Origin of the sequence: Micromonospora sicca (genome assembly GCF_003172935.1) — a bacterium.
Classification (GTDB): Bacteria; Actinomycetota; Actinomycetes; order Mycobacteriales; family Micromonosporaceae; genus Micromonospora; species Micromonospora sicca.
This window is the reverse complement of sequence record NZ_QGKS01000218.1, coordinates 1-44,587: the sequence shown is the minus strand read 5'-3', so window position 1 is coordinate 44,587 and position 44,587 is coordinate 1. Positions and strand designations below refer to the sequence as shown.

52 protein-coding genes and 2 pseudogenes are annotated in these 44,587 nt (G+C 69.7%); 30 read left to right on the top strand and 24 right to left on the bottom strand.

Annotated elements, in window-relative coordinates; genetic code table 11:
• The 6 genes from DKT69_RS39775 to DKT69_RS14885 form a co-directional block, all read right to left on the bottom strand.
• Window positions 1–191: hypothetical protein (locus DKT69_RS39775; protein ID WP_236647369.1), on the bottom strand; the 191-nt coding region annotated here is incomplete at its 3' end.
• A 149-nt stretch (window positions 192–340) separates the two neighbouring features.
• Entirely contained in the window at window positions 341–949 is a 609-nt protein-coding gene (locus DKT69_RS14905) for an IS607 family transposase (protein WP_201749672.1), read from the bottom strand.
• An 88-nt stretch (window positions 950–1,037) separates the two neighbouring features.
• Window positions 1,038–1,655: an NAD(P)H:quinone oxidoreductase gene (wrbA, locus tag DKT69_RS14900; RefSeq protein WP_109802154.1), complete on the bottom strand. Its 618-nt coding sequence runs from the start codon at window positions 1,653–1,655 to the stop codon at window positions 1,038–1,040.
• Between the two features lie 268 nt (window positions 1,656–1,923).
• Window positions 1,924–2,292: a DUF3037 domain-containing protein gene (locus DKT69_RS14895; RefSeq protein WP_109802153.1), complete on the bottom strand. Its 369-nt coding sequence runs from the start codon at window positions 2,290–2,292 to the stop codon at window positions 1,924–1,926.
• Window positions 2,289–3,047 (bottom strand): HipA family kinase, encoded by a 759-nt coding sequence (locus tag DKT69_RS14890; protein WP_109802152.1) that lies wholly within the window; start codon window positions 3,045–3,047, stop codon window positions 2,289–2,291. Before DKT69_RS14890 ends, DKT69_RS14895 begins: the two co-directional genes overlap by 4 nt.
• Window positions 3,048–3,092: 45 nt before the next feature.
• Entirely contained in the window at window positions 3,093–3,485 is a 393-nt protein-coding gene (locus DKT69_RS14885; protein WP_109802151.1) for a DUF4190 domain-containing protein, read from the bottom strand.
• Window positions 3,486–3,660: 175 nt separating this feature from the next.
• On the opposite strand from DKT69_RS14885, the gene DKT69_RS41070 reads away from it, so the two are divergent.
• The 3 genes from DKT69_RS41070 to DKT69_RS14870 all read left to right on the top strand — a co-directional run bounded on the left by DKT69_RS41070 (window position 3,661) and on the right by DKT69_RS14870 (window position 5,636).
• Complete coding sequence (locus DKT69_RS41070) at window positions 3,661–4,110, top strand: PRC-barrel domain-containing protein (protein ID WP_109802150.1); 450 nt, start codon at window positions 3,661–3,663, stop codon at window positions 4,108–4,110.
• Window positions 4,022–4,405, top strand: a complete 384-nt coding sequence (locus DKT69_RS14875; RefSeq protein WP_109802149.1) for a YsnF/AvaK domain-containing protein — start codon at window positions 4,022–4,024, stop codon at window positions 4,403–4,405. The genes DKT69_RS41070 and DKT69_RS14875 overlap by 89 nt, the downstream gene beginning before the upstream one ends.
• 94 nt (window positions 4,406–4,499) lie before the next feature.
• Window positions 4,500–5,636, top strand: a complete 1,137-nt coding sequence (locus DKT69_RS14870) for a winged helix DNA-binding domain-containing protein (protein ID WP_109802148.1) — start codon at window positions 4,500–4,502, stop codon at window positions 5,634–5,636.
• Here the strand turns inward: DKT69_RS14870 and DKT69_RS14865 are convergent.
• Together DKT69_RS14865 and DKT69_RS14860 are read right to left on the bottom strand one after the other, a co-directional pair.
• Complete coding sequence (locus tag DKT69_RS14865; RefSeq protein WP_109802147.1) at window positions 5,624–6,211, bottom strand: nucleotidyltransferase family protein; 588 nt, start codon at window positions 6,209–6,211, stop codon at window positions 5,624–5,626. The genes DKT69_RS14870 and DKT69_RS14865 overlap by 13 nt on opposite strands.
• On the bottom strand, window positions 6,208–6,495 hold the full coding sequence (locus DKT69_RS14860) for an XdhC family protein (protein ID WP_109802146.1): 288 nt from the start codon (window positions 6,493–6,495) through the stop codon (window positions 6,208–6,210). The genes DKT69_RS14865 and DKT69_RS14860 overlap by 4 nt, the downstream gene beginning before the upstream one ends.
• Window positions 6,496–6,622: 127 nt before the next feature.
• On the opposite strand from DKT69_RS14860, the gene DKT69_RS14855 reads away from it, so the two are divergent.
• The 4 genes from DKT69_RS14855 (at window position 6,623) to DKT69_RS14840 (ending at window position 10,854) form a co-directional block, all read left to right on the top strand.
• Window positions 6,623–7,120 (top strand): 2Fe-2S iron-sulfur cluster-binding protein, encoded by a 498-nt coding sequence (locus tag DKT69_RS14855; RefSeq protein ID WP_201749673.1) that lies wholly within the window; start codon window positions 6,623–6,625, stop codon window positions 7,118–7,120.
• Window positions 7,117–8,109, top strand: coding sequence for an FAD binding domain-containing protein (locus tag DKT69_RS14850; RefSeq protein ID WP_109802160.1), 993 nt, complete (start codon window positions 7,117–7,119; stop codon window positions 8,107–8,109). The genes DKT69_RS14855 and DKT69_RS14850 overlap by 4 nt, the downstream gene beginning before the upstream one ends.
• Window positions 8,106–10,241, top strand: a complete 2,136-nt coding sequence (locus DKT69_RS14845) for a xanthine dehydrogenase family protein molybdopterin-binding subunit (RefSeq protein ID WP_109802144.1) — start codon at window positions 8,106–8,108, stop codon at window positions 10,239–10,241. Before DKT69_RS14850 ends, DKT69_RS14845 begins: the two co-directional genes overlap by 4 nt.
• Window positions 10,242–10,449: 208 nt before the next feature.
• Window positions 10,450–10,854 (top strand): VOC family protein, encoded by a 405-nt coding sequence (locus DKT69_RS14840; RefSeq protein ID WP_109802143.1) that lies wholly within the window; start codon window positions 10,450–10,452, stop codon window positions 10,852–10,854.
• Between the two features lie 200 nt (window positions 10,855–11,054).
• Here the strand turns inward: DKT69_RS14840 and DKT69_RS14835 are convergent, their stop codons facing one another.
• A complete protein-coding gene (locus DKT69_RS14835; RefSeq protein ID WP_074310625.1) occupies window positions 11,055–11,342 on the bottom strand; it encodes a hypothetical protein in 288 nt (95 codons plus the stop codon).
• Window positions 11,343–11,548: 206 nt separating this feature from the next.
• On the opposite strand from DKT69_RS14835, the gene DKT69_RS14830 reads away from it, so the two are divergent.
• Together DKT69_RS14830 and DKT69_RS14825 are read left to right on the top strand one after the other, a co-directional pair.
• Window positions 11,549–13,231 (top strand): ISAzo13 family transposase, encoded by a 1,683-nt coding sequence (locus DKT69_RS14830; RefSeq protein WP_375373552.1) that lies wholly within the window; start codon window positions 11,549–11,551, stop codon window positions 13,229–13,231.
• A gap of 151 nt (window positions 13,232–13,382) precedes the next feature.
• Window positions 13,383–14,708: pseudogene (locus DKT69_RS14825) on the top strand (IS4 family transposase).
• A gap of 204 nt (window positions 14,709–14,912) precedes the next feature.
• On the opposite strand, the gene DKT69_RS14820 reads toward DKT69_RS14825, so the two are convergent.
• Window positions 14,913–15,518 carry a YdeI/OmpD-associated family protein gene (locus DKT69_RS14820; RefSeq protein ID WP_109802142.1) on the bottom strand — a complete coding sequence of 202 codons (606 nt, stop codon included), beginning with the start codon at window positions 15,516–15,518 and terminating at the stop codon, window positions 14,913–14,915.
• A gap of 400 nt (window positions 15,519–15,918) precedes the next feature.
• Here DKT69_RS14820 and DKT69_RS14815 point away from each other — a divergent pair, with 400 nt between their 5' ends.
• Both DKT69_RS14815 and DKT69_RS14810 read left to right on the top strand, forming a co-directional pair.
• Complete coding sequence (locus DKT69_RS14815) at window positions 15,919–16,485, top strand: sugar O-acetyltransferase (RefSeq protein WP_201749671.1); 567 nt, start codon at window positions 15,919–15,921, stop codon at window positions 16,483–16,485.
• A 154-nt stretch (window positions 16,486–16,639) separates the two neighbouring features.
• The gene (locus DKT69_RS14810; RefSeq protein ID WP_109802141.1) at window positions 16,640–17,125 is read left to right on the top strand and encodes an NUDIX domain-containing protein; all 486 of its coding nucleotides are present in this window, start codon (window positions 16,640–16,642) and stop codon (window positions 17,123–17,125) included.
• 7 nt (window positions 17,126–17,132) lie between these two features.
• Here the strand turns inward: DKT69_RS14810 and DKT69_RS38980 are convergent, their stop codons facing one another.
• Window positions 17,133–17,708 carry a tyrosine-type recombinase/integrase gene (locus tag DKT69_RS38980; protein WP_201749670.1) on the bottom strand — a complete coding sequence of 192 codons (576 nt, stop codon included), beginning with the start codon at window positions 17,706–17,708 and terminating at the stop codon, window positions 17,133–17,135.
• A gap of 537 nt (window positions 17,709–18,245) precedes the next feature.
• Here DKT69_RS38980 and DKT69_RS14800 point away from each other — a divergent pair.
• Genes DKT69_RS14800 through DKT69_RS14790 form a run of 3 tightly spaced genes read left to right on the top strand, consistent with a single transcriptional unit; the run spans window position 18,246 to window position 19,674 of the window.
• A complete protein-coding gene (locus tag DKT69_RS14800) occupies window positions 18,246–18,620 on the top strand; it encodes an ArsR/SmtB family transcription factor (RefSeq protein ID WP_109802140.1) in 375 nt (124 codons plus the stop codon).
• On the top strand, window positions 18,617–19,123 hold the full coding sequence (locus DKT69_RS14795) for an SRPBCC family protein (protein WP_109802139.1): 507 nt from the start codon (window positions 18,617–18,619) through the stop codon (window positions 19,121–19,123). The genes DKT69_RS14800 and DKT69_RS14795 overlap by 4 nt, the downstream gene beginning before the upstream one ends.
• Window positions 19,111–19,674 (top strand): dihydrofolate reductase family protein, encoded by a 564-nt coding sequence (locus tag DKT69_RS14790; protein ID WP_109802138.1) that lies wholly within the window; start codon window positions 19,111–19,113, stop codon window positions 19,672–19,674. The genes DKT69_RS14795 and DKT69_RS14790 overlap by 13 nt, the downstream gene beginning before the upstream one ends.
• Window positions 19,675–19,974: 300 nt before the next feature.
• Here DKT69_RS14790 and DKT69_RS14785 read toward each other — a convergent pair whose 3' ends face one another.
• Complete coding sequence (locus DKT69_RS14785) at window positions 19,975–20,649, bottom strand: TetR/AcrR family transcriptional regulator (protein ID WP_109802137.1); 675 nt, start codon at window positions 20,647–20,649, stop codon at window positions 19,975–19,977.
• Window positions 20,650–20,783: 134 nt separating this feature from the next.
• Between DKT69_RS14785 and DKT69_RS14780 the strand changes: the two are divergent.
• From DKT69_RS14780 to DKT69_RS14755, 6 genes and pseudogenes are all read left to right on the top strand, one after another.
• Window positions 20,784–21,750: pseudogene (locus tag DKT69_RS14780) on the top strand (NAD(P)-dependent alcohol dehydrogenase).
• 66 nt (window positions 21,751–21,816) lie between these two features.
• On the top strand, window positions 21,817–22,566 hold the full coding sequence (locus DKT69_RS14775) for a DUF4386 domain-containing protein (RefSeq protein ID WP_109802136.1): 750 nt from the start codon (window positions 21,817–21,819) through the stop codon (window positions 22,564–22,566).
• 4 nt (window positions 22,567–22,570) lie between these two features.
• Complete coding sequence (locus DKT69_RS14770) at window positions 22,571–23,440, top strand: SDR family oxidoreductase (RefSeq protein ID WP_146231085.1); 870 nt, start codon at window positions 22,571–22,573, stop codon at window positions 23,438–23,440.
• Window positions 23,441–23,728: 288 nt separating this feature from the next.
• Window positions 23,729–24,799 (top strand): CapA family protein, encoded by a 1,071-nt coding sequence (locus DKT69_RS14765; RefSeq protein WP_161557841.1) that lies wholly within the window; start codon window positions 23,729–23,731, stop codon window positions 24,797–24,799.
• A 630-nt stretch (window positions 24,800–25,429) separates the two neighbouring features.
• Window positions 25,430–26,014 (top strand): replication-relaxation family protein, encoded by a 585-nt coding sequence (locus DKT69_RS14760; protein ID WP_109802134.1) that lies wholly within the window; start codon window positions 25,430–25,432, stop codon window positions 26,012–26,014.
• Window positions 26,011–27,003 (top strand): KUP/HAK/KT family potassium transporter, encoded by a 993-nt coding sequence (locus DKT69_RS14755; RefSeq protein ID WP_236647925.1) that lies wholly within the window; start codon window positions 26,011–26,013, stop codon window positions 27,001–27,003. The genes DKT69_RS14760 and DKT69_RS14755 overlap by 4 nt, the downstream gene beginning before the upstream one ends.
• Before the next feature lie 11 nt (window positions 27,004–27,014).
• Here DKT69_RS14755 and DKT69_RS14750 read toward each other — a convergent pair whose 3' ends face one another.
• The 4 genes from DKT69_RS14750 to DKT69_RS14735 form a co-directional block, all read right to left on the bottom strand.
• A complete protein-coding gene (locus DKT69_RS14750) occupies window positions 27,015–27,698 on the bottom strand; it encodes a DedA family protein (protein WP_109802132.1) in 684 nt (227 codons plus the stop codon).
• Between the two features lie 407 nt (window positions 27,699–28,105).
• Window positions 28,106–29,308: an MFS transporter gene (locus tag DKT69_RS14745; protein WP_236647927.1), complete on the bottom strand. Its 1,203-nt coding sequence runs from the start codon at window positions 29,306–29,308 to the stop codon at window positions 28,106–28,108.
• Window positions 29,309–29,384: 76 nt separating this feature from the next.
• Window positions 29,385–30,818 carry a sensor histidine kinase gene (locus DKT69_RS14740; protein ID WP_201749668.1) on the bottom strand — a complete coding sequence of 478 codons (1,434 nt, stop codon included), beginning with the start codon at window positions 30,816–30,818 and terminating at the stop codon, window positions 29,385–29,387.
• A gap of 64 nt (window positions 30,819–30,882) precedes the next feature.
• Complete coding sequence (locus DKT69_RS14735; RefSeq protein ID WP_109802129.1) at window positions 30,883–31,560, bottom strand: response regulator; 678 nt, start codon at window positions 31,558–31,560, stop codon at window positions 30,883–30,885.
• Between the two features lie 122 nt (window positions 31,561–31,682).
• Here DKT69_RS14735 and DKT69_RS14730 point away from each other — a divergent pair, with 122 nt between their 5' ends.
• The 5 genes from DKT69_RS14730 to DKT69_RS14710 are packed head-to-tail and all read left to right on the top strand — an operon-like array spanning window position 31,683 to window position 35,215.
• Window positions 31,683–32,291: a phosphatase PAP2 family protein gene (locus DKT69_RS14730; protein WP_109802128.1), complete on the top strand. Its 609-nt coding sequence runs from the start codon at window positions 31,683–31,685 to the stop codon at window positions 32,289–32,291.
• A complete protein-coding gene (locus tag DKT69_RS14725) occupies window positions 32,288–32,893 on the top strand; it encodes a DedA family protein (RefSeq protein ID WP_236647924.1) in 606 nt (201 codons plus the stop codon). The genes DKT69_RS14730 and DKT69_RS14725 overlap by 4 nt, the downstream gene beginning before the upstream one ends.
• Window positions 32,894–32,945: 52 nt before the next feature.
• The gene (locus DKT69_RS14720) at window positions 32,946–33,902 is read left to right on the top strand and encodes an ABC transporter ATP-binding protein (protein ID WP_109802127.1); all 957 of its coding nucleotides are present in this window, start codon (window positions 32,946–32,948) and stop codon (window positions 33,900–33,902) included.
• Entirely contained in the window at window positions 33,899–34,759 is an 861-nt protein-coding gene (locus DKT69_RS14715; protein WP_109802126.1) for a DUF2705 family protein, read from the top strand. Before DKT69_RS14720 ends, DKT69_RS14715 begins: the two co-directional genes overlap by 4 nt.
• Before the next feature lie 3 nt (window positions 34,760–34,762).
• The gene (locus DKT69_RS14710) at window positions 34,763–35,215 is read left to right on the top strand and encodes a hypothetical protein (protein ID WP_109802125.1); all 453 of its coding nucleotides are present in this window, start codon (window positions 34,763–34,765) and stop codon (window positions 35,213–35,215) included.
• A gap of 274 nt (window positions 35,216–35,489) precedes the next feature.
• Here the strand turns inward: DKT69_RS14710 and DKT69_RS14705 are convergent, their stop codons facing one another.
• From DKT69_RS14705 to DKT69_RS14695, 4 genes are all read right to left on the bottom strand, one after another.
• Entirely contained in the window at window positions 35,490–36,017 is a 528-nt protein-coding gene (locus DKT69_RS14705; protein WP_161557840.1) for a YsnF/AvaK domain-containing protein, read from the bottom strand.
• Window positions 35,999–36,190, bottom strand: a complete 192-nt coding sequence (locus DKT69_RS38320) for a PRC-barrel domain-containing protein (RefSeq protein ID WP_161557839.1) — start codon at window positions 36,188–36,190, stop codon at window positions 35,999–36,001. Before DKT69_RS38320 ends, DKT69_RS14705 begins: the two co-directional genes overlap by 19 nt.
• A gap of 213 nt (window positions 36,191–36,403) precedes the next feature.
• Window positions 36,404–36,925 carry a DUF3618 domain-containing protein gene (locus DKT69_RS14700; protein WP_109802123.1) on the bottom strand — a complete coding sequence of 174 codons (522 nt, stop codon included), beginning with the start codon at window positions 36,923–36,925 and terminating at the stop codon, window positions 36,404–36,406.
• Window positions 36,922–37,356 (bottom strand): phage holin family protein, encoded by a 435-nt coding sequence (locus tag DKT69_RS14695; protein ID WP_109802122.1) that lies wholly within the window; start codon window positions 37,354–37,356, stop codon window positions 36,922–36,924. The genes DKT69_RS14700 and DKT69_RS14695 overlap by 4 nt, the downstream gene beginning before the upstream one ends.
• A gap of 1,106 nt (window positions 37,357–38,462) precedes the next feature.
• On the opposite strand from DKT69_RS14695, the gene DKT69_RS14690 reads away from it, so the two are divergent.
• Both DKT69_RS14690 and DKT69_RS14685 read left to right on the top strand, forming a co-directional pair.
• Window positions 38,463–38,816 carry a hypothetical protein gene (locus DKT69_RS14690; protein ID WP_109802121.1) on the top strand — a complete coding sequence of 118 codons (354 nt, stop codon included), beginning with the start codon at window positions 38,463–38,465 and terminating at the stop codon, window positions 38,814–38,816.
• A gap of 17 nt (window positions 38,817–38,833) precedes the next feature.
• Complete coding sequence (locus DKT69_RS14685) at window positions 38,834–39,061, top strand: hypothetical protein (RefSeq protein WP_109802120.1); 228 nt, start codon at window positions 38,834–38,836, stop codon at window positions 39,059–39,061.
• 90 nt (window positions 39,062–39,151) lie between these two features.
• Here the strand turns inward: DKT69_RS14685 and DKT69_RS14680 are convergent, their stop codons facing one another.
• The 4 genes from DKT69_RS14680 to DKT69_RS14665 form a co-directional block, all read right to left on the bottom strand.
• Complete coding sequence (locus DKT69_RS14680; RefSeq protein ID WP_109802119.1) at window positions 39,152–39,748, bottom strand: hypothetical protein; 597 nt, start codon at window positions 39,746–39,748, stop codon at window positions 39,152–39,154.
• A 237-nt stretch (window positions 39,749–39,985) separates the two neighbouring features.
• A complete protein-coding gene (locus DKT69_RS14675) occupies window positions 39,986–40,480 on the bottom strand; it encodes a DinB family protein (RefSeq protein WP_109802118.1) in 495 nt (164 codons plus the stop codon).
• 208 nt (window positions 40,481–40,688) lie between these two features.
• Window positions 40,689–42,353, bottom strand: a complete 1,665-nt coding sequence (locus DKT69_RS14670; protein WP_109802117.1) for a DUF885 domain-containing protein — start codon at window positions 42,351–42,353, stop codon at window positions 40,689–40,691.
• Window positions 42,354–42,549: 196 nt separating this feature from the next.
• Window positions 42,550–43,170 carry a GrpB family protein gene (locus DKT69_RS14665; RefSeq protein WP_201749667.1) on the bottom strand — a complete coding sequence of 207 codons (621 nt, stop codon included), beginning with the start codon at window positions 43,168–43,170 and terminating at the stop codon, window positions 42,550–42,552.
• Window positions 43,171–43,558: 388 nt separating this feature from the next.
• Here DKT69_RS14665 and DKT69_RS40625 point away from each other — a divergent pair, with 388 nt between their 5' ends.
• From DKT69_RS40625 to DKT69_RS14655, 3 genes are read left to right on the top strand one after another with little or no spacing between them, the layout of a single operon-like run.
• Entirely contained in the window at window positions 43,559–43,939 is a 381-nt protein-coding gene (locus DKT69_RS40625; protein WP_255420201.1) for a dihydrofolate reductase family protein, read from the top strand.
• A gap of 7 nt (window positions 43,940–43,946) precedes the next feature.
• Window positions 43,947–44,168: a dihydrofolate reductase family protein gene (locus DKT69_RS40620; protein ID WP_255420200.1), complete on the top strand. Its 222-nt coding sequence runs from the start codon at window positions 43,947–43,949 to the stop codon at window positions 44,166–44,168.
• 53 nt (window positions 44,169–44,221) lie between these two features.
• Entirely contained in the window at window positions 44,222–44,545 is a 324-nt protein-coding gene (locus DKT69_RS14655) for a YciI family protein (RefSeq protein WP_109802116.1), read from the top strand.
• Window positions 44,546–44,587 lie beyond the last annotated feature (42 nt).

Below are 44,587 nucleotides of genomic sequence, written 5' to 3'. Positions count from 1 at the left end.
GCTTCTTCCTCGGCGATCCGACGAACCCGGTCCGACACCACCACACCCGCCGGCGGCACCGCACCCCAGCCGAGCCGGCGCAACGCCATCCACCCGTTGCCCGGCAGCCGCCGCCCATCAGGGCCGACCCCACCGGCAAGCTCCGCAAGGTCAGCATCCGACCAACGCGCGCCGATCACCTCGTCGGCCATGCCCCGAACCAGGTCCGCCAGCCACCCGACCCGTTCGGCGAGCACCCGCCCCGACACGGGCGCCTGCACCCCCGGCGCGTCGGGCTTACCGCCGCACACCGCCCGGTATGCGGTGCAGGTCGCGGTCGACGTCAACACGGAGCCAGCCACTACCCCACGCCTTTACCCGCGGCCGCCAGCAGTCGCCGCTTGGCCTCACGCGACCGCAGGCCGTACATCCGACCGGCGAACATGGCGACCAGAGACATGAAGTCGTCCACCAGTTCCTCGACCCCACCGGCCGAACCCTTCGAATGCAGCACCTCGACAGTCACCCCGTCACGGGCGAGCAGAGCGGTCAACCACGCCGTGCCGAACCGGGCCAACCGGTCGCGGTGGGTCACTCTCACCACAGTGAACTCGCCCGCCGCCGCACCCTTCAACAGCCGGGCAAGTCCCGGCCGGTTCTCCCGCAGCCCAGACGCCTTGTCCTTGAACACCGCCACCACCTCGGCGGCAGCAGTAGCCCGCAGTTCCGCCTCTTGGGCCACCAGCGACGTCTCCTGGCCAGACGTACCCGACACCCGCACATACAACGCCTCACGGCGCGGCCGTTCCGCCTCACCCCGTCCAACGAACGCATCGAGCAACGCAGAGTCGAACCGACGCTCCCGACCAACCCACGTCACCGCCACCCGTCCCTCATCCGCCCACCGGCGCAGCGTCACAGGATGCACACCGATGTACTCAGCGGCCGGACCCAGACGCAGCAACGACATGATCAAGAACGTACCACATAGCTTCGCTTAGTCAATCAGCCAACAGTTGCACACCCTCCGTCCGACCACCGGTCGCCGCCCGCCGGGGTCAGCCGGCCAGGCCCTTCTTCAGCGCCGTGCTGATCTGCACCGCGCGTCGGACGGTCAGCGCGGTCGCCTTGAGCGCGATGTCGTCGGGCGCGGTCTCGCCGTTGTTGCTGGTGTGCGAGGCGCCGTACGGGTTGCCCGCGACGAACTGGCTGGGGTCGGTGTAGCCGGGGGCCACCACGATGCCGCCCCAGTGGTAGAAGACGTTGAACAGGGCCAGCAGGGTGGACTCCTGGCCGCCGTGCGAGGTGGCCGTCGAGCAGAACGCCGAGTACACCTTGTTGGCCAGCGAGCCCTGGGCCCAGAGCGGGCCGGTGGTGTCGATGAACTGCTTGAGCTGGGCGGCGACCATGCCGTACCGGGTGGGCGAGCCGAAGATCACCGCGTCGGCCCAGGAGAGGTCGTCGAGCTGCGCCTCCATCACGTCCTGGGTCTCCAGGTGGTGCGCCTGCCAGCCGGAGTTGGAGCGGACCGCCTCGTCGGGCGCCAGCTCACGTACCTTGCGCAGGCGCACCTCGGCCCCGGCCTCGCCGGCGGCTTCGACCGCTGACTGCGCCATCTGGTAGGTGATGCCGGTCGCGCTGTAGTAGATCACCGCGACCTTGGTCCGACCATCCATCAGACGTTCCCTCCTCAAATCGGATCAGCTCCGGCGACTACCCGTTGTTTGCGGCGTCAAACGGTCACCGCACACAGTCATCGAGGTCGATAGGTTGCGCCTGCTCAAGATTTCCGCAAGTTCCGATCCGCAACGGTGCCGTGGCTCCGCCGGCCGGGGATCCTGGTCGCACCGGTGTCGGCGGAACCCCGCCACCGCCCCACACCGGCGAACCTGAACGGGGGATCGCGCTCCGCCGGCGACCAGGCTGGCGTAGCGCGATCAGGGTTCAGCGGACCAGGACGGCCATCAGCCGGTCGAGCTCCGCCGCCGGATCGGCGGTCAGCCCGGTGTGCACCGGACCGGCCTGGATCATCGTGCTCCGCGGGGCGGCCAGCCAGCGGAACCGCTCCCCCGGCTTCATCGTCCGCGCCGGCCCGTCGCCGCCGCAGGTCCGGTCCCAGGAGCCCAGCGCCGCCGCCACCGCCTCCAGGTCCACATCGGGGGCCAGGGCGCGCGCCCGGTCGGCGTCCAGATGGGTACGCGCACCGAGGAAACCGCGGGCCTGGCAGTAGAGGAGCACGCCCACGTTGATCTGCTCGCCGCGCTCCACCCGGGGCACCAGCCGGATCACCGCGTACTCGAACGGCTCTCTCATGCCACGCTCCCCGCGGGCAGCCAGGCGTCGGTCCGCGCCACCCGCCGGGCCAGGTGGTCCACGTACGCCGCCCGGGCGGCGTCGGGGGTGTCGAAGTCCGGGCCGGTCAGCCACTCCGCCGGCACCAGCGCGAGGACCTCGGTGAGCAGCTCCCGGTCGATCCGCGGGGCGAGCTCGGCGTCCGCCTCGGCCAGCCGGGTGGCGTACGGGGCGAGCACGTGGTCGTCGGCCCGGTAGGCCCGGTGCACGGCGGCCTCGGCGCGCGGCCAATTGTGATGGAAGTACAGGGTGGCGCCGTGGTCGATCAGCCACAGCTGCCGGTGCCAGATCAGCAGGTTGGGGTTGCGCCAGCTCCGGTCGACGTTCTCGGTGAACGCGTCGAACCAGAGCACCCGGGAGGCCAGCGCCGCGTCGACCGGGTGGGCGACCGGGTCGTAGCCGAGCGCGCCGGGCAGGAAGTCCATCCCCAGGTTCGCGCCGCCGCTGTTGCGCAGCAGCTCCTGCACCTCCTGGTCGGGCTCGGCCCGGCCGATGACCGGGTCGATGGTGAGCACCACCAGCGGCGGCACGGCCATCCCGAGCCGGCGGGCCAGTTCGCCGCAGATCACCTCCGCCACCAGCGCCTTCGGCCCCTGCCCGGCGCCGCGGAACTTCGCCACGTAGGTGCCGAGGTCGTCGGCTTCCACCACGCCGGGCAGCGAGCCGCCCTCGCGCAGCGGGGTGACGTACCGGATGCCGGTGACCTGACGGAGCACGCGCCAACCCTAACCGGCCACCGTGATGCGGGGACCGGCCGTCGGTCAGTCGTTGAGCTTGTCGCGCAGATCGGTGACCCGCTTCTCCAGCCGGTCCACCGCCTGCTCGTTGTTGAGGAAGGTGCTGATGCCGGCGGCGAGCGCCAGCCCGAGCAGCACCGCCAGGGCGCTGAGGACCAGGCCACCGATGGCCACGCCGCGTCCGGTCACCCCGGGACGCCGGCTCATCTTCAGCCCGACGATGCCGAGGATGACGCCGATGATGCCGAGCAGCAGCCCTACCGACGCCAGGATCGCGGTGAGGACGCTGAGCAGGCCGGCCACTCCGAAGACCAGCGCGAAGGTGGCGGCGGCACTGGTCTTGGCCTGGGTCGCAGGGGCGGCCGGACGGGCTGCGCCCCTGCCGGCGCCGCCGGCCGGTTCGCTGGACGCTGTCATCCCACACCTCGCATTCCTCGCGTCGGTCGCGGCTGGCGCATCCCCGCTACAGCGACGCTTATGCGTGCAGCCCAGGTCACTTCCGGCACTTCTGCTCCTGTTCGTCCCGGCTCTGGCGAATGCCGCGAATCCCGGCGGGGACTCAGGTCGTGACCCACGAGAGGAAGGACGAACCATGCGACTGACCGAGCAGCAGATCCGTTCGCTGTACGGACAGGACGTCCAGGACCGTTCGGGTGCGAAGATCGGCAGTGTGGGCCAGGTCTGGGCCGACGCCGCCGGCGAGCCCACCTGGGTCAGCGTGAAGACCGGGGTGATGGGCCACCACGAGTCCATGGCCCCGCTTCAGGCGGCCCGGATGCAGGAGTTCGGCCGCCTCCAGGTGGCGTACGACAAGGCGACCGTCCGCAGCGCGCCCAGCGTCGAGACGGGCACCGACCAGCCGCTCGGCACGGACCCAGCTCACCCAGCTGTATCAGCACTACCAGCTGCAGCAGCAGGGCGCGGCCCGGCAACCGGAGCAGCCGCCGTAGCGGATGCCGGGCGCACCCGAGGTGGTCCGCTCGGAGGAGCGGCTGCGGGTCGGCACCGAGAGCGAGCCCGCCGGCACGGCCCGGCTCCGTAAGCACGTGGTGACCGAGAACGTGCAGACCGCGGTCCCGGTGGAGCACGACGAGGTGAGCGTGGTCCGGGAGCCGATCACCGCGGCGAACCGGGGCGACGTCCGGCCGGACATCGGCGACGAGCAGCGGGAGATGGAGCTGCGCGCCGAGCATCCGGTGGCCGCCAAGGACCAGGTCCCGGTCGAGCGGGTGCGGCTCGACAAGGACGAGGTGGTCGAGGAGGAGCCGGTCAACGCGCAGGTCCGCCGCGAGCTGGTCGACGCGGACGTGCCCGAGCGGGCGCGCCGGAACCGCTGACGGTTCTGCGGGCTGACGCGGGTACCCCGGGCGGGTGGGCGACCAGCCCACTCGCCCGGTCACGTCCACCCCGGAAACGTCGGACCGGCCGCCTATGCTGGCCGCCATCACCGACGGAAGGCGGCTCGTGGACGTGCGGCTCACCGGCGCGGAGGCGCTGGCCCTGCGGATGACCAGCCTGCTGCTGCGCCCGCACCCGACCGCCCGGCCGGACGACGTGGCCGGGGTGGTCGAGTGGTTCGGCGCCATGCAGGCCCAGGACGTGGCGAGCGGCCTGTGGTCGCTGGGCGTACGCCTGCCGTGGCGCACGGTCGCCGACGTGCGGGCGGCGCTGGAGCGCCGGGAGGCGCTGCGGACGTGGCCGATGCGCGGGACGGTCCACCTCGTACCGGCGCGGGACGCCCGGTGGATGCTGGCGGTGACCGGCGTCCGCACATTGGCCGGCGCGGCGGCGCGGCGGGCCACCCTGGGGCTCACCGAGGCCGAGGCCGACCGGGCGGCAGACGTGCTGGGCGCCGCGCTGGCCGGCGGCGGCCGGCTCACCCGCGCCGAGTGCCTCGCCACCCTCGCGGCGGCCGGGATCGACACCGCCGGGCAGCGCGGCTACCACCTGCTCTGGTACGCGAGCCAGCGCGGCGTCACCTGCATCGCCCCGCACGTCGGCTCGGAGCAGACGTTCGCCCTGCTGGACGAGTGGGCGCCCGACCCGCGCCGGCCGGAGCGCGAGGAGGCGCTGGGCATCCTGGCGTTGCGCTACTTCCGCAGCCACGGCCCCACCACCCGGCAGGACTTCGCCGGCTGGACCGGGCTGACCGCCGCCGACGCGAAACGCGGCATCGCGGTGGCCGGCGACGCCTTGGCCACCGTCCGGGTCGACGACACCGAGGCGGTCGTCGACGCGGCGCTGCTCGACGCGCCCCGGGAGCAGGTCGACGACCTGCACGTGCTCCCTGGGTTCGACGAATACCTGCTCGGGTTCAAGGACCGGAGCCTGATGCTCGATCCGGCGCACAAGCAGGCGGTCATCCCCGGCGGCAACGGGATCTTCCAGGCCACGGTCGTCCGCGCCGGGCGGGTGGTGGGCACCTGGAAGCGCACCCTCACCAAGAGCCGGGCCACGGTCACCGTGCACCCGCTGGCCCCGTTCGACCCGGGGCTGCGGACCCGGGTCGAGGCGGCGCTGGACGGGTACGCCCACTTCCTCGGCCTGCCCCTTCGTCACTCCTGGTGACCTGCTGAGACGTGCCGGGCCAGGTCGGCCGGGGTGTCAACGTCCCGGGGCGAGCCCAGGCCGTCGCAGGGCACCACGGTCACCAGGTCGGGACGGGCCCGCAGGAGGTCGCGGGCGCCCCGGTCCCCGGTCGCGTACCGGTCGAGCAGCGGCCACACGGCGCGGTCGAGCAGCACCGGGTGCCCGACCCGGCCGGCGTAGCCGGCGGCCGCGACGGGCGCGCCGGCGGCGTGGGCCGCGCACACCCGGCGTACCGCCGCCGGGGTGAGCGACGGCTGGTCGACGAGCACCACCACGGCGGCGCGGACCTGCCCGGGCAGCGACGCCAGGCCGTGGCGCAGCGAGCCGCCCAGCCCGTCCCGCCAGTGCCGGTTGACGACGAGCACGGCCCCGGGCAGTTCGGGCAGCGCGTCCGCGCCCGCGCCGACGACGACGTGGACCGGCGCGCAGCCGCCGGCCCGGAGCAGCCGGACCGCGCGCCGAACGAGCGGCTCGCCGTCCAGCTCGACCAGCGCCTTGGGCCGGCCGAACCGGCGCCCCGCCCCGGCGGCGAGCAGCAGCCCGGCGACGGTCACCGCAGCGACCCGGCGGGCCGGCGGGCCCGGTCCGGGGCGCGGTGGATCGGGCCGTGCAGTCCGTGCCGCGCCCGACCGGTGCCGCCGTTCCGCCGGGCCGCGTCGAGCACCGCCGACTCGACGCAGCCGGCGGGGATGCCACCGCGCACGTCGCCGGACGGGTCCACGGCCAGCAGGTCACCCGGTGCGGTCAGACCGCCCGCGGTGCTGGACGCCACGGGGGCCAGGCCGAACGGGACGCCCCGCCGGCGCCAGTCCCGCGCCGCGGCCAGTACGTCGTCCATGCGCCGATCCCCACCCGTCGGGCGTTCGCCCGGTTTTGTCCGTTAACGGTAGGAACGACGGTAGTCTGGCCCGGTGCGGGGCGGGCGGGAGAGCGGGAATCCGGCGGACGACCAGTGGTCGAGCCGGATCGGCCTCACCGTCAACGGCGGCGGCCACGACCTGACCCTGGACAACCGGACCACCCTGCTGGACGCGTTGCGGGAACGGCTCGGCCTGACCGGCAGCAAGAAGGGCTGCGACCACGGCCAGTGCGGCTCGTGCACGGTGCTGCTCGACGGCCGGCGGGTGAAGAGCTGCCTGATCCTGGCCGTCACCCTGGACGGCCGGGAGGTGACCACCGTGGAGGGACTCGCCGGACCGGACGGGCTCTCCCCGCTCCAGGCCGCCTTCGTCGCGCACGACGCCTTCCAGTGCGGCTACTGCACCCCCGGCCAGCTCTGCTCCGCCCGGGGCATGCTCGACGAGGTGACCCGGGACTGGCCCAGCGCGGTGACCGGGGACCTCGACGGGCCGGTGGAGCTGACCGACGCGGAGGTGCGGGAACGGATGAGCGGCAACCTGTGCCGCTGCGCCGCGTACCCGAACATCGTGACCGCGATCCGCGCGGCGGCGGCGGCCCGGTGAGAGCGTTCCGCTACCACCGGCCGGCGGACGTCACGGAGGCGGTCGCACTGCTGGACGCGGACCCGGAGGCGGCGTACCTGGGCGGCGGGACCAACCTGGTGGACCTGATGAAGCTCGGCGTGCAACGGCCGGGCCTGCTGGTGGACGTCACCGGGCTGCCGCTGGACACGGTGGAGCCCGGGCCCGACGGCGGGTTGCGGATCGGGGCCACCGTGCGCAACAGCGACCTCGCGGCGCGCCCGCTGGTCCGGCGGGACTACCCGCTGCTCGCCCGGGCCCTGCTCGACGCCGCCTCCGGGCAGGTGCGCAACATGGCGACCACCGGCGGCAACCTGCTGCAACGCACCCGCTGCGCCTACTTCCAGGACACCGCGAAGGCGTGCAACAAGCGGGAGCCCGGCACCGGCTGCGCGGCGCTGCACGGGCAGAACCGCGAGCTGGCCATCCTCGGCTGGTCCGAGCGCTGCGTGGCGACCCACCCGTCGGACCTGGCGGTCGCCCTGGTCGCGCTGGACGCCGTGGCGGAGGTACGCGAGCCGGACGGCCCCCGCGACGTGCGGCTCACCGAGCTGCACCGGACACCCGGCCACCACCCCGAACGGGAGACCACACTCCCCCGCGGCGCGCTGATCACCGCGGTACGGGTCCCGCCGCTGCCGTTCGCCCGGCGGTCCACCTACCTCAAGGTGCGCGACCGGGCCGCGTTCGCGTTCGCCGTCGGCTCGGTCGCGGCGGCGCTGGACCTGGACGGGGACGTGGTCCGCGACGTCCGGCTGGCCTACGGCGCGGTCGCGCACCGGCCGTGGCGGGCGTACCGGGCGGAGGAGCTGCTGCGCGGCCGGCCGATCACCGCCGAGCTCGCCGCCCAGGCGGCGGACGCCGAGCTCGCCGCGGCCCGGCCGTTGCGGCACAACGGGTTCAAGGTGCCACTGATCCGCAACCTCACCGTCCGCGCGCTGACCGGACTGGCCGGATCGGTGCGGCCGTGAGCGCGCCGGTCGGCGCGGTGGGCCGGGAACATCCGCGGCTGGAGGGCCAGGACAAGGTCACCGGGGCGGCCCGGTACGCGGTCGAGTACCCGGTCGAGGACGTCACGTACGGCTGGGCGGTGCCGGCGGCCGCGACCCGCGGCCGGATCGTCCGGGTCGACGCGGCCCCGGCGCTGGCCCTGCCCGGGGTGCTCGACGTGCTGCACCACGGCAACGCGCCCCGCCTGACGCCCGGGGTGGACGCGGACCTGTTCCTGCTCCAGGAGCCGACCGTGCACTACCGGGGACAGTTCGTCGCCGTCGTGGTGGCGGAGAGCATCGAGACGGCCCGGGAGGCGGCCCGGCTGGTCCGGATCGACTACGACACCGAGCCGCACAGCACCGTGCTCTCCGAACACCACCCCGGACTGTACCGGCCGGACAAGGTCAACCCGAGCTATCCGGCCGACACGGAGGACGGCGACTTCGACGCCGGCTTCGCCGCCGCCGAGGTCCGGATCGACGCCACCTACCGGACCCCGGCCTACCACAACAACCCAATGGAGCCGCACGCCACCACCGCACGGTGGCAGGACGGGCGGCTGCTGGTGCACGACTCCAACCAGGGTTCCTCGCCGGTGCAGGCCACCCTCGCCGAGCTGTTCGCGCTGCCCCGGGAGGCGGTCCGGGTGGTCGCCGAGCACGTCGGCGGCGGATTCGGCAGCAAGGGGTACGCCAAGGCGGCCGTGGTGCTCGCCGCGCTGGCCGCCCGGCAGGTGGACCGGCCCGTCCGGCTGGCCCTGACCCGGCAACAGCTCTTCGGCCCGATCGGGTACCGCACCCCCACCATCCAGCGGGTCCGGCTCGGCGCCGACGCCGACGGCCGGATCGCCGCGGTCTGCCACGACGCCATCAGCCAGACCTCGACGCTGACCGAGTTCACCGAGCAGGCCGCCGTCTACACCCGCAGCATGTACGCCGGCCGCCACCGACGCACCACCCACCGGGTGGTCCGGCTGGACGTGCCGACCCCGTTCTGGATGCGAGCGCCGGGCGAGTGCCCGGGCGCGTACGCCCTGGAGTCCGCAATGGACGAGCTGGCGACGGCGTGCGGCCTCGACCCGGTCGAGCTGCGGATCCGCAACGACCCGACCGTCGATCCCGAGCAAAAGCAGCCGTTCACCAGCCGGAACCTGGTGGCCTGCCTGCGTGACGGGGCACGCCGGTTTGGCTGGGCCGACCGCGACCCGACGCCGGGGGTCCGGCGCGACGGGCGCTGGCTGGTCGGCACCGGCGTCGCGGGCGCCAGCTACCCGGCCCGCGCCCGGGCCGCCGCGGCGGCGGCCACCGCCGCACCGGACGGCACCTTCGAGGTACGGATCAACGCGACCGACATCGGCACCGGCGCGCGGACCGCGCTGTGGCAGGTGGCCGCCGACGCGCTGGGCGTACCCGTGGACCGGGTGGCGATCCGGGTGGGCGACAGCGACCTGCCGGCCGCGGGCGTGGCCGGCGGCTCGATGGGCACCGCCTCGTGGAGCTGGGCGGTGATCCGCGCCTGCGAGGGGCTGCGCGACCGGCTCCGGCAGGCCCCGGGCGGGGCGGTGCCGGCCGACGGGGTGACGGTCGAGGTGAGCACGGCCGACGAGGTCCGCGCTCAACGCCCCCTGCCCCGGTACGCCTACGGCGCCCACTTTTGCGAGGTGCGGGTGGACGCGGACACCGGCGAGGTCCGGGTGCCCCGCCTGCTCGGCGTCTTCGCCGCCGGTCGGGTGGTGAACCCGACCACCGCCCGCAGCCAGCTGATCGGCGGCATGACGATGGGGATGTCGATGGCGCTGCACGAGGAGGGCGTGCTTGACGAGCGGTACGGCGACTGGGTCAACCACGACTTCGCCATGTACCACATCAGCGGCTGCGCGGACGTGGAGCGGATCGAGGCGTACTGGCTGCCGGAGGAGGACCCCGACCTCAACCCGGCCGGGGTGAAGGGGCTGGGCGAGATCGGCATCGTGGGCGCGGCCGCCGCGATCACGAGCGCCGTGCACCACGCGACCGGGGTACGTGTCCGCGACCTGCCGGTCCGGCTCGACAAGCTGCTGGAGGAGCAAGCCGAGGATGGTGGCAGCAATCGTGACGGCGTTCCACCGTGAAAACGTCCGGCGCATCCAGTCTTCGAAGTCGAATCTCACCGGCCGCACCTAACCACATTCCTCTGCAACCTCGGCCAAGCGGCGCAGCCGCGCGGATCGCGGCATGAGCGTGCACCTGATCATCGCTGGGTGAGTTTGCTTTGCATCTGCCTGCCCAGCCGCCCGGCGGAGGCAAAGGCCCCCTCCGGATGGCGCTAATCTGCCGGGCATGCGCATGTTGCACCTCGGGCTGCGGGTGACCGACCTGAACCGCTCGCTCGTCTTCTACACCGCGGTTGGGTTCGCCAGGATCGGCAGTGTCCAAGAGACAGGATTCGGCAGCCTGACCATGCTGCAGCTTCCCGACGACCCGTTCGTCAGCCTCGAACTCGTGCACGACCCCGCGCGCCCGGTCCGGGACATCGGCGCAGTCAACCACCTCGTCATACAGGTTGACGACCTCAACGCCACGGTCGCCGATCTTGCCATGAAGGGTGTCACGGCGGAGCCACCGACGGAGTTGGGACCGGGAATGCGGACGTCGTGGCTCACCGATCCCGACGGCTATCGGATCGAGCTCGTGCAGTGGCCGCCCAACCACCCGGCTGGCATGACAGCGGCCGACTTTGGCTGACCAGACTGGCCAATACGAATCAGGGAGATGTGTACTGCCGTCGCCGAGCGCGGTCGGCGGCAGATCAGTACACCTGACCTTCGTCGACGCCCAGCCACGGGTGAGGCAATGCGCCCGGAGCTATCCGAACGCATTGACATCGACAGGGTCGCATACCGGCCGTCTCCAGCCGGTGGCGTCGGCGGCGATCAGTTTCCTGATCAGAAGGGGGGTGCGTCCTCGCCCATCAACGCCAGCACGACGCCTCCCTTCCCGCTCTTGAGGCTCTGGACCACGACCTTGCCGGTGCTGCCGTCGGGCAGCTCCAACGTAAAGGTCTTCCCGACCGCGTTCTTGGGGCCATTGCCGGCGCTGTTGGCCGGTCGGAAGTCGCCTGCCCACGGCGGAGTCCCACCCTTGCGGGCGGGCTCGGCGAAGAGCGCGGCGGTGCCGGGGGTCCTGGTGCCGTCGGAGGAGAGAAGCACTGAGGCGCTGCGATAGGTAGCCATATACGCCAAGGCTATCCCGGACTGCGCTCGTTCGCGCCACGACAACTGCGCCGTAACGCGAACGGCCACGGGGAGCGACCTTGATCTGCTCTCACCCCTTGGGTTGACCGTTCGTTGCCGCGGCCCGAGCTAGACCCAACGCCGTTCGGTTAGGGCTTGCAGAAAAATAACCCGTAGCTTCGCGGAGTCTCGCTCGTTGCTGTGGTATGGCCGTCATGGTGGAAACTGGGCAGATGCTCGCGGCGAAGTTCGAGGCGATCTTCCCGCATCTGGACGAGCGGCAGCGTCGGCTGTTGATGGGTGCCGAGGCGCGGGTGCTGGGACACGGCGGGATCCGTGCGGTGGCGCGGGCCGCTGGCGTTCGTGAGGCGACGGTGTCGCTGGGCGTCGATGAGTTGGACACGGGTGCGCAGCCGCTGGGTCGGGTCCGCAGGCCCGGTGGGGGGCGTAAACGGGCTGTTGAGGTGGATCCCGTGCTGCGCCCGGCGCTGTTGGCCCTTGTCGAGCCGGACGAGCGGGGGGATCCGATGTCGCCGCTGCGGTGGACGACGAAGTCGACCCGCAAGCTCGCAGCGGAGTTGACCGGCCAAGGTCACCGGGTGAGCGCCGACACCGTCGCTGACCTGCTGCGCGAGGAGGGGTTCAGCCTGCAGGCCAACGCCAAGACTGTCGAGGGCAAGCAGCACCCAGACCGCGACGCGCAGTTCCGCTATATCAACGAGCAGGTCAAAGACCACCAGGCCGCCATGGAGCCGGTGATCAGCGTGGATACCAAGAAGAAGGAACTGGTCGGCCAGTTCAGCAACGCCGGCCGGCAGTGGCGACCCCAAGGCGAGCCTGTGGCCACCCTCACGCACGACTTTCCCGGTGACAGCCGGGGCAAGGCGGTGCCGTACGGCATCTACGACCTGGCCGCCAACACCGGCTGGGTCAACGTCGGCACCGACCACGACACCGCCGCGTTCGCCGTCGAGTCGATCCGCCGCTGGTGGAACGCGGTCGGCCACATCGACTACCCGCAGGCCCGACGGCTGCTGATCACCGCGGATGCGGGTGGCTCCAACGGCTACCGCACCCGCGCTTGGAAAGCCGAACTGGCAGCCCTCGCCGTCCAGACCGGGTTGGAAATCACCGTGTGTCACTTTCCGCCCGGCACCTCGAAGTGGAACAAAGTCGAGCACCGGTTGTTCTCCCACATCACCATGAACTGGCGAGGCCGGCCGCTGACCAGCCACGAGGTCATCGTGCAATCCATCGCCGCCACCACGACCCGCACCGGGCTGCGCGTGCACGCCGAACTCGACACCAGCACCTACGACACCGGCATCCGCATCAGCGACCGGCAGCACGAGGCGCTGCCCGTGACCCGCCACGACTGGCACCCAGACTGGAACTACACCCTGCGCCCCGAAACATACGAGCAGGTCAACACCGCTGCCGATCCGTTTGACCAGCCCAGTCCCGACCTGGCCTGGCTACGCCACCCGACCCTTACCGGACTGCCGGCGCCTGAATGGAGCGCCCTGATCACCACGCTGATGACGCTGCATGACCAGCAGCGAGAAGCCAGCCTGGACAAACGACGCGGCCACCGCCCACGCCTGACCGCCCCCGGCACAGGCCGGCGCCCCGTCCTCACCCTCGCCGACCGGCTCCTGGCCGCGAGCCTCCACCACCGACTCGCGCTGCCCCAGGTCACCATCGCCGCCCTGTTCCGAGTCCGACCCGAGACCATCAACCGGCATCTGCGCGAGATCCGCCAACTCCTGCAGCAGGCAGGACACACCATCCAGCCCAGCCCGCACCAGCTGGCCACACTCAACGACCTCTACGCCCTCGCGACCGCACAAGGCATCACCACTCCGCAAGGGACCAAAATGGCGCGTTGATGATCTGCAAGCCCTTAGGCGGGTTGGTGGCGTGTCAAGGCGTGTCGGGGGATGTGAAGCAGCGGAGCTCCGGTAGAGAGGGTTGTCACTCCAAGACACCCCGAAACCAGGAGCTCCGCTGTCCGGACAGATTGCCATAACGCGTACGACGATGGTGGCGGCGGGCCGGTTCGCGCCGGGCCATCTGGGCGAGTTGACCCAGCTGGTGCCGTTCGAGATGGTCGATGATGCCCTGGAGCGCACCGGTGCGGTGCAGTCGCGGGTTCGGTTGCTGCCCTCACGGGTGGTGGTCTACCTGTTGCTGGCCGGCTGCCTGTTCGCTGAGTTGGGCTACGGGCAGGTCTAGCATCGGCTGACCGCCGGTCTGCATGGCCTGGCCGTGGCCGCGCCGACGGCCAGCGCGCTGCGTCAGGCCCGGCAACGGCTCGGGGTGGCACCCCTGCGGGCGTTGTTCGACCTGCTGCGTGGCCCGGCCGCGACGACGGCGGCAGGGGCGGTGTCCTGGCGTGGGCTGTTGGTCTGCGCTGTGGACGGCACGTTGATGAGCGTGGCCGACAGCGCCGCGAACCTGACCGCTGTGGTTAAACAGCGCTGCAACCACGGCGCGGGCGGTTACCCCACGGTCCGGGTCCTGGCCCTGGTGGCCTGCGGGACCCGCAGCGTCATCGACGCGGTCTTCGGCCCGGCCAGTATCGGCGAACCCGGGTACGCGGCACGGTTGGCCGGCAGTCTCCGGCCGGGGATGCTGCTGCTGGCCGACCGTAACTTCGCCGCCGCGGACCTGCTGACCCACCTCGCCGCCACCGGCGCGGACCTGCTGGTGCGATGCAAGAGCGGCCGACGGCTACCGGTCAGATCCCGCCACCGGGACGGCTCCTACCTGTCCCAACTCGGTAGTCTCGCCGTCCGCGTCATCGAGGCCGAGATCGGCATCGTCACCAGCGCTGGCCGGCGCACCGGCACCTACCGTCTGGTCACCACCCTGCTCGACCCGCACCGCTACCCGGCCGGCGAGCTGATCACCCTCTACCACCAGCGGTGGGAGATCGAGACCGTCTACCTGGAACTGAAGTCCACCATCCTGGGCGGGCGGGTGCTACGCGCCCGCACCCCGGCCGGAATCGACCAGGAGATCTACGCCCTACTGGTCACCTACCAGGTGCTCCGCACCGCGATGACCGACGCCACCGACACCATCCCCGGCCTGGACCCCGACCGGGCCAGCTTCACCATTGCCCTGCACACCGCCCGTGATCAGGTCATCCAAGCCGCCAGCGTCATCGCCGACACGGTCATCGACCTCGTCGGCGCGATCGGCCGGCGGGTCCTGGCCACGCTCATGCCCGACCGACGCGTCCGGACCAAACCCCGCATCGTCAAACGCGCCATCTCCAAGTACAACGCCCGCGGCCCGGACATCGACCGCACCACCTACAAAGCCACCATCGACATCAACATCCTCGACACCGGACCTTGACAGCCGATCAACCCGCCAAACTGAACGGCGTTGGAGCTAGACCCCGGTCGCCGAACCTGCAGTTTCGGCGGCCGGCAGCCCGCCGGCTCGGCCGACGTCTCGCCACCGCGTCCGCACTTGCCCCGCACCAGGCCCAGACGCCTCGCAGGTTGTCGGCGCGCACGATCGGCGGCAGATCAATGCACCTGATGATGAAGATGCCGATTACGGTGAGTTCGGAGGCTTGGCCTTCTGCGGGTAGATCGTCTCGTGACGGGCCAGCATGGCAACGAACTCGCCGATCTTCCGCTCGCGGGTCTGCGCCCGTTTAACGGCATTGACGCGGTGGATGAGAGCGAACCGGTTGGTTCTGGTGAGTACGTCGAACATGGCCTGGGCGGTGGCGTCGGCGGCGATGGCGGCGAGGAGGTCGGCCGGCACCTCGGCTTCCGACGGCGGGGCGTAGGCGGCCGCCCACCGCCCGTCTGCCTTTGCGGCTTCTACCGCGGCGCGGCCTGGGGGCAGCATTCGCCCCTGCGCCTCCAGCCGGGCCACGTGGGCGACGTTGCGTTGTGACCAGGAACTACGGGGCCTGCGCGGAGTGAACCGGATCCAGGAGGTCTCCTGATCCCGTTTACGGGCCTGCCCGTCGATCCAGCCGAAGCACAGGGCCTCGTCGACCGCCTGCTGCCAGGTCAGCGTCGTGACTGTGCCGCCCTTTTTGGTCAGGGCGAGCCAGACGCCGGGCGACGTGGCGTGGTTGGCCGACAACCACGCGCGCAACGCGTCGTCGTCCGCGACGATCAACTCATCCAGTTCGGCGCTCGCCATGACGGTGAGGCTAACCGCTGCGCCGTGGCCGCAGCCTCTGCCTGTCGGCCAGCCCGACTCGCCGGGCTGCCGGCGCACCGGACGCTCGGCGCACCGTCGGGGGCAGGACCTCGATGCTCAGGACGATCTCGACGTCGGGCCGGCATGTCGGACTCCTCGTGCACGTGCCGCGTGCGGCGAGCGTCGTCCACGACCAGGCCTCTGACAATCGCCAGCGCCATCCACGGTGGCGGCAAGACGCCGTACGAGCCGGCGACGCCCGGCGATCCAGCCCCGCACCTCAACCACTCGGTCTGCGGCAGATCCGGACGTTCGATGAGGACCCCACGATCACGGACTGACGCGTTCCCTGCCGGTGGGTCGTCACCGGGTCTCTGACTCGCCGTGCCAGCATGGCCTCGTGCGCAACCAGCAACGCCTACGAACACGGACGCCCGAGTCACGAGCCTTCGCGGAGCGCGTGCAGTTCGTCATGAACCTGACCTCGCGCCTCAACGTGCTGCCGTTTGACGACCTCGACGCGCGTAGGACGGTGCTCACCGAGACCTTCGGTGAACCGATCCCTGACTCTCTGTCCATCCTGCCCCCGTTCTATTGCGACTACGGGCTTGGAGCGTCGTTCGGAGAGCGCGTGTTCATCAATCAGGGATGCTTCTTCCTCGACTACGGGGGCGTCAACATCGGTGACCGCGTCCTGATCGGTCCCCGAGTGACTCTGAGCACGGCCGGGCATTCCGTCGAGCTCGACGAACGGTACGACTTCATCACGCACGCGCCGATCGTCATCGAGGATGATGTGTGGATCGGCGCCGCAGCCACGGTCACCCCTGGAGTGACAATCGGTCGGGGCTCGGTCGTCGGCGCGGGCGCCGTTGTTGCGAAGGACGTGCCGCCGCTCAGCGTGGTGACGGCAACAAGCGTTGTCGAGCGAAAGCGTCTGAAGCCGGCGTCCACCGCAACCTCCTGAAGCCTGTGGCTCACCCGTGCACATCGGCATTGTCGAGCGGCGGCCCACCGGCGTCGAGTCACGCTGCGTAACGCGCGGCTCGCGGCAGATCCGGACGTCTGGGCGTCCCCTTTGGCTGGAGCGAGCTTGTCCTATCCCTGTGCTCTAATCCGTCATGCATGTCGTCGTCACAGGCGCACTCGTTGAGAACGGCGCGGTCCTGCTAGTACACCGCAGCCCGACCCGCCGGGCATACCCAGATCTCTGGGATCTGCCCGGGGGGCATGTCGAAGCGGGTGAGTCGGAACTACAAGCCCTCGCGCGTGAGATGCGCGAGGAGCTCGGTGTTCAGATTGTGGCGGAGTCCTCTTCACGGTTGGGCGACTTGCATGCCGGCAGTGGTGAGGACGCCGTTCACGTGGGCGTCTGGCAAATTGGAGACTGGGTTGGCTCTCCGACCAACTGTGCACCTGACGAGCATGACGACATCGCATGGGTCGGGATCAGCGAGCTGGGCGGGCTTCCCCTCGTGCATGGCGTCTTGGCGGCATTGGTTCGTTCTCTGCCTGAGCCTGACCGGCCGCCTCGTCGCGACGAAGCACGGACAGCCGCATCGCCGAGCGGTCCGGAGATCCATCGCTGCTCATCGGCAGAGCCGTGAGCGCTGGCTATGTCCCGGAGGCCATGTACGCGGCGAGGATGTAGTTGGGGTGCCGGTCGAGGTTCTTGCGGGCCCGGTCGTAGCGCATGGTGGTTCGCGGGTCGGCGTGGCGAGCGGCGATCTGCACGTCGCGCAGGCTGAGGCCAGCGTCAAGCATCGTCGTCACGAACGTGTGCCGCAGCATGTGGGGATGCATCCTCGGCATCCGGATCCCTGCGGCCTGGGCCAGGTGCTTGAGCCGGCGGGTGGCGGCGTGCCGGTCCATCCGCCGACCGTGGGTGTTGCGCAGGATCGGCCCGCTGGTGCGCTCATCGACGGCCCGGTCGATGGCTCGGGCGACCGCGGGTGGGAGCGGGACGAGGACGACCTTGCCTCCCTTGCCGCGCACGCGCAGGACCCGGTGGCCGTGTTCCTCGCCTAGGTCGGCAATGTTCGACCCGCAGGCTTCGAAGATCCGCAGCCCGAGCAGACCCAAGAGCGCGACCAGGGCGAAGTCGTTCAGGTTCGGGGACTTCCGGGCGGTGGTGATCAGGGCTTCGAACTGCAGGTGCCCCAGCCCGAGGGTCGGCGACTCGGCCGGCACCGTGGGCCGACGGACGTAGTCGGCCGGCGAGTGCTCCGGATGGCGTCGATGACGCAGACCCGATAGAACCCGACCACCACCGACAGGCGCCGCGAAACCGTCGAGGGCTGGTACCGGCGGACGTCTTGCAGCCGGCGCACGTACCGCTCGATGTCCAACCGCGCCGCAGCCAGCGGGCCCAGGTCTTGGTCGGTGCACCAGCGCAGGAAAACTCGCAGGTCCGACTCGGTATGGACGCGAGTCTGCCCACGGTAGCGGCCCAGGAAGGCCGACACTGCGGCGCGCACAACGAGTTGATCGGCAGGTACGACACTGGAAGCCGAAGCAGGAGAGATAGCCATACATCACCGTGCGTCACCACCGGCGATGAACACCAGCCCACCCGGAGCGGCAGAAGCGGACACCGCCTTGCCGCAGGTTGTTCGGCAGCACGTCAGCGTTGGTGGCAGGACCGAGCCGGCCCGGCGACTCATCCGTTGACAACATCACTCGCGTTCCAATACCCTTAACAGGGTGGTTAAGTGAAGGGGGCTTCCGATGGCTGGCACCGATCAGCTCAGCGCGGTGTTCTCGGCGCTCGCCGACCCGACTCGACGGGCAATCCTCGCCGAGCTGGCCGCACGCGACGCCACGGTCACAGAGCTCACCGCTCCTCTCTCCATCTCGATGCCAGCGGTGTCACGGCACCTGAAAGTGCTCGAGCGTGCCGCGCTCATCTCGCGGTCGCGGTCGGGCAAGTGGCGCGCGAGCCACCTCGAAGCTGCCCCCCTGCGCGAAGCGGCCGACTGGATCGAGCGCTACCGGCGGTTCTGGGACTCGTCCCTCACCCGCCTCGATGCCCACCTCGCCGCGGTGCAGGCCGCCGGACCGGCAACGGACCGGATGGCCAACGACCCCAAGGAGATCGAATGAACACCGAAACTCCGCAGCTCGTCATCTCGCGCGTGTTCGACGCGCCGCGAGAGCTCGTCTACCGAGCCTTCACCGACCCCGACCACCTGGCGGCGTGGTGGGGCCCGACCGGCAACTCCCTGCCACGCGACGAGATTGAGTTCGACGTACGCCCCGGCGGCTATCAACGGTGGACGGAAGTCAATGCAGCCGACCCCGGCCTTCGCGTGCACATCCATGTCGACCTTCTAGACATCGCTGACGGCGAACTGCTCGAAGGCGTCATGCACGTCAGTGGCCGGCTGCAGGAGGGCATCGAGCCGTTCGAGACGAGGTTGCGGGTCGAGTTCCACGACGAAGCCGACGGGCGGACGCGACTGGAGATCCGCCAGTGGCTGCCCGAGCACCTGACACACCCCAGCGAGGAGGGTTGGCGCCAGGCGTTCACCAAGCTGGACGCCACGTTGACGAATCTCCAGGTCCTTGCAGCTGATCATCGAAAGGTAGGAGCATGGCCAAGCTGATCTACGTGACCAACATGTCGCTTGACGGCTACATCGAGGACGAGCGCGGCGCCTTCGACTGGTTCCCACCCGACGACGAGGTATTCGCGTTCACCACCAACCTCCTGCGATCCGTCGGCACGTTCCTCTACGGACGGCGCCTGTACGAATCGATGGCGGTCTGGGAAACCAATACCGGTCTGGCCGCCCAGTCCGAGCTCATGGCAGACTTCGCCAGCGCCTGGAAGGCGGCGAACAAAGTCGTCTACTCCACGACCCTCGCCGCGGTGTCAACCGCCGACACCCGACTCGAACGCCAATTCGACCCCGCCGCGATACGCCAACTGAAGGCCACGGCCAGCAGCGATCTCACCGTAGGAGGTGCCAACCTCGCGACGCAGGCTTTCAAGGCCGGGCTGGTCGACGAGTGCCAGCTGTTCATCTGGCCCGTTGTCGTCGGCGGGGGCAAGCCAGGGCTGCCGACCGGCATGCGCGCCGACCTTGAGCTCCTCGATGAGCGCCGATTCCGAAACGGCGTCGTACACCTCCGCTACCGCCCTCTCGGACAGTGAACGACAGCCCTGTCCGATCGCCGGCGCTTGCATGACAGGCGGAGCGCTGACGACCGATTCGGCCGGATGAGGTCGCCCATCACGAACTCGGGTTGCGTCAAGTCGCAGTGTGCGGAGGCGTCAACCGCCGCGTCGGGACGACGGTGGCGACAGCGAACCTCAGTCCGGGGAACGCCCCGAGAACTACCCCCTTCGTCTATCCGTCGGCGTGCCAGCGCACGCTCGTCGACCGCTCCCGACGCAACCGCTCATCGACATGACCGGACGTTTTCGCCGTCATGCCCATCGCGCGAGCGGCACTCATCCCAGGCCGAGCGACCTTTCGAGCCCGTCGAGAATGAGGTCGAGCCCGAACACGAACTCGTCGCCGAAGTCGTAGCCGGGCTGCATGTAATACGAGGTCGCCATCTCGACGAGATGCGGGTACTCTCCCGCGCCCATCAGCTCCATAATCGGTTCCGCCACTTCGCCGACGCTCTCTGGGCCCTCGAACGGGAGGGCGGCCTCTTGAAGTGCGAAGCCGTAGACATAGCTGTCGATCAGCGCGTAGGCGTGCGCCGTCATCTCGGCCGAGAACCCGGCTTCGCGCAGGGTGGCGATGACGGTGTCGTGGTGGCGCAGATTGGCAGGCCCCGGGCTGCTCCCCGACTCCAGCAGCCCGATGGCCCAGCGGTGTCGCGCTAAGACCTGGCGGGCCGAGTGAGCTCGCCTCCGCAGCTCGGACCGCCAGTCACGACCAGGAACCGGAAGGTCGATCTCGCCGAAGACGATGTCGACGAGCGCGTCCAGGATTTCGTCCTTGTTGGCGACGTGGTAGTAGACCGACATCGGCTTGACGCCGAGCTCCTTGGCGAGGGAGCGGATCGTGAGCGACCCCAAACCGCCAGAGTCGGCTACCGACAGCGCGCCCTGTAGGACGCGCTCGCGCGTCAGCCGCGCTCGCCGCTGGCCGCCCTCGCTGACTGGCTCAGACATTCATATTCCTTGTCCGTTCGTGCTATCGGCACCTTCGTACAAAGTACGTTAGCGTATTCGTACTAAGTACGGATCTCCAAGTTGACTTCCGGAGGACCGCTATGACGACCCCGACCAGGGCGACCCCGACGACGATGAGGGCGGTCATCCAGGACCGCTACGGCAGCTCGGAGGTCCTGCGGCTGGCCCGAGTCGCCCGTCCTGTGATCGCCGACCACGAGGTGCTCGTGCGGGTGCGCGCGGCCGGTCTCGACCGCGGCACGGAACACCTGATGACGGGCAAGCCCTACGTGATGCGACTCGGCTTCGGGCTTCGGCGACCAAAGAACCCGGTGTCCGGCCGTGACGTGGCCGGCACGGTAGCGAGGGTCGGCTCGTCGGTGACGCGGTTCGCAGCCGGAGACGAGGTGTACGGGATCGCTCCCGGGTCCTTCGCCGAGTACGCCGTCGCGCGGGAGGGACAAGCTCGCCCGGAAGCCGGTGAACCTGTCCTTCGCCCAGGCTGCGGTCGTTCCCGTGTCGGCCGGCACGGCGCTGCAGGCGCTCAGCGACATCGGAAGGGTGCAGGCAGGTCAGTCCGTGCTGGTTCACGGCGCGTCCGGCGGCGTCGGGACCTACGCGGTGCAGCTGGCGAAGGCATTCGGCGCCGAGGTCACCGGAGTCTGTAGCACTGCGAAGCTCGACCTGGTGACCTCCCTCGGTGCCGACCACGTCATCGACCACAGCCACGAGGACTTCGCCGACGGGACTCGCCGCTACGACCTGATCCTCGACATCGGAGGACGTCCCTCGGTGAGGCGGCTGCGGCGAGCACTCGAACCACGAGGGACGGTCGTATTCGTCGGCGGTGAGAACGGCGGCAGTCTGACCGGCATGGGCAGGCAGCTGCGCGGAGCGCTGCTCTCACTATTCCTGCGGCAGCGTCTGGCGCTGTTCATGGCAAAGGAGCGCGCCACCGACCTCGAGCGGCTCACCGAGCTGATCGAGGCTGGCAAGGTCATCCCGAGCATGGACCGCAGCTACCCGCTCGACGAGGCGCCCAACGCCATGCGGCTCCTCGAGAGGGACCAGGTCCGCGGCAAGGTCGCGATCACCGTCTGATCCCCGGACACATCACCGCCAACGCGACTTCCAACCACCCGTCCACCCGACCGCAAGGAGCAACCCGTGACCGCGACAACCAGTGGCCCGCCGTTGCCCGACCAGCACGCCGCTGTTCCACCGCCCTCCGCTGCAGGCTGCGCAAGCGACACCGGCAGGACGTACGGACGCCTGATCGGGCCACTCTTCCTGGCAGGGTTCGTCACGTATGGAGTTGGCTTCGCCCAGGTCAGCTCCGTGGTGGACACGCCCGACTTAGTCACCAGCGTCTCCGCTCACCAGGCCACCCTGGTCCTCGGCGCCTGCCTCATGCTGTTGAACACCGCCGTCGACATCGGCAAGGCCGTCTTGTTCTTCCCAATCCTGGAGAAGCACGGCAAGCGGGCCGCCCTGACCTATCTGTCCGCGATGGTCTTCGAGGTCGCCCTGCTGGCAGTCGGCGCCCTCTGTCTCCTCTCGCTCATCCCGTTGTCAGAGCAGCCCGATGCAGGGCAGGTCAGCGCAGAGCTAGCCCGGTCCCTGGGCTCGCTCGCGGTGGACTCCAACACGATGGCGTACCAGATTGGCCAGGCGGGGCTCGCGTTCGGAGCGTTCTTCCTGTGCGTCCTGCTCTACCGGACCCGCTTGGTCCCCCGGTTTCTGGCGGCGTGGGGCGTGGTCGGGTACGTGGTCCACTTCACGGGCGCCGTCGCCGAGATCTTCGGCAGCCACGTCAGCCTGGTCCTCCTCATCCCCGGCGCGCTGTTTGAGCTGACGTTCGGCGTCTGGCTTCTGGTCAAGGGCGTTCGCACCGAGCCGCATGCTCAGGGTGCGTGACGGCATGGTGCTGACCGACAAGGGTCTGATGGCCGGCAGGACGGTGCTGGTCACCGGCGCGACCCGAGGCATCGGCAAAGCGACGGCCCTGGGCCTGGCCCGTCTGGGTGCGCGCGTCGCGATCACCGGTCGCGACCGCGTGCGCACGGAGGCGGCGGCCGGTGAGGTCCGCGCAGTCGGCGGACAGGTGGACTCTTTCGTCGCTGACCTGTCCTCGCAGGCAGAGGTCCGACGGTTGGCGGACGAGGCGCTAGAGTGCCTTCCCCGGATCGATGTCCTCGTCAACAATGTCGGGGGCTACTGGAACACCCGGAGGATCACCCCCGACGGTCTCGAGCACACCTTCGCGGTAAACCACCTGGCGCCCTTTCTGCTCACCAACCTGTTGCTCGACCAGCTGAGGCGGAGCGCCCCGTCCCGCGTAGTGTCCGTCGCATCGAACGCCCAGAGACTCGGTCGCATCGACTTTGACGATCTCCAAGGTGAGCGCTCCTACTCCGGAGCACGCGCCTACAACCAGTCGAAACTCGCGAACGTCCTGTTCACCTACGAGCTCGCCCGCAGGCTCTCGGCTGGCGACGTCACTGCCAATGCTCTCCACCCTGGCCTCGTGAGCACGTCGTTCGGAGCCGAGGACCCCAGCCGATCCCAACGCCTGCTCGTCCCCTTCCTGCGCGCGTTCATGGCATCACCGGCACGAGGCGCCGCGACCTCGATCCAGCTCGCCTCCGCGCCAGCCCTCCAAGGCCGGACGGGGCTGTACCTCACGAAGGGCGGACCGCAGAGGTCGTCCAAACGCAGCTACGACGAGGCTACTGCCGCACGCCTTTGGCAGGTCAGCGCCGACCTCGTCGGCCTGCCCGCAGCGGGTTGACGACGGAGAAACGCGACCGCGTCGCTCCGAAAGCGTCGCACCCTTGCGGTGGATACAACCTCGACGTCCGATCATCGGCATGACCGCGCTCATCGCGGCAAGAGAGGGCGTATGGAGCGGTGGTTCGCCGAGCTGACCAGCCGCAAGCTGCGCAGGTCCAGCCACCGCAGCCTCGCCGATCTCGACGCTGACGTGCGGCAGTATCTGTAATGCCCCAGCGTGCGGAATTTTCAGCCGACCTCAGCCAAGCAGACCCGGATCAGGCGGGTCAGCCGTACACTACCGACAGTGAAATGGTCACGACTCTCCGTTGCGTTGGGGACTACCCTGGCGCTGACCGCGTGCGATACCGCGTCAACACCGCCCGCCCACTCCGCCACGGTTGCGGCGTCCCGGTCGCCGGCTGGAGCTGCCGAGATCACGTTGGCCTTCGCGGGCGACGTGCAATTCGCCGACCGTACAGCTCGCCTCCTTAGTAACCCGGCGACCGCGTTCGGGGCGATCTCGTCGACGCTGTCCGCCGCAGACGTCGCGATGGTCAACCTGGAGACCGCGGTCACGACGCGCGGCACCCCGGAGCCGAAACAATTTCACTTTCGGGCGCCAGTGAGCGCGTACGACGCGCTGAAGGCGGCCGGGATCGACGTGGTGACGATCGCGAACAATCACACACTGGACTACGGACGGGTCGGGCTGGCCGACACCGTGGATGCGGCCAAGGCCGCCCGGTTTCCGACCGTTGGAGCGGGCGACAACGCGGCAGCGGCGTTCGCTCCGTGGATCACCGAGATACGCGGTACGAAGATCGCGTTCCTCGGCTTCAGCCAGGTCTTCGAACTGTGGACGTCGTGGAAGGCAACCGACAACCAGGCCGGCATCGCGATGGCACGGGACCTACCACGCGCGGTCGCGGCAGTGCAGGCCGCTCGGAAGCAGGCCGACGTTGTCGTCGTCTACATGCACTGGGGCCAGGAGGGCGACTCGTGCCCGACCGCCGAGGCGCGCGCACTCGCCGGTGAGTTGGCCACGGCGGGAGCCAATATCATTGTCGGTGCCCATGCCCACCTGTTACTCGGCGACGGTCGGATCGGCAACACCTTCGTCCAATATGGACTGGGCAACTTCCTGTGGCGCAGCGACGACGCGTACAGCAACGATACCGGCGTGCTAAAGGTGGCCCTACACGGCTCGGCGGTCGAAAAGGCAGAACTGGTGCCGGCGCTGATCTCCCGACAAACCGGACAACCAGAGCTGGCCCGCGGGAAAGACGCGACCCGGATCTCCCAGAAGTACAACAACCTACGCGCCTGCGCCGGACTCGCCGCGACGGGATCTGCCTCGGCCCAACCCGGCGGATGACCCCGGTACTACCGCATCATGCTGGCGGTACTCCAGTGGAGATGCCGGGTTCTGGCGATGATCTTGTAATCGGCTTGAGCGGCCCTTGTGCAGCCAACCGGACGATCTTGAACGGCTTATGGCGGCGCGTTCGGGGCGCATGGGCTGGGCCTGCCGAATCCTTGCTCACACCCGCGGAGTTTGCCGCGCAGAACCATCGGACGCACTGCCGGTACGGGCGTCGGCAGCATGTAGACGTTTCTGCCGACGTCCTCAACTGGCGCTTTCCGCGCGATGGCCCCTTCAACCTGTCTGGCGCTGACCGAGTTGACGTGACGGAGCGTCACGTTTTGCGGAGGTAGTGCCCACTTGTTGGTAGGGCCAGTCTTGGCCGTCTGGGTGGGGCCATCTGAAGACCGTCCGAACCACATGGCGCTGTAGCGGTGGATTACAAGGTTTCCGTGACGCCTTCCGCCGCGGCTTCACCGCGCCTTCACCACCTCTCACCACCCCGCGCCGCTGACAGGCGCCCGGATGCGGCTGTCAGCGCAGCACACCGCCCGTGACCGCCCAACGTCATCGGCGGCGACAGTTCCAGACTCCCTCCCCACGGGAGGGATCCCTTCCTTCTACTCCCTGAGGAGATCCCTCATGACCAGCGAATCCTCCACTCCCGCGTCCCGTCCATCCTCGTCCCGAACTCCGTCCAGCAAATCTCAGCGACTGTCTCAGCTGCGTCGGCTGACCCTGCGCGACCGTGAGCTCCTCGCGTGGCTCGCCGAGCACTACGTGCTGTCCACCGCCCAGATCACCCAGGCGCTGTTCCCGTCGCAGCGCTCAGCCCGGCTACGCCTGGCCACCCTGCACCGCATCGACGCCGTGCACCGGTTCGTCGACGTCACCACCGGCGACAGCCAGCACCTCTACACCCTCGGCCCATTCGGCATGCTCGTGCACCCCACCACCTACACCGACCCGCAGCGGGCCGACGCCAGGCCGCCGCGCAGCAGCATCGAACGCACCGAACGCATCATCGGCAGCCCCCGCCTGCGGCACCTGCTCGGCACCAACCAGCTCTTCGTCGACCTGCACGCCTACACCCGCCCCGACCCGCACGCCCGCCTGCTGAGGTGGTGGTCCGAGCAGCACACCGCCGCCGCGTACGCCTTCGCCGAGATCTGCTACCGGGCTGGGCGCGGCTGCCGATGGTCGTCCTGGCCACCGTGGCCACCGTGATCGCGTCCCAGGCGGTGATCACCGGGGCGTTCTCGGTGTCCCGGGAGGCCATGCGGCTGGGCTTCCTGCCGCACCTGCGCATCCGGCAGACCTCCCACCGCGAGTACGGGCAGATCTATGCCCCCGGGGTCAACTGGAGCCTGTTCGCGGCGGTCCTGCTGGTGGTGTTCGCGTTCCAATCATCCACGAATCTCGCCGCCGCTTACGGGGTGGCGGTCACCGGCACATTCCTGATCACCACGACCCTGTTCCTGGTCGTCGCACACGGGTTGTGGCGCTGGTCCACTCGGCGGGTGGTGCTGTTCGGGGTCGTCTTCGGCAGCATCGAGCTGATCTTCTTCACCGCGAACCTGGCCAAGGTCAGCCACGGTGGCTGGTTGAACCTGCTCATCGCGATCATCCTGTTCACGATCCTGGTGACCTGGCGGCGCGGAGCCCAGCTGGTCACCCCGCGACGCATCGAACTGGAAGGCCCACTACGGGACTTCATCGACAAGCTGCACGCCATGAACATCCCGTGGGTGCCGGGCACCGCGGTGTTCCCCCACCCGAACAAGGAGACCACGCCGCTGGCACTGCGCGCGAACGTCGCGCACAACCACGTCCGGCACGAGCGAATCGTCCTCATCACCGGTCGCACCGCGAACGTCCCACACATCCCTTGGGATCAGCGACTGACCATCGACGATCTCGGCGACCCGAACGACGGCATCATCCACATCACTGCCGTCTTCGGGTTCCAGGACCCCACCGACTTTCCCGAGGTTCTGCGCCGCGCCGCCACCCACCCCCTCGCCGAAGGGATGGACCTCGGCCAGGTCTCCTACTTCGTCTCGAGGATCACCCTGCGTTGCACCCGTCGCCCCGGTATGGCCACCTGGCGGAAACGCCTGTTCATCGGCCTCGCCCACAACGCGGCGAGTCAAGCTGAGTTCCTTCACCTGCCCGAGGAACGCACCATCGTCCTCAGCGCTGAAGTCCCCGTCTGAATCAGGGCCGATCAGAGGCGCTCCTGCGCTGCCGCCTGGTTCGGCGCATCCTCCGTTGTGCGGGCGGTTCGGCGAGTTCGGAGCAGCTGGATGCCGATGGGCAGCACGGAGACCACCACGATCCCGATCAGGATGAACTCGATGTTGGACTTGACGAAGGCGATCTGACCCAGGAAGTAGCCCAGCACAGTGACGCCGACGCCCCAGAGCGCCCCGCCGAGGACGTTGTAGATCAAGAATTTCCGGTAGTGCATCCGACTCGCCCCGGCGATGATCGGCGTGAACGTCCGCACAATCGGCACGAGCCGGGCCAGTACCACCGATCGGGCTCCGTACCGGGCGAAGAATTGGTTGGCCCGGCGCACGTTCTCTTGCTTGAACAGACGGGAGTCGGGCCGGCGGAACAGGCTCGGACCGACCCGCTTGCCGAACAGGTAACCCACCTGATCACCCACGATCGCGGCCACCGGCACCAGCAGGCAGACCAGCCAGAGCGGCTGGTGGAGGTAGCGGCGGTCGGCGACGAGCAGCCCGGCGGTGAACAGCAGCGAGTCACCGGGGAGGAAGAACCCGATCAGCAGCCCGGACTCGGCGAAGACGATGGCGAGGATGCCGATCAGCCCGAATGTGGAGATCAACCACTCCGGGTTGAGGAAGCTGGGACTTACGGCCGGCAGGGCCAGCGGCGTCGACACGAGGGGACCTCCGAACCAGTGGGGCGGGGAGCCTGTCCGGGAAGGGCTGACGCGGGTTCGGTCAGCGGCCGCTTGAGCGATGCCCGGCCAGCGACGGTGACCACCGGTCGATCACGCTCCAGCCGGACACGACGATCAGCACGGCTGCCCACCCCGATGACCGCGCCGGCGACGATGTATGCCGGACAGTGCAGACCTGTCGACCCTCGCGAACGATGACGGTGGACACCACAGACAGCGCTACCCCCAGCGCCAGGACAGAAACACACCGACCGCGAAAGCGGCCTGATCGTCCCCCGGTTTCTGTTTCCCGGACACCTGATCTCGTGGGCGGCGACGACGCTGAAAGTCGGCGTCGACGACGAGGCAGCTTCGGCGTGAAGACAGCGCGGTGAAACACGCCTGTGCTAGCTGTGCGGCGAGGAGGTTCGGCGATTGGTGAGGGTGGCGGCGAACATGCTCATGGCGAGAAGTTGGGTCGCGCCGAGGACCGCGATCAAGGTGGGCAGTGACCGGGTGTACAGGGCACCGACCAAACCGCCGCCGGCCAGTGCGGCAACGCCCTGCACGGCGGCGAAGACGCCGTAGGCGGTGGCGCGGCGCGCCGCCGGGACGAGGTCGGCCACGAGGGCTTTGACGGTGGAGTCCTGCACGCCGACGGCGGCGCCCCAGAGCAGGGTGCCGGCCACGACCGCGCCGACGGTCCCGGACAGGGCCAGGGCGGGTACGGCGGCGCTGAGCAGGGGCACGGCGAGCAGCACCCGTCCGCCCCACCGGTCGTACAGGTAGCCGCTGGCCAGGGCGGCGACGGCCGCGGCGGCCATGGCGGCGGCGTACAGCAGGGGGATGCTGGCGAGGGGGATCAGGCCGGTGCGGTTGGCGTGGAACGAGATGATCCCGAACGTGACCAGCCCGGCGGTGGCGGCGCCGGCCGCGGCGGCGAACAGGAAAAACCGGCGGGGCAGGTCGGTGCCGAGCCAGGAACCGACCGGGCCCGGCCGGGGGCCGGCAACGGTGGCGGGAGCCGGCGGGTCGGTGTCGTATCCGGCGGGGTCGGGTACGCGCAGACGGGTCCAGAGCAGCAGGCCCACGGCCATGGCGCCGGGGACAGCGAGGGCCGCCATCGCCGGCCAGATCAGCCCGGTGGCGGCGACAAGCCCCGCGACCAGCAGGGGGCCGGCGAACGCGCCCACCTGGTCGAGGGCCTTGTGCACGGCGAATCCGCGGCCGCGTCCGACGGCGCCGGCGGCCTGGGCGAGCAGCGCTGTCTTGGCCGGGCTACGGACCGCCTTCCCGGCGCGCTCGGTGAGGATCAGGCCGCAGGCCAGCGCCAGGCCGGCGCCGCCGAGGAAGGGGGCCACGGCCAGGAGGGGGACGCAGATCGCGGTGAGGGTGTAGCCGGCCAGGGTCAGCGACCAGTACCGGCCGGTGCGGTCCGCGAGAGGGCCGAAGGCCAGGCGCAGCAGCAGCGACATGGCCTCCCCGGCGCCGGCGACCAGACCGACGACCATCGCCGACGCGCCGAGAGCACCCAGGAGCGGTCCGGTGATGGACCGCGCGCCTTCGTAAACCATGTCGGCGGCGAGGCTGACCACGCCGAAGCTGACCACCACTCGCCACGCCGACCAGTCCGGCGGCGTCCTGATGGCGTCTTCGCCGATGGGGTCGGCCAGGCCGGTAGGGACGCTAGGCACGTTCACTCCTCGAGTCGGCCGTTGACGGCAGCAGCAGGGTGATCGTGGTGCCGGTGGTCGGGTGGTCGCAGGGCAGGTCGAATCGGCTGTCCGTGCGGTGGTGTACCCCGGCGGAGCAGATCCGCAGCTCGCCATGGTGCGCGCGGACGATGGCCTCGACGAGGGACAGGCCCAGGCCGGTGCCGGGTGTGGTGCGGGCGGTGTCGGCGCGGCAGAACCGTTCGGCGGCGTGCGGCAGGAACTGTGGGCTCATGCCGGGCCCGTCGTCGTGGACGGTGACCCTGATCAGTCCGTCGACGAGGCCGGCGGCGACGGTGATGGGTGGAGCGCCGTACCGGACGGCGTTGTCGAGCAGGTTCGTGACGACCCGCCCGAGGCCGGTGGCGTCTCCCCGGACGGTCAGGCCGACCGCGACCGTGGCGTGCACGGCTTCCCCGGTCGTGGCCCGGTACCGGCCGACGAGGCCGGTCAGCAGTTCGCTGAGGTCCACCTCGGGGGCGGTGTCGCCGTGGACGGGTTGCACGCCGACGTCGAGCAGGGTGTCGGCCAGCGAGATCAGGTGGGCGGTGTCGGCGGCGGCGCTGCGCAGGGTCTGTTCGAGTTCGGTGGCGCTGCGGGGTCGGCGCAGGGCCAGTTCCAACTCGGTGGACAGCAGGGTCAGCGGGGTGCGCAGTTCGTGGCTGGCGTCGTTGATGAACCGCCGCTCCCGGTCCAACGCCGACTCCAGCGCCGCGAGCATGTCGTTGAGGGTGCGCCCGAGGCGGGTCACCTCGTCGTCGGACCGCTCGGGTACGGCCAGCCGGACATCGGTGGCGCCGGCGGCGATGCGGGCGGCTTCGCTGCGGTACCGCTCGACGGGGGCGAGGGCGGCGCGGGCGAGGCGGTAGCCGACCAGGGAGGCGATGGCGAGGGCGGCGAGGTTGGCGAGGGTGAGTTGGCCGATGAGTTCCCGCAGTGCCTCGTCGCGTTGGTCGCGGCGGACTGCGGCGACGGTGACCGCGGGTTGCCCGGCCGCCGGGGTGGCGCCGGGGCGCACGGGTACCGCGGACAGGCGCAGGGGGCGGGTGCTGATCGGCAGCAGGGTGCCGCGGTCGGCCCGGACCGGATGCCGCAGGGCCCGCTGGAGCTGCTCGGGGGTGAGCAGGGATCCGGCGGGCAGGCCGGAGCTGGCGGACAGGACATGGTTTCCGGCGTCGAGGATCTGGTAGTACTCCCCCGGCCCGGCCCGTCCAGCGGCGGGTAGCGGGCCGCGGGCGCGGACGAGGTCGGTCAGCTGCGCCGACTGGGCGGCGAGGTCCTGGTCGAGGCGCAGGTCGAGGGCGTATTGGACGCGGAGGTAGACGAACGCGCCGGCACCAGAGAGGACCAGCAGCATCGCGGCGGCGAAGCCGGCGATCAGCCGGATCCGCAGTGGCAGGCGCCCCAACACCGCCCGGTCGCCACCGCCCGATGCGGTACGGGCACGGCGGCGGAGAGGCAGACCTGGCATGTCAGCCCCCGTCGGGACGTAGGCGGTAGCCGACGCCGCGCAGGGTTTCGATGGCGTGCCGGCCGAACGGTTTGTCGACCTTCCCGCGCAGGGTGGCGACGTGCACGTCGATGACATTGGAGCGGATGTCCGTTTCGCCGTCCCACACCTCGTCGAGGATCTGGTAACGGGTCAGGCACTGCCCGGCGCGGGTGAGCAGCAGGGTGAGGATGTCGAACTCCCGCGCGGACAGGTCGATCTCCGTCTCGCCGCGGAACACCCGCCGCCGTGCGGGGTCGAGCCGCAGGTCACCCGCGCGGACCTCGGCCGCTGGCGGGCCGGCAGCCCGGCGGTGCAGGGCGCGCAGCCGGGCGAGGAGTTCGTCGAAGGAGAACGGCTTGGCCAGGTAGTCATCGGCGCCGGCGTCGAGGCCGGCGACCCGGTCGGGGACGCCGTTGCGGGCGGTGAGCATCAGCACCGGTACGTGGTTTCCCTGCTCGCGCAAGGTCCGGCAGACGGCCGTGCCGTCGAGCCCGGGCAGCATGATGTCGAGCACCACCGTGTCGTACGCGCCGGTGGCCGCGGCGAGCAGCCCTTCGGGGCCGGTGTGCCGGATGTCGACCGCGTGTCCGGCTTCGCGGAGTCCCTGGGCGAGCAGGTTGGCCAGCCGCCGCTCGTCCTCCACCACCAGGATCCGCACCCGGCTCCCTCCCTTCGGGTCGTCCCGGCTGCCTAGTGCAACACACCGTCGGTGATCTTCATCCGGGCTTCATGTCCGGCTGCCTACCGTCGGCACCTCGATCCGGACGGCGGAGGGACAGCATGAACACCCGGCTCTTCCTGCAGATCAACGACCTGGCCCGGGCGACGCCATGGTTGCACGCCCCGCTGGCCGACTACGCGAAGTACGGTGTGGTGCTCTTCGCCGTTCTGCTGCTGGCCGGCTGGTGGACCGCCCGACAGCGCGGCGCCGGACTGCCGGCGGCCGTCTGGGCGCCGCTCGGCATGCTACTCGCCGTGGCGGGGAACCAGCTGATCGTGTCCGCCGTGCACGAACCCCGCCCCTACACGACCTTGCCCGGCATCCTGGTGCTGGCCGACCGAAGCACCGACCCGTCGTTCCCGTCGGACCACGCCACCATGGCCGGCGCCGTCGCGGCCGGCCTTCTGCTGGTCAGCTGGCGGCTCGGCCTGCTGGCCGCGGCCACCGCCGCGGTGATGGGCTTCGCCCGGATCTACATCGGCGCCCACTACCCGTCCGACGTGCTGGCCGGCTTCGCGGTCGGCGCCGCCGTGACTCTCCTCGGCTACCTGATCGCCCGCCGCCCGATCGGCGCCGCTCTGGACCGGCTGGACCACACCCTGCTGCGGCCCCTGCTGCGGCCCGGCGGCACTGCGGGCGCCCACCAGTCCTCCCCGGCGCGCCCGTGACCATCGCCGGTTCCCTCACCAGCCTGGTCGCACAGCACGGCTATCTCGGGATCGCCCTACTCGTCGGGGTGGAAGGCTTCGGCATGCCCGCGCCGGGCGAGACGGCGATCATCCTCGGCGCCGGATACGCCGCGCACGGCGAGCTGGCCATCGTCGCGGTCGCGTTCACCGCGTTCCTGGCCGCGATGACCGGGGACAGCATCGGCTACCTGATCGGCCGCACCGGCGGCCGGCGGATGATTCTGCGGCACGGCCGGTACGTGCGCCTGACCCCGGACCGGTTCGAACGGCTCGAGGCGGTGATGAGCCGCCACGGGCCGAAAATCGTCGCGGTCGCCCGTTTCGTCGAGGGCCTGCGGCAGTTCAACGGGGTCATCGCCGGGGCCACCGGCATGCCGTGGCGACGCTTCGTCACCGCCAACGCCCTCGGCGCCGCTGCTTGGGTAGGCGTGTGGGCCAGCGCTGGCTACTTCGCCGGGGACCACCTGCGCGCCATCGAGGCGGAGCTGCACCGCTACCAGTGGTACGCGGTCGCCGCCGGAGCATTCGCCGCACTGGCCTACGTCGGGTGGCGGCTGACCCGTAGGAGTGAGCGTCCCTGACACGCCGGCTCGTTTCATGCTGGCTTCATGTGCGATCTTTAGCGTCCGGGCCATGAGCGATGTGCTGGCGGTCAACGCCGTCAACCTCACCAAAACCTACGGTCCCCTTACGGCCGTCGACGACATCACCGTGCAGGTCGCCCAAGGCGAGGTGTACGGGGTCCTCGGCCCCAACGGCGCAGGCAAGACCACGTTCCTGCGGATGCTGTTCGGGCTGATCCGCCCCGACGCCGGCACCCTGGAGGTCTTCGGCCGCTCCTGGCAGCGCCACGGCGTCAATTCGCTGACCGGCGTCGCTGGTTTCCTCGAGAGCCCGAAGTTCTATCCCGCGTTGAGCGGCCGCAGGAACCTGCGCCTGCTCGCCGGCCTCGACGGCGGTGACGCCGCCGCCCGCATCAACGAGGTGCTCGACGTCGTCGGGCTGACCGACCGGCAGCACGACAAGGTCCGCGGCTACTCCTTCGGCATGCGCCAGCGCCTGGGGGTCGCCTCGGCCCTGCTGCGGGACCCGCGACTGCTGGTGCTGGACGAGCCCGCCAACGGCCTGGACCCCGCCGGCATTCGCGACATGCGAGCCCTGGTCCGACATCTCGCCGACACCGGCCTCACCGTCCTGCTCTCCAGCCACGACATGGCCGAGGTCGAGCAGATCTGCGACAACGTCACCATCATGAAGGCCGGCTCGGTCGTGCACCACGGCTCCATCGCAGCGCTACGCGAGCTGGCCCCAGAGCAGGCCCACCGGATCACCACCACCGACGACGACCGGGCCGCCGAACTGGCCCGGGCCCGCGGGCTGGAGGTCAGCCCGGTGGATGACGGGCTGGCCGTCCGTGGACCCCAGAAGGACGTCGACGGGCTGATCGGCGACATCGTCGACGCCGGGATCGCGCTGCGCGGCCTCACCCGGGACGAGACACCGCTGGAGGCGCTGTTCTTCATGCTCACCGAATCCGCCCCCGCCGGCCCGACCACCGGCCTCGACGCCCCGACCGGAGCCCGCCGATGACCACCACCACCGCCGTACCCGCCGGCACGCCCACCGCCCGCCGCCGGCCCGGCACCGCCTCGGTGCTGCGCTGGGAAATCACAAAGGTGGCCGCCCAGGCCCGCAGCCGCGCCCTGCTGATCGGCGCGATCGTCGTTCCGATCGCGATCGTTCTGATCTTCAACACCCAGCTACCGCCCAAGGACACCATCTACGGCCGGCACATCCACACCAGCGGCTACGCCGTACCGCTGTTCGTGCTCGCCTTCGCCCACCAGTGGGTGCTTCCCCTGCTCGCCGCCCTCGTCGCCGGTGACATCTTCGCCAACGAGGACCAGTACGGCACCTGGAAGACCATCCTCACCCGCTCCGTCAGCCGCACGCAGGTCTTCTGGGCCAAGACGCTCACCGCGGTCGGCGTCAACCTGCTCGTGCTCGCACTGCTCGCCGCCAGCACCATCACCACCAGCCTGCTCGTCGTCGGCACCCAACCGCTGCCCGGGCTGAGCGGCCAGCTCATCCCCGCCGGCAGCGCGCTACCCATCGTCATCGCGAGCTGGGCCACCGCCGTCCCGCCGGTCCTCGGCTTCACCGCGCTGGCGATCCTGCTGTCGGTCATCACCCGCAACCCGACGATCGGCGTCGCCGCGCCCGTCGTCCTCGGGATGATCATGCAGCTGCTCAGCGGCCTGGGCGGACTCAACAAGGCACGCCAGATCCTGCTCACCACGCCGTTCGAGGCCTGGCACGGGCTGCTCACCGCGCATCCCTTCCACGCCCCGATCACCACCGGCGCGATCGTGAGCGCCGGCTGGCTGATCATCTGTCTCGCCCTCGCCTACCCCTACCTGCGTCGTCGCGACATCACCGGAGGCTGACCGATGAACCCCCTGCGCACTTCCGTCCTGGCCGCCGGCCTCGCGGTTGCCGCCGCCGCCTCGCTGGCCGGCTGCGGCCAGCCCGACGTCACCAAGACCCGCCTCGAACGCGCCATCGGGCCCGCCTTCGCCAACCTCTACGTCCAGCGGGCGGACCTGCTCGGCGAGCCCGGCGTCACCGTCGCAGGCATCGGCGCATCCGCCGCCTGCGACCGCGGCGGCCCCGAGGTCGCCGACGTCGGCCCCGGCCCCGACTGGATCTGCATGATCCACTTCACTGACGACCACGGGCAGCCACAGGACGGCAAGTTCGAGGTGCAGGCCAAGGCCGACGCCACCTACGTCGCCGGCGGACCCTCGAAACTCATCGGCCAGGCAACCCTCACCGACAGCCACGGCCACGACGTCCCCAACCCCGTGTTCGAATTCGACGGCGCCTTCGACCCCGACCACTGAGCCGCCAGGAGACCCGAGACCGGCCCTGACCGAGCCGGCACAACAAGCTGCGCAGTCGGTCAAGTCCACGGCCGCGGGTAGCGCATCCGCCGTGCAGGAACAGAGCAGGACGGCTGCCCGCCAGGTCCAAGGCCGCGCGAAGGCCGAGACGATCTGCGGCGCTCAAGGGTGGGCATACAGCGCATAGCAATGTGGCAGCCGGATGGGCGGGCGGGTCACGATTACCCGCCCGCCCCCGATGAGCACGCACCTACAGCCCTCAAGGGCCCGCCCGTCACCGCCGGCGGCGGCTGGGCTCCGGGATGTTCGCCGCGACCTCCTCGTGGCGGACCTGCTCGTCGATCGGCCGGTCCTCGACCACCTCGTTCTTGGCCAGGCGGACCCGCTCGACCGGCACCCGGTCCTTGGCCACCACGGGACGTTCGGCGCGCAGCTGCATCTCCTGCTGCGCCTCACCCATGTCGGCACGAACGCTGCCCGCGTCCGCGGCGGTGATGGGCTCGCGCTCGACGTACACCTCGTCGTGCTCGACCGGCACGGTCGTGTGCACGTTCTCGGTGACCACGTTCTTGCAAAGTACCGCCTTGCCGGCGGGCTGGCTTTCCGTGCCCACTCGCAGCCGTTCCTCGGAGCGGATCAGTTCCTCGCGGCTTTGCGGGGCCTGCTGCGACTGCATCCGGTAGTGCGCGTACAGCTGCGCGGTCTGCTCAGCGTTGAGCGGAGTATTGGCGCCAGGCGGCACGCTCGGGGCCTTCTGGACGGTTGCCTTGTCGTAGACGACCTTCAGCCGCCCGTCCTGCATCTGCGCGTTCCCCAGCGGGCCATCGGCTCCTGGCGACCACCGGTTTGCACGCTCACCCAGGCCGGGTAGCCCGAAGTGGCCCATACCTGATCGACACTGCCGATCTTGGCACCCGACTGGTCCTGGACGTCCTTGCCGTACAACGAACGCACCTGCTGTTCGGTGAGTTGCATCGTCATCCTCCTCTCGGCCGTTACCGCTCGCGTACCCGACGACATCCGCGCGCCATTCCCCGCCCGGTCCCTACCTGATCCGGACGGCGGCTGGTCGGGCATAACGGTCACCGAGGGCACTCGCGGTCGACCTGGGGCATACGGGCACCGCTGCCGCGAGCCCGTAGGGCGTGGGGGTGGGTTCCGGCTCCGCGGCTTCCTGCCTTACTTGCGTCACGGGTAGACCCGCCATTGGCGGACCCTGCCCTTTCGCCGGTTGCGTTGGATCACCAAAACGGCAACCCCCGCGGCGGCGGCGAGGGCGGTCAACACGGCGGGTTTCCGTTGACTCCTCACCTGGTACGCCGAGGTGCGCATCACCTTGGCGCTGCTCGCACCTTTCTGGCCTACTGCCCGGGCTCTCTGGGCGGCTTTTCGGCCTGCCAGCTTCATGCTGCTCATGGCCTTCTGGCCAACCGGGCTCTGGAGGGCCTTGCGCCCCATGGCCGTGGTGCGCTGCATCGTCCGTTGGCTCACGGCCCTAGTCACCCCTACAGCTTTTCCACGTACCGCTTGTGGGGCCTGTACCGCCTGTTCCCGGACGCGGTTCGTAACCTGCGCGGCCGCCTCCTGCCCCCGTGCTTTCACATCAGCCTTGGCCGCCAACGCCTGAACAGTTTTATCGAGGTCCGCCCGCGTCTTCTGGATCTCCTCACGCCCCGCGCCCGCGTCCCCGCCCCCGCTCTCCGTGCTCATCCCCGTCCCCGATTCTTCGCCGCGTCGCGCACCACATCAGCGTCGGCACGAACACTGTCCACAGCCGCCTTCGGAACCGGGGGCATCGCCTTGCTCACCCGCTTCTTCCCCGAGAGCGCCAGCAGCCCGGCGATCACAAGCAATACGACCCCGACGACGAGCGCCGCCACCCACGCCGGCATGACCTCACCGAGGACCAACACGAACGCGGCGACAAGCGCACCACCGCCGTACAACGCCAGCGCCCCGCCACCGCCGAACAAACCGGCGCCGACGCCCACGCGCTTGCCCTTCGCAGTCATCTCCGCGCGGGCCGCTGTCAACTCCTGACGAACCAGTCGAGAGATCTGCTCAGCGGCCCGCTGTACCAACTCCGACGTCGGCGTCTCGGCAGCGCTTTTGGGTGGGCTGCCGTCCGCACCATCCCCCATAACCTCATCCTTTCCCATCAACGCACCGCTGGGCCTCGCCAGATCTCTCGCTGCAGGCGCACCCGAGACGCCACCCACCGATGACCTCCTGGGTCGCCGCGCCACGTCGCCCCAACCGCCCCGACTGGCACGGCTCTGTGAACGGCAGAAGCCGGGGGCTTCAGACGCGGCCCGCCGGAGAGACGGTCGCGCTGCTTCCGTCAGCCGCGCTCAGCGGCGGCACCGTCACATCCGGCATCCTCACACCCGCGTCGTTCGGCGCCGCATCAGTGCGAGTCGACGCCAGCATGGAATCGCCGCCCCGGTCGGCGGCGGTGCTGAACGGATCGTCACGGTGCCACCCCTTTGAACGCCCTATCGCTGTCGCACCTGCTGCCCCTACAACGGCACCGGCCGCGAAGACCCCGGCCATCACCGGCCAACGCTTGCGCGACAAGCGCGGTCGCCTTTACATGTTCCGCCTCCTCATGATCGTCCACCGATTTTGCAAGCCAGTCCCTCGCGTGCCGCAGCGATCCGACGGAGAACTCGATCAACACGCGCCTGAGCGGGTTTGAGGCGTCCTCGTCGCACCGTTGACCCCTCGTCCAACGACCGCCACCGCCCCCACCGCTATAGGCGATCCCACCCATCAGCTCTTTTCGGCCAAAACGCCCCGCACCCGCCCATTCTCTACCCGCAACACCTCCACTGGCACGGAAACGGCTGACGCTCATCGCCGAAACGGCATTGCCCGCCCCTCCGTGACCGGCGAGACCGGCGAGAGCGGCGTCGGCGTCGCGGTGGCCGATCCGCTGGCCAGGACCCTCTCGCGGTCGCTGTGATCCACCTGCGCAAGTCGGACTGCGCCGGCAGGGTCGGAAGCATCAGGGCAGCCCGCCAGAGTCGGAGCTCGGCTCCGGGCGTTGCCGCACGGTCAGGTATACGCCGAAACGATCCGGGGATACGGGGCCGGACACCGGAAAAACTGGCCGGTATCGCAAGTGAGTCATTGAAGACCACGCCGAGGGGGGTCGCGTCCGTGCACCAGGATCCCTCGGGCCGAGACGGCCGGCGGCATACGGTGGCGGGGGAAGCCGAGGGTGGCTGGCAGGGAAATACAAAGAGTGCTCGTCGTCGGCGCGCCGTTCGGACACGGCCACATGCGGGCAGCCGAGGCCATCGGCCGTCTGCTTCGTCAGCGCAATCCTGACCTCGAGGTGGCGGTCGAGGACATGTCCGGTCATCTCTTCCCGCTGCTACGCCTCGATCGCGCGTTGCGCACCGCCTACCGGTGGTCCACCAGCCGCTTCCGCGGGCATCCGCACCACGGGCTTTACCAGATTGCAGCGCGGCAGTGCACGGCGCCCGCCGCGATGACGATCACGAGCCTGACATGGGCCGGGAACGCATCCGATGGTATGCCTACCTACATCTCTTCGACGCTGACGGGCGTCACCGCAGATCCGAGATTTCGCTGATCGGCATCGCACCGAACTTGCGAGGCGAACTCGGCGAGCAGGCTGAGCGCCGCCTGACGGCACTGCTCGATCAGCTGTCTGACCGCCAGCTCACCGACATCTCGATCCGGCCGTTTCACATGCTCTACGATGGTGTCACGTTCGGTCTGATCGACGAATCCGATGTCGAGCGGGGCGACTGGGTTGAGTTGTACCCAGACGGTCTCGGGTTCTCCGAGCCGTGGGACGGGCTCTATAGCACCTGACCGCGAGCAGGTGTCGTCTACCAGCAAAGTCGGCTTGGTCGCGCGCGACGCGGCATGAGAGCGCGGGCTCGACGACGCAGCCGGACGGAATCACAGCATCCTGCTCTCGGCACCCCACAGGTAGAAGGCAGGGACACCGCGCTGCAGTCCCAGTCGGTAGATCCCGACTCCATGCACCGGCACTGCATCCCCGACGTGCGGCGCCTGGATGGTAGCGGCCTTCCGTATCAATTCCTCGGCGGTAAAGGAGGTCCCGTTGTCCGCTCGCACGTGGACACCAGCCTTCGAGCCGCCTTTGGGACCGAACGGGCACAGGTACACCTCAGGCGTCTGCAACCCTGCACCGTCCGGGCGGCCGGTGGTGGCGCGGAACTCGGCAGCCCAGGCCGGTGTCTGCGACACCTCGGCCGGCCAAGACAGCCTGGCGCTCTGCGCGACGGCGAACGGGAGGTCAGGACGATGGACCGCCCGCTCGTCGGCCGCCAACGGCTCCGACCGCACGAACGTTGCCTTCTCCGCCAACACGGAACTGTGCACGACGTAGTAGCTGACACGCCCCTGCTTGATCTTCTGAAGGTCCGCCAGTCCCCAGTTGCCCAAATGCGACCACCAGGCGTCGTACATGACGACAGCACCGTCGTGTACGAGTGCACGCATCAGCCCGTCGCGGTCCGGCCACAGGAACACGGCTCCAGCTTCAACCCATGACGGATCCACGGGCGGACCCTACCGGCACACCCCAGAACCAAACGTCCGCTCATCGGCAAAGTCGGACGTTGCGGGAGCGGGGCTGAACGCGCGCATCGCGGCAGATCCGTGCGTTCCTCACCGTCACCTTGCCGACCCTTCGGGCCGTTGCTGGTCTCCGAGTGCTCGACGGGGCTGCGTTGCACCGGATGGGGTACGGCTCCGAGTCGCGATCTCCTACCGGCCGGTGGCACCGTCGATGAGCTCTCGCAGGATGTCGGCGTGACCGGCATGCCGGATGGTCTCGCTCGTCATGTGGGCGAGCACCCAGCGAAGCGTACGAGGCGCGTCACCGACCGGCTGCGCGGTGAGGAGGTCGGGGCCAGCGGCTGCGATGATGTGGGCGTCGCTGTCGGCGATCGCGGTCCGGTAGCCGGCGATGATCTGTTCCGGGGACCGGTCCGGCTCGACCACCATGTCGAAGTCGACGTCGGCGTAGCGCGGGTCGCCGGCGAACGTGTAGCCGAACCAGTACCGTTCGGCGTCGGTCAGGTGCTGGACCAGGCCCAGCAGTGCGGTGTCGGAGACGACCAGGCGGCGCCGCAGCTGCTCCTCGTTCAAGCCGGCGACCTTCTTCAGCACGCATGATCGAGCGAAGGACAAGAAGGCGAGGGTGGTGTCGAGCTCGCCACCGTCGTTGCGCGGTACGGCTTCGCGTTGGGATTCGATCATGCCCTGACCTTACGTACTGCCATCCGGGAGAGGCAGGCGGGGACGTCATCCGTGCGGTACCGACCAGACGCCCGCTCATCGGCACGAGCGCGCGCAGTGCGGCAGATCCGGACGTGGAAATAGACCATGACCGTGTTGATATACCAAGGTCGTACGCGCTGTTAAGTCTGGCCCTGGTTCAGACTGGTCGGACGTCGAGGACGTGCAGCTACAAGCGCGGTCCCTGGCTTGTTTCACCGCGGTGCACGAGTGGTGCGCGGTCACCCTGGAGGGCGGCCGTCAACTGATCCAAGCCCAGCGAACCCAGCTCCAGGGCCTGACGATGGAATGCGCGCCGGTCGCCGGGGAAGGACGAGCGGCCTGCCAGCCACACCCGCTCACCCACCTTGTAGGCCAGCGCCTGCCCTGGCCGGCCCAGGTAACGCGCGAGCTCGGCGGACGCGTACGGCCCCTGGTGACAGCGGTCCCGCAGCAGCTTCAGCGCAGCATCCGGTGTCCACAATGCTCTGTCACCAGACGGCATCGGCAGCCGCAGGTGCAGGCCGATGTCGACCACAACCCGTGCCGCCCGCAGCAGCTGCATATATAGATACCCCAGTCGAGCACCCGGCTGTTCATAGAGCCCGAGCTCGTCCATGAACCGCTCGGCGTACAGTGCCCAGCCCTCCTGGCTGCCGGAGAGGCCGCCGAGCAGGTTCAGCCGCTGCCCGAGGCCTCCCCGGCAGACCTCGGAGCCGAGGTGGAGGTGGTGGCCGGGAACGCCCTCGTGATAGGCGGTGCTGTAGGCGTACCAGGTGGGGAAACTCGCTGCGTCCTCGGGGAGGGACCACCAGACCCGGCCCGGCCGCGTCAGGTCCCGCGACGGCCCGGTGTAGGCAATGCCGGACGACGTGGTCAACCGCGACTCGATGCGCCGCAGCGGGGCGGGGATGTCGAAGTACACGCCGTCCAGTCGCTCGGTGGCGGCCTCCAACAGCTCCTGCAGCCACGCGGCGAACGCCTCCCTGCTGTGCAGCGTGCCGGGCGCGTCGGGGCTGGCGAGCCAGGCGAGCACCTCTGGCACACTCCCGCCCAGGGCCTTCGCTTCCGCGATCAGCTCTGCCTCGATCGCGCTGAACTCGTCCCAGCCCCAGTCGTACAGCTCGCGCAGGTCAGGCTGGGCCGCGAGGAAGGTGCGCACCCAGAGTGCGTACCGCTGCTGCCCGAACGCTTCCTCATCAACGGCCCGCGGTGCTAGGTCCGAGGTCAGCATCTCGGCCAGTTTCTGGTACGCCTCTCGCGCGCCCGTCGCTGCGGCCTGCAACGACGCCCGCTGACGCCCCACGCCGTAGCGATCCACCAGGGCGACATCGTCGTCGATCCAGTTGCGGCAGCGCTGCGTCACGAGCTCCACTTGACGCCGCGCCGGCAAATTGCCGCGCTCCGCGGCAAGTAAGAGGCTGCGGGCATACCCGTCCAGGGCCGCGGGGATCGCGGCCAGGCGCGCGCCGACACGAGCCCAGCCCTCCTCGTAGGCCGCGCCCTCGGCGCCGCGGCCGGGAACCGCGGCCTCGACGGCCTGGCGGATGAGCTGGAGCGGACCGGTGGCCGCCGCGTGCAGTTCGCGCAGGTCCTCCCCGGCGTCATGGAAGGCGATACGCGCATGCAGCCGTTCGGCGAGGTGGGCGTGCAGCGGGGTCGCGGCCGGCAGTACATCACCCAAGATCTCGAGCTCGCGCAGGGCGCGGGCCGCGAGATCGGTGCGGGCCTGGTGGCCCTCCGGGCCGTAGTCGGTCAGCCCGTCGACATCCTGCTCGCCAGCCTCGACGACCGCTGTGCAGGGGTCGAGACCGGCCACGTCGCACAGGAGCCGATCCGCGAAGTCCTCGATCATGGGGGGCAATGCTAGGGCCTTGCCCTAGCTGCGGTGGTGCGAGCCTGCATCGATCGCGGCAAGCGGTTCAGAACCATCTGACAACTTCCGCTCATCGGCACGACCGGACGGCGGATGGCTCAAGCGATCGTGACGCTCCGCAGCGCACGGTCCGCGGCAAATCCGGATGCCTGGTCCGAGCGCGTGCGAGTTGCCATCAATCGGGGTCAGGTTGGGGTCGCTCGCTGGCTGTCGCGAAGATGCGCGCATAGATCTGATCGATGACGTCGTTCTTCGCCAGGCTGTAGTCGCTGGTTCGATGGGCGGTATCCCGCGCGAGGCGCCGCTTGGTCGCGGCGTAGAGCTCCCGGTCTTCTGGATGCGAGCGCAGCCAGTCCCGGAAGAGCCTGTGCCTTATCGGTTCGGGCGCGTCCCGCGGCCAAACGTGAAGATTGATGTCTTCCGCAGGGCCAACCAGCATCCTATGCCCGTGCCACCACGGCTGTCGGAGAACGAGTCGGTACCCGATCCCTTCAAGGGCGGGGATGTAGCGGGACTCGTCCGTGGTGTCTTCAAGTAGGAGGTCGATGTCGATGATGGGCTTGGCTGCCAAACCCGGCACCGATGTGGATCCTACGTGTTCGGTGTTGAGGACCAGGTCGCCCAGGGCCTCCTTGAGTAGGGAGCTGACAGCAGCGTATCGATCAGCCCAAGCCGGGTCGTAGTCCTCGACGACGATGGACTGCCAGCTCCTTGGAGGCTCTTCTACCAGGCCGGCAGCTATTTGCTCAGGGGTGGCATGGAAGCGCTGTATGACTTCCTGCGGGTACTCAGCCAACCCAACCTCCGGAAGAATAGAAGTCGGCCAGGATACGACACGGGGATCGCTGAAGCGAGCCGGTTCGTCCGCTCATCGGCAGATCAGGATGCCGAGCGGTAGCGGTCGCCGCCACGCTCCGCCACGCGCGGATCGCGGCATGTGCGGACGACTAGTCAGGATCTTCGTGATCGGTCGATCTGGTCCAGGAGCTTGTCCGCGCTGGGCGTGCTTGAGGAGGCGAAGCGCAGTCGCTGCGAAACTGTCGTGTTGTCGGAGCGATGACGACCGGCGTCCCGGAAAATTCTTCAAGGAAGTCCGGGAGGGGGTGTCGGTTCGGGGCGGTGGTGTTCGTAGCAGGGGTGAGGCCGCCCGCAAGGGGCGGCGCCAAGGTGAAGGAACCGCGATCATGAAGCTGACGACCATGACCCAGGTCACCCTCGATGGAGTGATGCAGGGAAACGGCGCCGCGTCGGATGACCGCAGGAACGGATTCGAGCGCGGCGGATGGGCCCGGGGGGCGGGTGACGACGAGACCAGGACGTTCATCACGCAGACCTACCAGCGCGCCGACGCGTTCCTGTTCGGCCGGCGCACCTACGAGTTGTTCGCCGGCTCCTGGGGATCAATCGACCAGATGCGCGCACATCCCATCGGCGTGGCCTTGAACGAGGCCCCCAAGTACGTTGCCTCGACCACGCTCACCGCGCCGCGTTGGGAGGACACGACCGTTCTCCGCGGTGACCTCGCGGCGGCCATCAGCGAGCTGAAGGCCAAGCCCGGGGGGTGAACTGCAGGTGCACGGCAGTGGCGCCCTGACCCGGTGGCTGCTGGAGAACGATCTGGTCGACGAGATGATTCTGATCGTGATCCCGGTGATCCTCGGCCAGGGCGCGAGACTGTTCCCGGAGACCGGTCCGGATCTTGCGCTCGACCTGGTCGAGTCGCGGGTCGACTCGAAGGGCGTGTCGATCCAGGTCTACCGGCCGGCCGGGCGCCCGCGGTATGCAACGGCCTGAAGTCCCTGACCGCCGAACCACGCTGTCTTGACACCAGAGGAGATGATCTTCAGATGCAGTACCTGGTTTCCGTGATCGATGACAAGAGCAATCCCGGCAGCACGGACAGGCGGCCTGCCATCAGCGCGTTCAACGAACGACTGATCGCCGAGGGCTACTGGGTTTTCGCGGGCGGCCTCGCGGACACCGACGCGGCCACCGTCATCGACAACCGGGGCGAGCAGGCGGTGTTCAGCGACGGGCCTTTCGTGGAGTCGAAGGAGTACCTCGCCGGCGTCTGGGTGTGGGAGGTCCCCGATCTGGATGTGGCGCTCAAGCTCGCCACCGAGGCGTCGAAGGTCTGCGATCGGAAGGTCGAGGTGCGGCCCTTCCTGTGAACAGGGTCGACGTCCGCGAGGCGGTCACCCGGGCCCACCACG

What these genes read in the sequence shown, in the direction of transcription:
- DKT69_RS14790 (WP_109802138.1), top strand. Translation starts at nt 19,111, where the DNA reads ATGGCCAAGCTGATCTACGTGACCAACATGTCGCTTGACGGCTACATC.
- DKT69_RS14800 (WP_109802140.1), top strand. Translation starts at nt 18,246, where the DNA reads ATGGCTGGCACCGATCAGCTCAGCGCGGTGTTCTCGGCGCTCGCCGAC.
- DKT69_RS14675 (WP_109802118.1), bottom strand. Translation starts at nt 40,480, where the DNA reads ATGATCGAATCCCAACGCGAAGCCGTACCGCGCAACGACGGTGGCGAG.
- DKT69_RS14905 (WP_201749672.1), bottom strand. Translation starts at nt 949, where the DNA reads ATGTCGTTGCTGCGTCTGGGTCCGGCCGCTGAGTACATCGGTGTGCAT.
- DKT69_RS14870 (WP_109802148.1), top strand. Translation starts at nt 4,500, where the DNA reads ATGCTGGCCGCCATCACCGACGGAAGGCGGCTCGTGGACGTGCGGCTC.
- DKT69_RS14785 (WP_109802137.1), bottom strand. Translation starts at nt 20,649, where the DNA reads ATGTCTGAGCCAGTCAGCGAGGGCGGCCAGCGGCGAGCGCGGCTGACG.
- DKT69_RS14720 (WP_109802127.1), top strand. Translation starts at nt 32,946, where the DNA reads ATGAGCGATGTGCTGGCGGTCAACGCCGTCAACCTCACCAAAACCTAC.
- DKT69_RS14715 (WP_109802126.1), top strand. Translation starts at nt 33,899, where the DNA reads ATGACCACCACCACCGCCGTACCCGCCGGCACGCCCACCGCCCGCCGC.
- DKT69_RS14670 (WP_109802117.1), bottom strand. Translation starts at nt 42,353, where the DNA reads ATGATCGAGGACTTCGCGGATCGGCTCCTGTGCGACGTGGCCGGTCTC.
- DKT69_RS14700 (WP_109802123.1), bottom strand. Translation starts at nt 36,925, where the DNA reads ATGAGCACGGAGAGCGGGGGCGGGGACGCGGGCGCGGGGCGTGAGGAG.
- DKT69_RS14895 (WP_109802153.1), bottom strand. Translation starts at nt 2,292, where the DNA reads ATGAGAGAGCCGTTCGAGTACGCGGTGATCCGGCTGGTGCCCCGGGTG.
- DKT69_RS14705 (WP_161557840.1), bottom strand. Translation starts at nt 36,017, where the DNA reads ATGCAGGACGGGCGGCTGAAGGTCGTCTACGACAAGGCAACCGTCCAG.
- wrbA (WP_109802154.1), bottom strand. Translation starts at nt 1,655, where the DNA reads ATGGATGGTCGGACCAAGGTCGCGGTGATCTACTACAGCGCGACCGGC.
- DKT69_RS14875 (WP_109802149.1), top strand. Translation starts at nt 4,022, where the DNA reads ATGCCGGGCGCACCCGAGGTGGTCCGCTCGGAGGAGCGGCTGCGGGTC.
- DKT69_RS14760 (WP_109802134.1), top strand. Translation starts at nt 25,430, where the DNA reads ATGACCAGCGAATCCTCCACTCCCGCGTCCCGTCCATCCTCGTCCCGA.
- DKT69_RS14820 (WP_109802142.1), bottom strand. Translation starts at nt 15,518, where the DNA reads ATGGCGAGCGCCGAACTGGATGAGTTGATCGTCGCGGACGACGACGCG.
- DKT69_RS38320 (WP_161557839.1), bottom strand. Translation starts at nt 36,190, where the DNA reads ATGCAACTCACCGAACAGCAGGTGCGTTCGTTGTACGGCAAGGACGTC.
- DKT69_RS14885 (WP_109802151.1), bottom strand. Translation starts at nt 3,485, where the DNA reads ATGACAGCGTCCAGCGAACCGGCCGGCGGCGCCGGCAGGGGCGCAGCC.
- DKT69_RS14730 (WP_109802128.1), top strand. Translation starts at nt 31,683, where the DNA reads ATGAACACCCGGCTCTTCCTGCAGATCAACGACCTGGCCCGGGCGACG.
- DKT69_RS14810 (WP_109802141.1), top strand. Translation starts at nt 16,640, where the DNA reads ATGCATGTCGTCGTCACAGGCGCACTCGTTGAGAACGGCGCGGTCCTG.
- DKT69_RS14830 (WP_375373552.1), top strand. Translation starts at nt 11,549, where the DNA reads ATGGCCGTCATGGTGGAAACTGGGCAGATGCTCGCGGCGAAGTTCGAG.
- DKT69_RS14655 (WP_109802116.1), top strand. Translation starts at nt 44,222, where the DNA reads ATGCAGTACCTGGTTTCCGTGATCGATGACAAGAGCAATCCCGGCAGC.
- DKT69_RS14860 (WP_109802146.1), bottom strand. Translation starts at nt 6,495, where the DNA reads ATGGACGACGTACTGGCCGCGGCGCGGGACTGGCGCCGGCGGGGCGTC.
- DKT69_RS14835 (WP_074310625.1), bottom strand. Translation starts at nt 11,342, where the DNA reads ATGGCTACCTATCGCAGCGCCTCAGTGCTTCTCTCCTCCGACGGCACC.
- DKT69_RS41070 (WP_109802150.1), top strand. Translation starts at nt 3,661, where the DNA reads ATGCGACTGACCGAGCAGCAGATCCGTTCGCTGTACGGACAGGACGTC.
- DKT69_RS14695 (WP_109802122.1), bottom strand. Translation starts at nt 37,356, where the DNA reads ATGGGGGATGGTGCGGACGGCAGCCCACCCAAAAGCGCTGCCGAGACG.
- DKT69_RS14840 (WP_109802143.1), top strand. Translation starts at nt 10,450, where the DNA reads ATGCGCATGTTGCACCTCGGGCTGCGGGTGACCGACCTGAACCGCTCG.
- DKT69_RS14770 (WP_146231085.1), top strand. Translation starts at nt 22,571, where the DNA reads ATGGTGCTGACCGACAAGGGTCTGATGGCCGGCAGGACGGTGCTGGTC.
- DKT69_RS14710 (WP_109802125.1), top strand. Translation starts at nt 34,763, where the DNA reads ATGAACCCCCTGCGCACTTCCGTCCTGGCCGCCGGCCTCGCGGTTGCC.
- DKT69_RS14795 (WP_109802139.1), top strand. Translation starts at nt 18,617, where the DNA reads ATGAACACCGAAACTCCGCAGCTCGTCATCTCGCGCGTGTTCGACGCG.
- DKT69_RS40625 (WP_255420201.1), top strand. Translation starts at nt 43,559, where the DNA reads ATGAAGCTGACGACCATGACCCAGGTCACCCTCGATGGAGTGATGCAG.